The organism is Paenibacillus polysaccharolyticus (genome assembly GCF_023714295.1).
GTDB classification, from domain to species: Bacteria; Bacillota; Bacilli; order Paenibacillales; family Paenibacillaceae; genus Paenibacillus; species Paenibacillus polysaccharolyticus_A.
The window spans coordinates 1,614,801-1,672,471 of the sequence record NZ_JAMAUN010000001.1; the positions used below are offsets into that span (position 1 = coordinate 1,614,801).

At 43.7% G+C, this 57,671-nt stretch carries 50 protein-coding genes (2 of these 50 cut by a window edge); 36 read left to right on the forward strand and 14 right to left on the reverse strand.

What is annotated here, in order from left to right; translation table 11 throughout:
* Positions 1-791, forward strand: partial view of a DsbA family oxidoreductase gene (locus M3629_RS07455; protein WP_251504624.1) — the 3' portion only. The gene continues 124 nt to the left of window position 1, outside the view; only the last 791 of its 915 coding nucleotides appear in the window; its start codon lies beyond the left edge, outside the window; it ends in the stop codon at positions 789-791.
* Positions 792-1,052: 261 nt separating this feature from the next.
* Here M3629_RS07455 and M3629_RS07460 read toward each other — a convergent pair whose 3' ends face one another.
* Complete coding sequence (locus M3629_RS07460) at positions 1,053-1,613, reverse strand: GNAT family N-acetyltransferase (protein ID WP_435368199.1); 561 nt, start codon at positions 1,611-1,613, stop codon at positions 1,053-1,055.
* Positions 1,614-2,391: 778 nt separating this feature from the next.
* Between M3629_RS07460 and M3629_RS07465 the strand changes: the two genes are divergently transcribed.
* From M3629_RS07465 to M3629_RS07510, 10 genes are all read left to right on the forward strand, one after another.
* Positions 2,392-3,768 carry a cytochrome ubiquinol oxidase subunit I gene (locus tag M3629_RS07465; RefSeq protein ID WP_251503685.1) on the forward strand — a complete coding sequence of 459 codons (1,377 nt, stop codon included), beginning with the start codon at positions 2,392-2,394 and terminating at the stop codon, positions 3,766-3,768.
* The gene (locus M3629_RS07470) at positions 3,765-4,778 is read left to right on the forward strand and encodes a cytochrome d ubiquinol oxidase subunit II (RefSeq protein WP_251503687.1); all 1,014 of its coding nucleotides are present in this window, start codon (positions 3,765-3,767) and stop codon (positions 4,776-4,778) included. Before M3629_RS07465 ends, M3629_RS07470 begins: the two co-directional genes overlap by 4 nt.
* Before the next feature lie 97 nt (positions 4,779-4,875).
* Positions 4,876-6,636: a thiol reductant ABC exporter subunit CydD gene (cydD, locus tag M3629_RS07475; RefSeq protein ID WP_251504627.1), complete on the forward strand. Its 1,761-nt coding sequence runs from the start codon at positions 4,876-4,878 to the stop codon at positions 6,634-6,636.
* On the forward strand, positions 6,633-8,390 hold the full coding sequence (gene cydC, locus M3629_RS07480) for a thiol reductant ABC exporter subunit CydC (RefSeq protein ID WP_251503690.1): 1,758 nt from the start codon (positions 6,633-6,635) through the stop codon (positions 8,388-8,390). The genes cydD and cydC overlap by 4 nt, the downstream gene beginning before the upstream one ends.
* Positions 8,391-8,584: 194 nt before the next feature.
* Positions 8,585-9,391: a CPBP family intramembrane glutamic endopeptidase gene (locus M3629_RS07485; RefSeq protein WP_251503693.1), complete on the forward strand. Its 807-nt coding sequence runs from the start codon at positions 8,585-8,587 to the stop codon at positions 9,389-9,391.
* A gap of 491 nt (positions 9,392-9,882) precedes the next feature.
* Positions 9,883-10,527 carry a hypothetical protein gene (locus M3629_RS07490; RefSeq protein ID WP_251503700.1) on the forward strand — a complete coding sequence of 215 codons (645 nt, stop codon included), beginning with the start codon at positions 9,883-9,885 and terminating at the stop codon, positions 10,525-10,527.
* A gap of 164 nt (positions 10,528-10,691) precedes the next feature.
* Positions 10,692-11,483, forward strand: a complete 792-nt coding sequence (locus tag M3629_RS07495; protein WP_251503702.1) for a MerR family transcriptional regulator — start codon at positions 10,692-10,694, stop codon at positions 11,481-11,483.
* Positions 11,470-11,949 carry a hypothetical protein gene (locus tag M3629_RS07500; protein ID WP_251503705.1) on the forward strand — a complete coding sequence of 160 codons (480 nt, stop codon included), beginning with the start codon at positions 11,470-11,472 and terminating at the stop codon, positions 11,947-11,949. The genes M3629_RS07495 and M3629_RS07500 overlap by 14 nt, the downstream gene beginning before the upstream one ends.
* Positions 11,950-12,036: 87 nt before the next feature.
* On the forward strand, positions 12,037-12,774 hold the full coding sequence (locus M3629_RS07505) for a GAP family protein (RefSeq protein WP_251503708.1): 738 nt from the start codon (positions 12,037-12,039) through the stop codon (positions 12,772-12,774).
* 132 nt (positions 12,775-12,906) lie between these two features.
* Entirely contained in the window at positions 12,907-13,491 is a 585-nt protein-coding gene (locus tag M3629_RS07510) for a hypothetical protein (protein WP_154985352.1), read from the forward strand.
* Between the two features lie 891 nt (positions 13,492-14,382).
* Here M3629_RS07510 and M3629_RS07515 read toward each other — a convergent pair.
* Positions 14,383-15,891 carry an alpha-N-arabinofuranosidase gene (locus M3629_RS07515; RefSeq protein WP_186812399.1) on the reverse strand — a complete coding sequence of 503 codons (1,509 nt, stop codon included), beginning with the start codon at positions 15,889-15,891 and terminating at the stop codon, positions 14,383-14,385.
* Positions 15,892-16,169: 278 nt separating this feature from the next.
* Here M3629_RS07515 and M3629_RS07520 point away from each other — a divergent pair, with 278 nt between their 5' ends.
* The 4 genes from M3629_RS07520 (at position 16,170) to M3629_RS07535 (ending at position 22,045) form a co-directional block, all read left to right on the forward strand.
* Positions 16,170-17,108 carry an ArsR/SmtB family transcription factor gene (locus tag M3629_RS07520; protein WP_251503711.1) on the forward strand — a complete coding sequence of 313 codons (939 nt, stop codon included), beginning with the start codon at positions 16,170-16,172 and terminating at the stop codon, positions 17,106-17,108.
* 236 nt (positions 17,109-17,344) lie between these two features.
* Complete coding sequence (gene licT / locus M3629_RS07525) at positions 17,345-18,193, forward strand: BglG family transcription antiterminator LicT (RefSeq protein WP_251503714.1); 849 nt, start codon at positions 17,345-17,347, stop codon at positions 18,191-18,193.
* Positions 18,194-18,349: 156 nt separating this feature from the next.
* Positions 18,350-20,308 (forward strand): beta-glucoside-specific PTS transporter subunit IIABC, encoded by a 1,959-nt coding sequence (locus M3629_RS07530; protein ID WP_251503717.1) that lies wholly within the window; start codon positions 18,350-18,352, stop codon positions 20,306-20,308.
* A 270-nt stretch (positions 20,309-20,578) separates the two neighbouring features.
* On the forward strand, positions 20,579-22,045 hold the full coding sequence (locus M3629_RS07535; RefSeq protein ID WP_251503721.1) for a glycoside hydrolase family 1 protein: 1,467 nt from the start codon (positions 20,579-20,581) through the stop codon (positions 22,043-22,045).
* A gap of 185 nt (positions 22,046-22,230) precedes the next feature.
* On the opposite strand, the gene arr is transcribed toward M3629_RS07535, so the two are convergent.
* Positions 22,231-22,647 (reverse strand): NAD(+)--rifampin ADP-ribosyltransferase, encoded by a 417-nt coding sequence (gene arr, locus M3629_RS07540; RefSeq protein ID WP_154888981.1) that lies wholly within the window; start codon positions 22,645-22,647, stop codon positions 22,231-22,233.
* A 249-nt stretch (positions 22,648-22,896) separates the two neighbouring features.
* A complete protein-coding gene (locus tag M3629_RS07545; RefSeq protein ID WP_154888978.1) occupies positions 22,897-23,781 on the reverse strand; it encodes a LysR family transcriptional regulator in 885 nt (294 codons plus the stop codon).
* Between the two features lie 165 nt (positions 23,782-23,946).
* Between M3629_RS07545 and M3629_RS07550 the strand changes: the two genes are divergently transcribed.
* Positions 23,947-24,693 (forward strand): acetoacetate decarboxylase, encoded by a 747-nt coding sequence (locus M3629_RS07550; protein WP_251503724.1) that lies wholly within the window; start codon positions 23,947-23,949, stop codon positions 24,691-24,693.
* A 13-nt stretch (positions 24,694-24,706) separates the two neighbouring features.
* A complete protein-coding gene (locus tag M3629_RS07555; RefSeq protein ID WP_251503726.1) occupies positions 24,707-25,744 on the forward strand; it encodes a ketopantoate reductase family protein in 1,038 nt (345 codons plus the stop codon).
* 172 nt (positions 25,745-25,916) lie between these two features.
* On the opposite strand, the gene M3629_RS07560 is transcribed toward M3629_RS07555, so the two are convergent.
* Positions 25,917-26,564, reverse strand: a complete 648-nt coding sequence (locus M3629_RS07560; RefSeq protein ID WP_251503728.1) for a TetR/AcrR family transcriptional regulator — start codon at positions 26,562-26,564, stop codon at positions 25,917-25,919.
* Positions 26,551-27,753 (reverse strand): MFS transporter, encoded by a 1,203-nt coding sequence (locus M3629_RS07565; protein ID WP_251503730.1) that lies wholly within the window; start codon positions 27,751-27,753, stop codon positions 26,551-26,553. Before M3629_RS07565 ends, M3629_RS07560 begins: the two co-directional genes overlap by 14 nt.
* Before the next feature lie 139 nt (positions 27,754-27,892).
* Between M3629_RS07565 and M3629_RS07570 the strand changes: the two genes are divergently transcribed.
* From M3629_RS07570 to M3629_RS07595, 6 genes are all read left to right on the forward strand, one after another.
* Positions 27,893-28,633, forward strand: a complete 741-nt coding sequence (locus M3629_RS07570) for a class I SAM-dependent methyltransferase (protein WP_251503732.1) — start codon at positions 27,893-27,895, stop codon at positions 28,631-28,633.
* 73 nt (positions 28,634-28,706) lie between these two features.
* The gene (locus M3629_RS07575; protein WP_154985372.1) at positions 28,707-28,895 is read left to right on the forward strand and encodes a hypothetical protein; all 189 of its coding nucleotides are present in this window, start codon (positions 28,707-28,709) and stop codon (positions 28,893-28,895) included.
* A 199-nt stretch (positions 28,896-29,094) separates the two neighbouring features.
* The gene (locus tag M3629_RS07580) at positions 29,095-29,796 is read left to right on the forward strand and encodes a response regulator transcription factor (RefSeq protein ID WP_154959112.1); all 702 of its coding nucleotides are present in this window, start codon (positions 29,095-29,097) and stop codon (positions 29,794-29,796) included.
* On the forward strand, positions 29,796-31,040 hold the full coding sequence (locus M3629_RS07585) for a HAMP domain-containing sensor histidine kinase (protein ID WP_251503735.1): 1,245 nt from the start codon (positions 29,796-29,798) through the stop codon (positions 31,038-31,040). Before M3629_RS07580 ends, M3629_RS07585 begins: the two co-directional genes overlap by 1 nt.
* Before the next feature lie 112 nt (positions 31,041-31,152).
* Entirely contained in the window at positions 31,153-31,845 is a 693-nt protein-coding gene (locus tag M3629_RS07590; protein ID WP_154985377.1) for an ABC transporter ATP-binding protein, read from the forward strand.
* The gene (locus tag M3629_RS07595; protein WP_251503738.1) at positions 31,838-34,489 is read left to right on the forward strand and encodes an ABC transporter permease; all 2,652 of its coding nucleotides are present in this window, start codon (positions 31,838-31,840) and stop codon (positions 34,487-34,489) included. The genes M3629_RS07590 and M3629_RS07595 overlap by 8 nt, the downstream gene beginning before the upstream one ends.
* A 59-nt stretch (positions 34,490-34,548) precedes the next feature.
* Here the strand turns inward: M3629_RS07595 and M3629_RS07600 are convergent, their stop codons facing one another.
* Positions 34,549-35,166, reverse strand: coding sequence for a TetR/AcrR family transcriptional regulator (locus M3629_RS07600; protein ID WP_251503741.1), 618 nt, complete (start codon positions 35,164-35,166; stop codon positions 34,549-34,551).
* A 137-nt stretch (positions 35,167-35,303) separates the two neighbouring features.
* On the opposite strand from M3629_RS07600, the gene M3629_RS07605 reads away from it, so the two are divergent.
* On the forward strand, positions 35,304-36,080 hold the full coding sequence (locus M3629_RS07605; protein ID WP_251503744.1) for an alpha/beta hydrolase: 777 nt from the start codon (positions 35,304-35,306) through the stop codon (positions 36,078-36,080).
* 94 nt (positions 36,081-36,174) lie between these two features.
* Here the strand turns inward: M3629_RS07605 and M3629_RS07610 are convergent, their stop codons facing one another.
* Positions 36,175-36,432, reverse strand: a complete 258-nt coding sequence (locus M3629_RS07610; RefSeq protein ID WP_090916093.1) for a GlsB/YeaQ/YmgE family stress response membrane protein — start codon at positions 36,430-36,432, stop codon at positions 36,175-36,177.
* Positions 36,433-36,590: 158 nt separating this feature from the next.
* Between M3629_RS07610 and M3629_RS07615 the strand changes: the two genes are divergently transcribed.
* The 3 genes from M3629_RS07615 to M3629_RS07625 all read left to right on the forward strand — a co-directional run bounded on the left by M3629_RS07615 (position 36,591) and on the right by M3629_RS07625 (position 39,567).
* Complete coding sequence (locus M3629_RS07615; protein WP_154888955.1) at positions 36,591-37,298, forward strand: response regulator transcription factor; 708 nt, start codon at positions 36,591-36,593, stop codon at positions 37,296-37,298.
* 41 nt (positions 37,299-37,339) lie between these two features.
* The gene (locus M3629_RS07620) at positions 37,340-38,722 is read left to right on the forward strand and encodes a sensor histidine kinase (protein ID WP_251503746.1); all 1,383 of its coding nucleotides are present in this window, start codon (positions 37,340-37,342) and stop codon (positions 38,720-38,722) included.
* A 125-nt stretch (positions 38,723-38,847) separates the two neighbouring features.
* The gene (locus M3629_RS07625) at positions 38,848-39,567 is read left to right on the forward strand and encodes a hypothetical protein (RefSeq protein ID WP_251503749.1); all 720 of its coding nucleotides are present in this window, start codon (positions 38,848-38,850) and stop codon (positions 39,565-39,567) included.
* Between the two features lie 163 nt (positions 39,568-39,730).
* Here the strand turns inward: M3629_RS07625 and M3629_RS07630 are convergent, their stop codons facing one another.
* Entirely contained in the window at positions 39,731-40,096 is a 366-nt protein-coding gene (locus tag M3629_RS07630) for a VOC family protein (protein ID WP_251503751.1), read from the reverse strand.
* 276 nt (positions 40,097-40,372) lie between these two features.
* On the opposite strand from M3629_RS07630, the gene M3629_RS07635 reads away from it, so the two are divergent.
* Positions 40,373-41,272 (forward strand): cation diffusion facilitator family transporter, encoded by a 900-nt coding sequence (locus M3629_RS07635; protein ID WP_251503754.1) that lies wholly within the window; start codon positions 40,373-40,375, stop codon positions 41,270-41,272.
* Positions 41,273-41,425: 153 nt separating this feature from the next.
* Here the strand turns inward: M3629_RS07635 and M3629_RS07640 are convergent, their stop codons facing one another.
* The 3 genes from M3629_RS07640 to M3629_RS07650 form a co-directional block, all read right to left on the reverse strand.
* The gene (locus tag M3629_RS07640; protein ID WP_251503757.1) at positions 41,426-41,896 is read right to left on the reverse strand and encodes a ferritin-like domain-containing protein; all 471 of its coding nucleotides are present in this window, start codon (positions 41,894-41,896) and stop codon (positions 41,426-41,428) included.
* Between the two features lie 103 nt (positions 41,897-41,999).
* Positions 42,000-42,470: a hypothetical protein gene (locus M3629_RS07645; RefSeq protein ID WP_251503760.1), complete on the reverse strand. Its 471-nt coding sequence runs from the start codon at positions 42,468-42,470 to the stop codon at positions 42,000-42,002.
* An 80-nt stretch (positions 42,471-42,550) separates the two neighbouring features.
* Entirely contained in the window at positions 42,551-42,736 is a 186-nt protein-coding gene (locus M3629_RS07650; RefSeq protein WP_251503763.1) for a hypothetical protein, read from the reverse strand.
* A 292-nt stretch (positions 42,737-43,028) separates the two neighbouring features.
* Here M3629_RS07650 and M3629_RS07655 point away from each other — a divergent pair, with 292 nt between their 5' ends.
* The 5 genes from M3629_RS07655 (at position 43,029) to map (ending at position 50,575) form a co-directional block, all read left to right on the forward strand.
* Positions 43,029-44,927: a beta-glucoside-specific PTS transporter subunit IIABC gene (locus tag M3629_RS07655; protein ID WP_251503766.1), complete on the forward strand. Its 1,899-nt coding sequence runs from the start codon at positions 43,029-43,031 to the stop codon at positions 44,925-44,927.
* Between the two features lie 44 nt (positions 44,928-44,971).
* A complete protein-coding gene (gene licT, locus M3629_RS07660; protein ID WP_251503769.1) occupies positions 44,972-45,811 on the forward strand; it encodes a BglG family transcription antiterminator LicT in 840 nt (279 codons plus the stop codon).
* Positions 45,812-45,826: 15 nt separating this feature from the next.
* Positions 45,827-47,275 carry a glycoside hydrolase family 1 protein gene (locus M3629_RS07665; RefSeq protein WP_251503771.1) on the forward strand — a complete coding sequence of 483 codons (1,449 nt, stop codon included), beginning with the start codon at positions 45,827-45,829 and terminating at the stop codon, positions 47,273-47,275.
* 252 nt (positions 47,276-47,527) lie between these two features.
* The gene (locus M3629_RS07670) at positions 47,528-49,531 is read left to right on the forward strand and encodes a glycoside hydrolase family 16 protein (RefSeq protein WP_435368200.1); all 2,004 of its coding nucleotides are present in this window, start codon (positions 47,528-47,530) and stop codon (positions 49,529-49,531) included.
* A gap of 303 nt (positions 49,532-49,834) precedes the next feature.
* On the forward strand, positions 49,835-50,575 hold the full coding sequence (gene map / locus M3629_RS07675; protein WP_251503774.1) for a type I methionyl aminopeptidase: 741 nt from the start codon (positions 49,835-49,837) through the stop codon (positions 50,573-50,575).
* Between the two features lie 78 nt (positions 50,576-50,653).
* Here map and M3629_RS07680 read toward each other — a convergent pair whose 3' ends face one another.
* A complete protein-coding gene (locus M3629_RS07680) occupies positions 50,654-51,880 on the reverse strand; it encodes an NAD(P)/FAD-dependent oxidoreductase (RefSeq protein WP_251503777.1) in 1,227 nt (408 codons plus the stop codon).
* 249 nt (positions 51,881-52,129) lie between these two features.
* Between M3629_RS07680 and M3629_RS07685 the strand changes: the two genes are divergently transcribed.
* The gene (locus M3629_RS07685; protein WP_435368201.1) at positions 52,130-53,569 is read left to right on the forward strand and encodes an MFS transporter; all 1,440 of its coding nucleotides are present in this window, start codon (positions 52,130-52,132) and stop codon (positions 53,567-53,569) included.
* Positions 53,570-53,632: 63 nt separating this feature from the next.
* Positions 53,633-54,835, forward strand: coding sequence for a macrolide family glycosyltransferase (locus M3629_RS07690; protein ID WP_251503780.1), 1,203 nt, complete (start codon positions 53,633-53,635; stop codon positions 54,833-54,835).
* A gap of 155 nt (positions 54,836-54,990) precedes the next feature.
* Here the strand turns inward: M3629_RS07690 and M3629_RS07695 are convergent, their stop codons facing one another.
* Positions 54,991-56,385 (reverse strand): alkaline phosphatase, encoded by a 1,395-nt coding sequence (locus M3629_RS07695; protein ID WP_251503782.1) that lies wholly within the window; start codon positions 56,383-56,385, stop codon positions 54,991-54,993.
* Between the two features lie 415 nt (positions 56,386-56,800).
* Here M3629_RS07695 and M3629_RS07700 point away from each other — a divergent pair, with 415 nt between their 5' ends.
* Positions 56,801-57,671 carry the 5' portion of an NCS2 family permease gene (locus M3629_RS07700; protein WP_251503785.1) on the forward strand. It continues 428 nt past the right edge of the window, so 871 of the gene's 1,299 nt are visible here — the first part of the coding sequence; the start codon lies at positions 56,801-56,803; its stop codon lies beyond the right edge, outside the window.

The window sequence follows — 57,671 nt, forward strand, 5'->3', positions numbered from 1 at the left end:
ACCCCATTTGCTCACACTGCTGGGCACTGGAACCTGTGTTGAATCGTTTTATAGAAGAGTACGGTCATTATTTTAATGTGGAGACCAAAATGGGTGGTTTGTTAGCGAGCTGGGAAGGGTTCTCTGATGGGGCAAATGGCATTTCGAAACCTGCAGATGTGGCAGGGCATTGGAGAGAAGTAGGTGAGCACTCACGGATGCCGATTGACGGTTCCGTGTGGCTTGAGAACCCAATCCAGTCATCCTATCCGCCTTCTCGTGTGTTTAAAGTCATAGAGCGCATGTATCCTGGGAAAGAACAAGCCTTTCTAAGAGTTGCACGTGAAGCCGTATTTGCGATGAATCAAAATATTGGAGAAGATGATGTGCTGATCGACCTTGTGAATGGGCTAGGGCTGAATGGAAAAGAAATCGTGGCCAGTGCTGCTCAGCAATCTGCACAAGACTTGTTGGAAGAAGACTTTGAGATGACTACCCGGCTAGGCGTAAGAGGTTTCCCATCCATTATGATTGTCAACAAGGAGCAGCAAGGCATTAAAGTGGTTGGGGCTCGCCCTCTGGAAACCTACGTTCAAGCGCTACAACAGATTCTGGGTGAAGCGCCGAAGCCGAAGAAGATTGCTACATTGTCTAACAGAATCAAAGAAGGACATCTTCTGTTCTCTAGAGAAATTGAAGTACTGTATGACGTAGAGAAGGATCGTGTGGAGTCATTTGTACAATCTGAATTAGAAGAGGGCACCTACCAAGTAAGGCATATCTTAAATGAAATGGCTGTTCAGCGGGTGTAACTGACTCAGGAAAAAGATAGAAATAGAATTAGTACATTTATCCATGTATTATTGCAAATTTCTCGAGGTCTATATTCAAAAAAAGTCACATTAATACATGTGAATATGAGTTGGTTAATATAGGAAGTGTATCTCTGATCTGAATCCACATCGTAAAATAAATGTATTTTATTCGTTCACTTGGTCTGGTCTGATATTGAAGTAAAAGCAGCTACCTTGGATGGTAGCTGCTGTTATCTGTTTTTAAATAAATAGACCGCTTTAAAACAGGTTCTTGAAATAAACCAGATGATCCGTCCATTCCTCATGTTCATGTATAAAACCTTTGCGAATACATTCAAACTCCAGACCGACACTTTCAGCCAGCTTGATGGACGGCAGGTTATCCAGATTGATATGTGCTTCCAAACGGTGGAATTTTAAAGACTCGGCTGCAATACGGAGGACCTGACGTACTGCTTCTTTGCCGTATCCTTTTTTCCAGTGCTGATTGTGAATCGTGTACCCAAAGCTCGCCCACTGAAAAGGTTCTCTCGCCAAGGTGGCAATATCGATCATGCCCAAGTGAGTGCCATCTTCTTTGCGGAAAACTCCAAAGACATATACTTTATCGTTAAACGCCAGTTCCTGATGTCTTGCTACCAGACGCTCGAACCATTCTAATGTACATTCGCTCATATCCATTTTTCCAGGATCGTGTCGATGCTGGGAGGGAGAACGGCTCTCGAATTCGTGAAGCCAGTTCTCGTAATCTTTATCTTGTAGTGGGCGGATCACGAGTCTTTCGGTCTCCGACATATAATCAAATTTGTCTTTAAACATACTCATTAGAACATCTCCTTACGCTAGGTATCGTTATTAATCGTTATGAATTGCATGTCTCTCTGTCGGAGGACAGAAGTAACACTAGTGTAACACAGATCATTTCTAATATTGGTTGGATAATCTCTCAAGGATTCAAACTCAATCAATGAGCAATCAGCTAATATCATTAACACGGCATATCACGGCTAAGCTAGATAATGCAATAGCCCTAAAGGGTGATTGTGCTTATTTTCACGAAGTTGTCAGAAAGAGTTGAGCCTTTCTTGAACGTTTAACAACGAAGACGTATCAGCGATTGAATTGCTTAAAATTAAGGATATAATAATTTTGATTAATAGGTTTAAGCCAATGATTAAGACGCTGTGTGATCAGAGAAGAAGAGACATCCAACCTTGGATAGCGTTCAAGGGTTACAGGATTAAATGCACGGGACATGTGGCAACCTATCCTTGTATTTTGGTTTGTGATTTTTTTCTCATAAGTTATTGGTATCGCTTGCCTATAACCAACTTGCGATTCGCTTGAAAGCTAACGACTAACTAATTTACACAAAAACGGAGAGGACAGAAAAAACCTGAAAAAGCGAAGCTAAAAGCTTTCTGCAAGAAAGCTACATCGGAAGCATAAGCTTAGCGCCTTTATCACCGGATTTCCCCTTTAAAAAGGGAATCAAAAAAATCTGGGGATAACAGCGATTGTAAGGTTATTCTGTCATCGGAGTGGATGTGTAAAACAGAAGAAGCAATGAATGGAATTTGAGAGGAGGCAATACAAAATGGCAGTCGATACGGTGTTATGGAGCAGACTCGTAACGGGTCTGACACTTGGATTTCACGTTATTTTTGCAACACTTGGTGTGGGTATACCTTTGATGATTGCGATTGCTGAATTTATCGGTATTCGGAAGAAAGACCCCCACTACATACTTATGGCGAAAAGATGGTCACGAGGTTTTGTCATTTCGGTGGCTGTGGGGGTGGTGACAGGTACAGCGATATCGCTACAGCTGGCCCTGGTGTGGCCGAACTTTATGAAGCTGGCAGGTAATGTCATTGCATTACCGCTATTTATGGAAGTGTTTGCCTTCTTTTTTGAAGCCATCTTCCTAGGCATTTATCTCTATACATGGGATCGATTCAAAAACCCGTATATTCACTGGCTGCTGACGATTCCCGTTGTTGCCGGAGCAGGGATGTCCGCAGTTTTCATCACAACCGTGAACGGGTTCATGAACCAACCGGAAGGATTTGTGGTGCAGGCTGGTCAATTTACAGCGGTTAATCCCGTGCAAGCCATGCTGAATACAGCAACGTTCTCTAAAGTGTTCCATGTCTTAAGTTCGGCTTATCTGACAGGAGCGGCTTTGCTCGCCGGGATCGCGGCTCTTGCGATGTTGAAGAGAGGGGTATCTGCTTACCACAAGAAAGGCCTAAACCTGATGATGGCCGTAGTTCTGGTATTCAGTTTGCTGAACACACTTGCTGGAGATGTATCTGCAAAGTTTTTGGCTGAACACCAACCGGAGAAGCTGGCAGCAGCAGAATGGCATTTTGAGACAGAGAGCGGCGCTGATTTGATTCTGCTCGGGTGGCTGAATGCAGAACATGAGATTATAGGCGCGTTACATCTGCCCAAGTTGCTCAGCTTTCTGGCCTTTGGAGACTTCAATGCAGAAGTCACCGGGCTGAACGAATTTCCACCCGATGAACAACCGCCACTACTGGTGCATTATCTATTCGATTTAATGGCTGGCATCGGATTTGCTCTACTGGCCATCTCCAGCCTATATTTCCTGTTTGTGTTATGGAAGAAGCGTAATCCGCTGAACAAATGGCTGCTTGGCCTAGTTGCACTCAGCGCACCGCTTGCTTTCCTCGCTGTAGAGATGGGCTGGTTCTATGCGGAAATCGGGCGGCAGCCATGGATTATTCGGGGGTACATGCGTGTCGAAGAAGCCGCCACATCTTCTCCGAGTGTGCGAATTTTATTTTTTGTTTTCTTGCTTTTGTATATCGTGCTTGGTGTAATCTGTGTTCTCGTGTTGAAACGATTGTTCAATAACAATCCTGCTGAGCTTGAAATGGAAAAATGGTTGCAGGCCAAACCAAATAAAACGACAACAGTTGCAGAGAAAGGAGAGCCATCCCCATGAGTTATGAGTTAATTGGTATTTCAGTGCTCTGGCTCTTCCTGTACGGATATCTGATCGTTGCTTCCATTGATTTTGGGGCTGGATTCTTTGCCTTTTATGCACGTCTAACGAAACAGGATCATCTGATTAACCGTTTGATCTCTCGTTATCTATCGCCCGTATGGGAGATTACGAATGTATTTTTTGTCTTTTTCTATATTGGTATCGTTGGATTTTTCCCAGATACGGCCTCTTATTATGGCGCAGCCTTGATCGTTCCCGGAAGTATTGCCGTTATACTTTTAGCAATCCGTGGCTCGTTCTATGCCTTTGAAAATTACGGTTCCAAGAACAACATCGTGTACCTGTTTTTATATGGGGCAACGGGTTTGTTGATTCCGGCATCTCTGTCCGTAGCCCTGACCTTGTCGGAAGGTGGTTTCATTCTGAAGCAGGGAGAGACGGTTTCACTGGATTACTGGGCGTTATTCACCAACCCGTTATCCTGGAGCATCGTTGGACTAGCGATTGTCTCTGTATTGTTTATCAGTGGAACTTTTCTGACCTTCTACGCCTCACGGGCTGAAGATCAAGGTGCCTTGAAGCTCATGCGGAATTATTCCTTATTTTGGAGCACTCCTACGATTATTTTAGCGCTGACTGCATTTATATATTTGGGTCAGCACAATGAACGTCATTTTCAAAATATGATGGATCTCTGGTGGCTGCTCGCCTTATCCGTCGCTTTCTTCATGGTTGCCATGTGGCTGCTGTATAACGAACGCCGCCACGGACTTGCTTTTATTTGCATCATGCTACAGTTTTTCTGTGCGTTCTTTGCCTATGGCATCGGTCAGTATCCATACATCCTTGATCCGTACATCACGATTCAGAGCAGTGCTACCTCGCCAGCTATGGGTTTCGCATTGGTTGTCGTCTTTATCGGAGGATTATGTCTGCTCATTCCATCTCTGATTCTGGTGTTCAAACTGTTCCTGTTTGATGCGGATTATGTCAAAGGAAACAAATAAAAAGGAGGGTCGCCCTGTGAAAAGGCAAAGGAAAGAGCGAACCAAACAGCAAGGAAAACAGTCGGGTCGGCAAAAATCGATTCTGATTCAACAGCAGATGTCTTTACTTCGAAAAAGTAGACTTCTCCTTATGGCCTTTTCACTGGCCCTTGGTGCAGCGATCATAAGCCAGGCTGTATTTATGGCAGAAGCTGTACAGCGTATTTTTGTAGAAAAGGCGTCCTTATCATCGATCATGCCACTTCTCGGGTTATTACTCACCGTTATGGCTCTACGTACGCTGTTAACATACGGCAACGGGAAGGTTGGTTTGCATATGGCTGCACGTGCCAAAACCAATATGCGTGCCAAGGTGTTACAAAATCTGACTCACGCTTCCATGTTCTCTGCATTGCAGGGACAGACAGGAGGCAAGGTCAGCGTTGCCCTAGACGCCGTCGATGAGGCGGACAGCTATTTCAGTCAATACATGCCACGTATGATGGAAGCTTCGATGATTCCGATTGTGATTCTGGTTGTTGCCTTCACACTACATGCCAACACAGGCTGGATTCTGTTGTGTACAGCACCGTTTATTCCATTGTTCATGATTCTTGTTGGCTTGCAGACCAAGAATAAATCTGAAGAAAAGTATGCACAGCTGGCGGAGTTTTCCGGCACGTTCCTCGATTCGCTTCAAGGTCTGGTGACATTGAAAATATTCGGACGGGTGAATCGTCAGCAACAAGAGATCGAACGCAGCAGTCTGGGTTATCGGGATAGCACGATGAGCATTTTGAAGATTGCTTTTACGAATACGTTTATGCTTGAAGCGATTGTCATGTTAAGTATCGGTATCGTTGCGTTAGAGCTTGCCATTCAGCTACTCGTGTATAAATCAATGACCTTTCATACCGCTTTTCTGTTGTTGTTGCTCGTTCCCGAGTTCTACAGTTTGTTAAAAAATACAGGTACCGCCTTTCACAGCGGTCGAACAAGCATGGGCGCTATTCGTAAGGTGGAGCAACTAATTGCGGAAAGCGAACAACGAAAAGAGAATTCACAGCCTAAGGAAAATGAGAAAAAGTCGTCACATCAGCAATTATTGACCGGACCTGCGTCAGCGAAGTCAGATATGCCGTCATTCATTGCATTAAAAAATGTCCGGTTTCACTATGTCCCAGGTTCGTTTGCACTTGAAACGGGATACGTATCGATAAAACCAGGAGAAAAGCTCGCCATTGTTGGTCCAAGCGGCTCAGGTAAAACAACCTTATTAAGCCTGATCTCCGGTTTGTTACATCCAACCTCGGGAGAAGTTTGCATTAACGGTAGACCGCTTGTACAAATGAACGAGGCCGAATGGTTTAAACAAATCAGTTATATTACACAACATCCCTATATTTTTGCAGGCACATTAGCCGAAAATATAGCTATAGGTTCAGGAAGTGATGAACCCCGTGCGGAGATAGAAAAAGCGGCTGAACAAGCTGGACTCACTTCACTTATTACTCAACTGGATAAAGGATTGGATACCCCTGTTGGGGAAGGAGGCCGTGGACTTTCTGGGGGAGAAAAACAAAGATTAGCTCTCGCTCGCGCTTTTCTGAAAAAGCCTGCCCTCATCCTGTTTGATGAACCAACAGTTGGGCTCGACCTTCGCACCGAACAGATTCTACAGCGTTCTATCGCAGCATTGTCACAACAGGCCACCATCATTACGGTAGCGCACCGATTATATACGATTCAGCAAGCGGACCAGATTTGGTTCATGTCGGATGGTGAACTTGCAGATTCGGGAACACATCAGGAGCTACTAGAACGAGTGCCTGGATATGCCGAAATGGTGCAAATTCAGAGAACAGGAGGGATCGCATGAAAGAGTTAGCTGTTCTGTCCAAGGCGATGATGCAGGAGCGCAAAGATATTTTGCTCTCTATATTATGCGGATTCATTGCAGGTACAGCAGGTGTAGCCCTTTTCTCCGCAAGCGGATACCTCATCTCGCAAACGGTATTTGCACCGCCACTGTACACCTTGATTGTTCTAACGTCGATGGTCAAACTTCTCGGATTCGTGCGAGCGGCTAGCCGTTATGGGGAGAGACTTGCTTCTCACCGGGCAACCTTTTCTATCCTCAGCCGTTTACGAACCTCATTTTTTGCCAAGCTTATACCGGTTACGCCTGGAATTTTGAACAAAAACCGAAGCGGGGATCTGCTGGCACGAATCGTAGGAGATGTAGAGAGTTTACAACATTATTTTCTGCGTGTTGCTTATCCGCCTATTATGGTGGTGATGGTATTCCTGAGCACCGTCCTGTTTACAGCGATTTTTTCATTCTGGATTGCGTGTTTGCTCATCGTGGGCATGTTGATTACAGCTTTTGTTGTCCCAAGCCTGGTACTGATCGGTCAACGTAAAATCAACAAACGTGTGCGCGAGCACCGGGCAACGCTATCTACGGAGGTCACCGAAGTATTGTATGGTTTTCGTGATTTGAAAGTATATGGGCAATTGGCAGAGCGTGAGCGGCAGCTTCAGCAGGCTTCGGCCGAACTCGCAACGCAGCAACAAAGAGCCGCTACACAATTGGTGCTGGGACAATCCATGCATATTTTTGTCACTTATCTGGTCACATGGGGTGTGCTAGTAATCAGTGCTTTTCTCATTGCAGACGGAGTCTTTGCCGGTGTGTATCTTGCGATGTTGATTCTGGCAACCCAAACGATGTTTGAAGAATCCGCAGCAATGGCCGTGTTACCAGCGTATAAGTTGGACAGCGAACATGCTGCGAAACGTTTGGCTGAGACGGTGCCTGAACCGCAGACCAATGGGCATGTTAGTCAGGCTCATTCATCAAAAACCCATTTATCTCTGCAAGTCGATGCAGAAGCGGAAGCGGTAACGATTGAACTGTCTCATGTTTCTTTTCAATATGAAGGGGAGTGGAGATCTGCGCTAGATGACGTCTCACTCTACCTTGCAGCTGGCTCCAAAACGGCGATTGTCGGTCCAAGCGGCTCTGGAAAATCTACGATTTTAGATTTACTTCTCAAGCTACGGACATCTGGTGCTGGCAACATAAAATTCAATGACATTTCGGTGAATGAGTTGAATGAAAAATGCATATGGCAAAATACACATGTTGTGTTGCAACAGAGCCACTTTTTCCGGGGAACGATTCGGGATAATCTGCTACTCAGTGGTGAGACTCACTCCGATGAATATGTGCAAGATATACTCCATCAAGTTCAGCTTTCTAATGTATCCTTGGACGACACCGTATACGAAAAAGGAGAAAATCTGTCCGACGGTGAGAAGCAGCGGCTGGTTCTGGCTCGTGCCATGTTGCGCAAGGGCAGATTATGGTTGCTGGATGAACCAACCTCTTCGCTGGACTACGTTACGGAAGCACGTGTATTACAGACCTTGCTGACACAGGCGGCAGAGGACACGCTGCTACTCGTCTGTCACCGTTTGACGGGACTTGAACGGATGGATCAGATTGTGGTCATGGATCAAGGCCAGATTGTCGAAACAGGCTCCTTCGAGGAGTTGATGGAGCGTAAGGGTTATTTTTACGAGATGAAGAAGATTGAACTGCAGATGGTTGGAGAGCAAGGAACTTAAATCTATAAAGAAAAGCCGCACATAAGCGGCTTTTTTGCGTTAGATTCGAAACTACCAAACGGCTAAACGGTTACTTTGCTCCAAACTATTGTAAATACAACGATCCATTACGAAGGATTGCTTGAAAGCAATATTCACGTCATACATATATACTAAGGGTAACTAGTCCAATCATGTGAGGAGGTTCGGTTGAAGTGAGGAAAATAATGCAGTTCCCGCTCGTATGGATGTTTACAGGTGTTATTCTCCTGGGCCTGTCCAGCTTCATGACCCAAAAGTTGTTCGTTGATTCGCAAGGCATACTGTCGATTATGCTGGCACTTGCTGGAGGTATCGTCTCCATTGCGATCTACTGGTTAGTAATGAAATTCATGGCAGGGCGCAAGGTACAGGAATTACAACTTCGACATGCAGGAATCGAGTTGATATTAGGCTCGGGAGTTGGTCTTATCTTGATTGGGGTTTCTGTCGGGATCATCACGTTGCTTGGTGGATACAGCTTTACATGGTCAGCGACGAACGCGGTTGGTTCTATTTTGGCTTTAGCGATTGGTGCGGCCATTGTGGAGGAATTGATCTTTCGAGGCCTATTCCTGCAAGCAATTGAAAAACGACTTGGAAGCTGGTTTGCTTTGGCAATAACTTCACTATTTTTCGGTTTGGCTCATCTGCCAAATCCCGGAGCAACACTTTGGAGTTCAGTTGCCATTGTCATTGAGGCAGGCATTTTGCTCGGAGCCGGGTTTCTGTGGCGGCGTAATCTGTGGTTTGTCATGGGACTTCATTTTGCATGGAATGCACTGGAGGGAATGCTGGGAATACCGGTATCGGGCATAGCGACACAAGGCTTTTTTGATGTACAGCTAACCGGATCACCATGGTTGACAGGTGGAAGCTTCGGACTGGAGGCATCCATTGTACCGATTATCGTCAGTTTGCTGATCGCCATCCCTATGCTGATTAGCGCGTATCACAAAGGAAATATGAAGTCCAAAAGATAGGCGAGCAAACCGCACTTTTTTTTCGGAATGTTAACAAAAAAAACTTACGTGAACGTGAGGGCAAACCGCGAAATGGTTTGTCTTTCATTTTTATGTTTTCACAGAATGCCTGTCACATCTGACAGCCGAGCAGATCACCCCGATTTTCGGACAGGCGCTGAGAGACACGGAGACGGAGATCCAAAGGCTACAGGACACCAAAATATTTATTGAAAAACTGCTGGATGAAAAAGAGCAGATTCCTAAGCAAGTTTCTCAGGCAACAGAAGGTTCAATTAAAATATGAAGAAATAACTCTTAATAGTGATGTGCGCATCGCCTTTTTGGAGTTTTATTTTGTTTTATCCGTATTCTTCAATACGCGTATTTTATTTTATCACCTAAAATTATACAAAAAGACCTGGTACTTCTGGTATAATAGTAATTTCTATAAAGGTATCTTGATTATCCGTTCTACAAGTAATCCATCATGAAAGGAATGAAGGCCGGGAGTGAGTAGGTGGGAAATTGTTTCTTATGTTGCTATATTTGTTTACACGCTTGTGATGTTGTTGAATGACCAATCGATTTTACTAGTGTTAGGTACAGTGCTGGTTGCTGGACTCATTATGTTTAGCATTTTTGTTTTATATCCTATGGTCTGGGAAAGACGTATGGATCGGTTGGAGGCTTTTTTAAGAAGAAAACAAAATGCGCCCTATATTTATATTAATTATGCGACAGCCAACAGGTTGGATGAAGAAGTTGAGCTCACGATGGAAAAGCTGATGAGCAATACATCAGCCAGCAAGTCGACGATGGCCAACTATCAGGCAGCATACGGTGCTTACCGGAAGGATCTGTTTACCGTGAGAAAAGCGGTACGCGAGATGCGTAAATCGGTTTATCGTACATACTATGAAACGTTTGTCCTGATCGAAGAAGGAGAGACTGAACGAGCCAGAGAGCATTTAAGTTCCATTAAAAGAGTGTGGATGCAATTTGCCCTTCTAGCCGAAATTGAGCGTAAGCTGAATCATTACAAGGAAGCCGAAGAGTTGGCTGCGCAAGCCGTACAAGCTAGTAAAGGAGTTAATCGATACGCGATGACGAAAGAATATGAAAGATATTACTCTAAGGAACAGCAGGCGCAATGATAGAGTGAAAATCAACCAGAGAGAACGACTGTAGCACCACGGGGACGATGCCTAGCATCGTCTTTTTTTGTTTTTGCTCAGCCGTAATTATTTATTGATAATTTAGGACTTTACCCTAACGTATACGTTATTGTTTATAATGTTTTCAGGAAGGGGAGGTAAGCATGATTCTGATCGGAGAATTAGCGAAAAAAACAAATATTAGCAAAAGAACACTTCATTATTATGAACAGATCGAACTGTTACAACCGACACTTATTACGGAGAATGGGTATCGATACTATGATGAAAGTGCCATTCTTCGCCTGCAAAAAATTCTTCTGTTGAAGTCCATCGGCTATACATTAGAACAGATTAAAGAACTGTTTCAGAACCAAGAAAATAAGGGAGAACATGAAAACTGGGTAGCCTCTTTAAACGAACAAATAGAGCTGATTGAACAGAAAAAAGAAGAATTAAGCCGGAAGCAATATTATCTCAGATCAACCCTTCATACGTTGAAATTCGGAGGAATGAGCGATCTCGAAAGTTTATTGCAGATTATTTCCCAAATGGAGGATCGGCCGCTCTCTGAAGGAATAATTCGTGCCGAATTCAGCGATGATTTACAGTTAACATCCAGGGAAATGGATATACTGAATCATCTGCCTATTCTCGGGAGTAACGATCCGCGGATGGAGGAACTTTTAACTATTTTCCAACGTGTACGATCCGTAATGCCCTCATCTCCCTATTCTGAAGAGGTTCAAGTCATTGCGAAGCAATTGTATGAAACAGTATTGGAGCTATTTGATCATGATGAAAAATTACTCGACAAGTATTGGGAACTTATCAATCCAACAAATGCTTCTGAGCCTGTAGTCATGGGCATGGATGAAGAATTCACGTCCTATGTTGATGAGATGATCCGCTTTTTTCTAACACAACGAGAGGACAACGCTCATGATGGAGAGTAAACAAAAGAGGATTGGAAGTAAAAAGTTTTGGCTTCTATTATTGCTCTCAGGTCTAATCATGTTATTTACAGCTTGTGGAATGACAGCAGAAGATACTGTAAATGAACTGAATCATGAGGAGTCCAAACAAAATACAGCGCATGACTCGGATGGAATCGTCGTTGAGGTACTTGTTGAAAGTGATGTTAATTCAGCATCTGATCTGGAGGTAGCCATCAATGCTCGAAAAAATCCGGAGAGTGTATATTGGGATACGATTGAAGTTCCATATCAAGAGAGATTTGTTATTCCAAAAGATACGTTCATCCCTCTGATCTCCACTCATGTTAGGGCAAAAGCAGATGACAGTGCAAGCTGGATAAGCTGTTCCATTAAGTATGATGGAGAGTTAGTGGCATCTCACAAGTCCCGAGGGAGCGATGCGAAGGCTGTCTGTGAGAAGAAGTTCCAGCTGGGGCCAGGATAACTTCACTCGGAGGTGGAGGTCCTGTTCTATGTTCTACTATTTTGTTCCAGCAAGTGGTTAAAATCATAACAGAGAGTGAGGCACATCATGACGTTAACAGCAATACTATCTACCCTTGTACTGCTGGCACTAATAGATTCAACGAGTTTGGGCACTCTCTTGATTCCTGTCTGGTTACTGATGACACCCGGGCGTGTTCGAGTAGATCGGTTTTTGATCTATTTATTCACAGTGTCCGGTTGTTACTTTGCAATTGGCCTGATTATTATGTTTGGAACGGATGCATTTCTAAACAACTACGCACCTCTAATGGTATCTAAACCATTCCTGTTAGGACAATTGGCGATAGGCATATTGTTAATGATCATAAGCCAACTCATGGATACCAAGAAATCCCGTGCTCGTGCTGCGGAACGTGCAGCGAGTGGGGGCGGTTATATTTTCAAATGGAGGACTCGCTTTACAGGGGAGGCGGTTTCCAGCAAAATCTCTATTACTATACTTGTTGGACTTGCACTGACTGCGGTCATCCTGGAACTGGGAACAATGCTGCCTTATCTCGCAGCCATTGGCATATTAGTGACGGAAGGACCTGCTTGGCCTATGTCGGGTATCCTCCTACTGGGATATTGTTTGGTTATGATATTACCTGCGTTCATTTTGCTGGCAGGACGATTGCTCGCTTACCCTTTTTTAAAACAACCTTTAGCAAAAATAGATAATTGGCTGATGAAAAATGCTCAGCGTGCTGCAGCCTGGATTATAGGGATTGTTGGCTTTCTCTTATCGGTTAACGCTATTTATGATCTAGGTTGGGTTCAGTAATCTGTATGGTATGAGCCGTGTTGACAGCATCCGTATCTTCATACTTTCGGCACACGGATGTGCTATTCGCACAGGCAAGTCGTCCACCCAACGCGTAGACTGAAGTAGATCAAGTCGAGTGAGGTGAATACCATGGCTAAGACCAATGAAATACACGTCAAGGCAAAACGATTCAAGGATCGTCCGGTCTGCGTGACTCTTCATAATGGTGAGACGTACATCGGGTACATCTCTGGCGTGAGTAACGAAGGCGTAGAGCTTACCGGAGGCGGAAAATTAACACAAACTCCAACGTCCCCAGCAAGGAAAACAGTTGCTGCACGGAGTAATTCGCCTAAAATGAAACCCCGGGCTACCGGAGCGAATAAAAACGCATCCTCCCCGAGACGAAAAAAAGTCAATCATTCCCGCAAGTCATCCGCATCATCTCGAATAACTTCCCGTAGGACGTCACGTCAAGCGCAAGTATCATCCTTCATGCCTATGATGGGCTCCTTGTTGGGCGGCCTCGGCGGAGCCGGATCATTTGGAGGTATGCTTGGAGGCGGCATGCGTTTGTTCGGCATGATTCAGCGTTTTGTGCCTGTTGTGAAAATGGGCTACGGCATGATTAAACAAATCCAGCCGTTTATGGGAGCTGTGCAAGGTTTGATGTCACCCGCAAGCCAAGCTCAAGAAAATGAAGATGAGGCTGAAGCGGAAATTCAACGGGGGTAACAAGAGTAAACAAGTAAAAAAGTACAGTATAAAGAACATGTTGATGTTTGAGCAGGAGAGAAGATAAGTAAGCGCTCCTAAGTCGCTATTATAGCGGCTTTTTTTTATCGTTTAAGTTTTTTTCGAATTTGATAAAGATTCAATAAGGGAGAGTAGATTCAGTGAATTCAGAATTTTCGAGTGGAGGGAGCATTGTTAAGTATTACAGAAAAATCATTCCAAATTACTGGGTATATTTATTGTTACCGCTTGGAGCGATTGCAATAACGTCTCTGTTTGATTATGTAATCAAGTTCGATTTCTTTAGGGTGAAGAAATGATCCTCAAAGCCTGTTAGATTAACTTTAAAAGTCGAATGTAGCATAACATGTAAGATAAATTTCTTTAACTCGTGGCAAGTTGCTCTCCGTACTTCATGTGAAGAGAAGTTTTTTAAGCCAAACGTGCTAACGATCACCAGGAAGCTTATTTGGGTAGATATTGAGCTTTGAACATTCTAACGATTCTGAGAGAGCTTATTTTGTTGAAAAGACGTGATTTCACCTTAAAAACACCCAAATTGTCCAAAATAGCGTTTCCTGTGATCGTTAGAATAAAAAATGACCTCAAAGGAGCCAAATAAGCTCCGCTGAGATCGTTAGAATTTAGGTTAGACACCCAAGCCACATATCTAAGCTACATAAGTGTGTGTCTTAAACCCACTGAAGTGCTTCTTTTATCGCCTCTTTGTCCCCGCTGTGTCACTCTACTGACGTACTCCGGCACGCCTGCGGTGAACCTTCCTGGCTTGGAACAAAATCAATCAAAATTGGATTCCTTAAAGGCTATGCCAAGGTTAAAGCCCAGAAGCAGGTATGCTCTGGGCTTTTGGATATTGCGCGATTTGCGGGATTAAGCTTGTTTTGTTTTCAAACGGATCACGTTCCATGATGCTTTGTTCAATACAGCTTGTACTTTACCTTGATCGACGGTTGTATGTCCGCCGTTGTGAGGCAATACGTTACGTGGGTTTTCTTTGGTATTGCTTGCTTTCAGGTCGTTGCTTTCCAGGACAATGTGCTCCACAAATGTCGTTTCTCCGAAGGAGCGAAGATCAACATTCAGTTCCATTGACTCGTCAAGATGTCTGTTCACCGCAAAGATGGTAATGGTGCCATTTTCCTCATCATGCACACTGATCGATTCCAGATAAGGTACATCCGTGAAGTCTTTGGAATCATATTTCGGTGAAGATGTGATGGAACGCAGAACTGTACCACGTCCGAAGTTGGAGGCGTGCAGGAACGGGAAATACGTCGTTTGTAACCAGATTGCGCCGTTATTTTCCGTCATGATTGGTGCGATCGTGTTAATCAACTGCGCAAGGCAAGCCATTTTTACACGGTCAGCATGTTTGAGAATGGTGATCAGGTAACAACCTACAGCCAGCGCATCTTCATGCGTGTACACATCTTCGAACTCTGGAGGTGCAATCTGCCAGCGTTCTTCCATACGGCTTGTACCAATGGATTTCCACACATTCCATTCATCCAGGGAGAGCATCAATTTCTTTTTGCTCCGTTTTTTGGCTTGTACAAAATCACAGATCGAAGCCACACTATCAATAAATTGATCCAGATCCAGTGAGGTTGCAAGGAAATCATACGTGTTGTCTTTATTGTTATTGTAATACTGATGCAGAGACAAGTAGTCTACATTTTCATAGGTAAGATCAAGCACGGTTGCTTCCCAATCTGCAAATGTCTTCATGTCACGGCTGGAGCTACCACATGCAACGAGCTCGATCTCTGGATCAACCCATTTCATCGCTTTGGCTGTTTCATTGGCAATACGGCCATATTCATATGCGGTCATCGCACCAATCTGCCAAGGACCGTCCATCTCATTACCGAGGCACCATGTTTTGAATTTATGTGGATCTTTATATCCGTGAGAGATACGCAGGTCACTCCAGTACGTTCCGGAAGGGTGGTTGCAATATTCAACCAGATTTCGAGCTGCATCGATACCGCGGGTTCCCAAGTTAACAGCCATCATCACTTCCGTACCTGCCAGCTTGGCCCAATCAGCAAATTCGTTCGTGCCCACAGCATTGGTTTCAATCGTCCACCAAGCCAGCTCAAGTCTACGTTTACGGTCAGCTACTGGACCCACGCCGTCTTCCCAGTTGTAACCGGATACGAAATTGCCGCCCGGATAACGAACGATGGGTACGTTAAGCGCTTTAATTGCTTCAATAGCATCCTGACGGAAGCCTTGTGCATCTGCGGTTGGATGACCTGGATCATAAATACCGCCATACACGGCACGTCCCAGATGTTCAATAAATGAACCGTAGACACGAGGGTCTACTTCAGCAATCTGAAAGTCTTTATCGATCAGCATTTTGGATTTAAGCATAGTGAAAACCTCCATAAGATTAATTTTATAGTGCACGTGATTGATTTTGTAATACATATCATCGTTTGTAATGTCATATGATATCACTAATCTATATTGAATTCGCCTAAAAGCAAAATCAATACATTGATTTGTTATCTAATATGTATCATAATGCGGATATACAGAGCAAGTTCATTTTACACAGTTCGCTAAATAGCGAATTCTAAATGTGAGAAATGAGATACCAAATGTACAAGTTGATATAAAAGCTGAATATACAAAAGGAAGTGAAGTCGATGATGCTTGGAACAGATGCATCTTCATTGCTTGTCTACGAGGCGCTGGCAAGTGAACCTCGTTTAAATATTGTACGTTTGTTGCTAGAGAATAGGGAAATGCATATCAACGCACTCGCCCAAGAGCTCTATCTGAGCAAAGCCATTGTCAGTACACATGTTAGCAAACTTCAGAAGGCTGGCATTGTAGGTAGCCGAATGAAACGAGAGAACGGGGGGACCTACAAATATTGTTATATTGTAAAAGAGTTCATGACGATTAATTTATCACCTTCAGTACCTATGGATGCATCGTATTATGAAGTGTCTATACCCGTTGGGCATTACACGGATTACGAAGCATGGCCGACCTGCGGGCTGGCAACGACAACTCAGATGATCGGCCAATACGACACACCTGCCTGTTTTATGGACCCTGATCGGGTTAACGCGGCAATTCTGTGGATGGCACGAGGTTTTCTCGAATATAAGATTCCCAATTATCTTCACAATGATCAGCATCTTCGCGAGATTGAACTTTCACTCGAACTTAGCTCGGAAGCGCCCAAGGTTAATGAAAACTGGCCTTCCGATATTCGTTTTACGCTTAACGGCAATGATCTCGGTACATGGACAAGTCCTGGCGATTTCGGAGACCGAAAGGGCAAGCATACTCCACTATGGTGGAAACTGGATGTGAATCAATACGGCGTGTTAAAAGTACTGCGCATCAACGAGGATGGTACGTTTATAGATGGTCAACAAATTTCGGATGTCACGATCTCGGATCTGAATCTACGAGCAGCTACCTATTGGACATTTGGCTTAAAACCCGAAGAGAGCGCAGCAGGTCGAGGTGGGCTGACCCTATTTGGAAAAGGGTTTGGCAACTATGATCAGGACATTCTGATTCGATATTATTATGATAATGCTCTAGAAAACAACACTTCAGAAGAATAGAATGTGCAATTTGGTATCAACCTATATAAGGTAAGTGTAAAAGCCGACTTAAACGAAGCATATACCCATTCCAGCGTTATGGTATTGACAACGATTACATGGCTGGTATAGAATACAGCTAAATAAGGAGTGTCACTGATTCGATCAGGCACCACCACAGTCTGGATCTCACAAGTTTATTTTCTTGTGTACCTGGCCATGGTGGTGCTTTTTGCATATATGGGGGTGAAAACATCATGAGGTTCAAGAAATCGTTAAACAACAATATCGCCCTGGCGGAGGATGCCGAAGGCTGTGAAGTCATTGTCATTGGAACAGGTGTAGGCTTCAAAAAAGTAAAGGGACAGCCGATCGAGCACAGCCAGATTCAGAAAACGTTCCGGATCGGCTCGAATGATAAATATCAGCGAGTCGAGCAATTTCTTAGCGATATCCCTCTGCAAGTTATCGATATCACGGATCAGATTATAGAAGAAGGCAGGGAGATCATCGGGAAAAAGCTGAATGATTCTATCCTATTAACGCTTGCGGATCATATTCATTTTGCTCTGGATCGTTTCAGGAAAGGGGTGGACATGCAAAATCCGCTACACTGGGATATTCGCCATCTGTATCCTGCAGAATACCGCGCTGGTGAGTTGGCCGTACGCAAGATCAATGAAGCTTTTCTGGTCGCATTGCCTGTGGGTGAGGCCGGCTCCATTGCTCTTCATTTTGTGAATTCACAATTTGATTCGGGTAGCATGAATCAGACGATCAAGATTACACAGATGATCAATGACATTCTTGGGATCATGACCGATCATTTTGGAAGGGCACTGAATCAGGAGTCTGCTGATTTTTCCAGGTTTATTACCCATCTGAGATACTTCATCGTTCGGCAAATGAACCGGGAAGTGCTCTCATTCAAGGATCAGCAGTTTTTATATGACGTATTGTCGGATCGATATCCAGATAGCTTCCAATGCGCACTCAAGATCAAGGAGACGATGGAAGAGCAACGCGGATTTGTAATTACTCCCGATGAGATGGTATACCTTATGATCCACATCGAAAGAGTAACATCCCGTACCGACACGGGTTGACCTCAAAACAGCTCTTAGAAGATATTCCATTACCACGTTAATTGAATATGGAGTGTTACTGATTCGATCAGGCACCACCAAATGTTTCCGATTCCGCTTCAGTAGCGGGGCGGGTTTACATTTGGTTTTTTTTTCGCCAAAAAAGGAGGAAGCAGCATGAATCACCGGGAGTTGTCCAAAGAGATCATCCGATTAACAGGAGGGCAGGAAAATATTACGCAAGCCTGGCATTGTATCACTCGATTGCGCTTTAATGTGCGTGAAGAAAAGAAAGTGCAGCTTGAACAGATACGCGCACTGGATGGTGTTCTTGGGGCACAGTTCCAAAACGATCAGTTCCAGGTTGTAATTGGCAACAAAGTTGCAGCCGTCTATGAAGAGCTGGAGGATCAGTTGAAACAAGCTGGTGCAACGGAGAGAGAAGCAGAACCGCCGCGTTCAAGAGGTCTTAATGCCGTACTGGATACGATCTCGGGTATTTTCACCCCGATTCTTCCAGCCATTGTAGGTACCGGGATGCTGAAGGGCATTCTCGCATTACTTGTTACTCTGGGAGTTATTCAAGAGACTAGCGGTGAGTATCAGATTTTGGCGTCCATAGCCAATGCGGCCTTTTATTTCTTGCCTTTCCTGCTCGCTGTATCGTCTGCGCGGAAGTTTAAAGTCAATGAATATATCGCCTTGACTCTTGCAGGTACACTATTATATCCAACCATTTTGAATGCTTATCTTGAAAATCATCTGGAGCCGATTCGTTTTCTATCTCTGCCGGTGTCGATCGTGAATTACACCCAGTCTGTCATTCCGATTATTCTCGGGGTGTGGCTTCTCAGTTATGTACATCGCTGGGTGGATCGTTTCATTCCTGGTCCGGTTAAAGTCATCTTCACCTCAATGATCGTGCTGGTGATTACCGTCCCGATTCTGTTAATCGCCATCGGGCCGCTTGGCAATTACATCGGCATCTATCTGGAGATCGGTACATCCTGGCTCTTTGCTCACTCTGGCCCATTAACAGGAATCGTGCTGGGCGGACTTATGCCAGTGATCGTTATGACGGGTATGCATTATGCATTTTTCCCGGGAACATTACAGAATTTGAGCAAACTCGGTTACGACGTGCTGTTACTGCCGCTTAATCTTGTAGCCAATATGAGTCAAGCTGGTGCCGTAATGGCGGTATTCCTCAAAACTAAAAACAAATCGATGAAATCAATTGCTTTATCCAGCGGTATATCTGCTTTTCTGGGCATCACAGAGCCTGCAATCTATGGAGTAACGTTGAAGCTGAAAAAGCCGTTCTATGCTTCGATCATCGGTGGAGCAGCCGGCGGTGGATTTATTACAGCGGTAGGGCTAAAATGTTTCGGTTTTGCCGTTCCGGGTCTGCTGTCATTGCCTTTATACATTGGTCCAAATGGGGGGATGGCCAATTTCTGGTACGCGCTCATCGGTGTGGGTATCAGCTTCGTAGTTTCGTTTACAGTGACCTTGTTGCTCAAGTGGAATGAACCGATTACGCAGCAACCTGCTGGGGCAAGTTCGTCAGCAATAGCTCCAACAACAGCATCGGAATCAGCAAAACGATCAGAAACAACAAATCAGTCTAATCAAATACCTGCAACACCGCCTGTGACCGTTCATTCGATTGAGGAAAAGAAAGGTGAAATATTCAGCCCGCTTACCGGTGAACTGGTCTCACTGAAAGAACTGCCTGATCCTACGTTTGCAGAGGAAATGACGGGAAAAGGAATTGCTATTTTTCCAAAAGAAGGCCGTGTAACCGCACCATTTGACGGAACGGTCACAATGATCGCGAAAAGCAAACATGCCATCATGCTGACTTCCTCCAGCGGAATCGACATTCTCATTCATGTTGGACTTAACACAGTGTCCCTGAAAGGCAAGTTTTTTGAAGAGAAGGTTGTTATCGGACAACGAGTGAACAAGGGTGATTTATTGCTGGAATTTGATATCAAGAGCATTCAAGCCGCTGGTATTGATCTGACCACCCCGGTTATTGTAGCCAACACGCCAGATTATCTTGACGTAGTACCCGTTCAGGTGAAGGGGGTGGTTCCAATGAATGAATTACTGCTACTCACCGTTCGTTAAGCTTATTACTAAACGAATGAAGGCTTTCTATTTTACCGAGTTATAAAATTTAACGATATATTTACACAAAAACGGAGAGGACAGAAATAACCTGAAAAAGCAACGCGATCGCCTAAAAGCTTTCTGTAAGAAAGCTGCTTCGGAAGCATATGCTTATCACCATATTTCTCAACTAAAAAATAATTCAAAAAAATATGGGGATAACAGCGATGGGAAGGTTAATCTGTCATTGAAGTGGCACGTGTAAATAAAAAAAGGAGAGAAACCATCATGACACAAACGACAAAACACACTTTTCCTAAAGGCTTCCTATGGGGCGGTGCTACCGCTGCCAATCAGCTGGAAGGCGCATTTGATGCTGACGGCAAAGGACTTTCTACCTCTGACATGGCACCTTATGTTCCCCATGAGGAGCGAAATGGCAAAGATTTTACGTTCGACGTCAATTCCGTGGAATTGGAGCAATATTTGAGCGGCAACAGTGACGTGTATTTCCCGAAACGGAATGGAGTAGATTTCTACCACCGCTACAAAGAAGATATCGCTTTGTTTGCGGAGATGGGCTTCAAAGTATTCCGCCTTTCCATTGCTTGGCCGCGAATTTTTCCGACAGGAGAAGAAGCCGTTCCGAACGAAGCAGGGCTTGCTTTCTATGATAAAGTGTTCGACGAACTGTTGAAATACGGCATTGAGCCGTTGGTTACGATCTCTCACTATGAGATGCCGATTGAGTTAACCCGCAAATATAATGGCTGGGAAAGCCGCGAGATGATTGATTTGTATTTAAAATTTGCGAACACACTGTTTGACCGTTACAAAGATAAAGTGAAATACTGGATTACCTTCAATGAGATGAATATGATGCTAACCAGTCTGTATACAGGTGGCGGCATTTTGGAAGATAAAATCAAGGGCACACCGGAACAGGTAGCCTATCAAGCAACACATCATCAGTTTGTGGCAAGTGCGCTGGCTGTAAAAAGCGGCAAAGAGAAAATGCCTAATGCCCAAATCGGCTGTATGATCTGCCGTCTGGAAACATACGCTGCATCCAGCAAACCGGAAGATGCGCTGCAAACCATGAAGGAAGATCAGATGAACCTGTTCTATCCGGAAGTACAGGCGCGTGGAGAGTACCCGTCCTATATGCAAAGATATTTTAAAGAGCAAGGCATTGAACTGGTGAAAGAGCCTGAAGATGATGCGATTATTCGCGACAATACAGTGGACTTCATTGCATTCAGTTATTACATGACGTATATCGGAAAATACGACCCGAATGACAACAGCAACTCCGGTATGCTGGTAAGTCAGATCAAAAACCCGCATCTGAAAGCCACCGAATGGGGATGGCCAATCGATCCAATCGGTCTTCGCATCGCACTGAACCGGTTGTATGACCGCTACCGGATGCCGCTCTTTATCGTAGAGAACGGGCTCGGCGCTACGGACACGCTCGAAGAGGATGGATCTGTACATGATCCTTATCGTATTGATTACCTGCGTAGCCACATCGAGCAGATGAAAGAAGCGGTAGCTGACGGTGTGGAACTGATGGGATTCACCAGCTGGGGACCGATTGATATTATCAGCTGCTCCACATCCGAGATGGGTAAACGTTATGGCTTTATCTATGTTGATCAAGACAACGCGGGTAATGGTTCGCTGGATAGAACACGCAAAGACTCATTCTATTGGTACAAACAAGTGATTGAGTCCAATGGTGAGATTATCTAAGCATCTGGAATTCCGAATTTATACCCCTTGACCTACTAAACGAATAGATACGAATTCTTTTAAATATTGTCTTTTCAAAGCAAAAGAAGGAGGGCCCTAAACGGGCCACTCCTTCTTTTGCTTATCTGAATATGAAGCGTAATCATGAATATGCCAATCATTTTGAAATCAGCTCGTTGAATAAATCAATCGTAGATCACATTTTTACCTTCATCACTTAACTTTTTCAGAGATGAAGTCATATGATCAATTTCTGCATCCGTGTGTCGTTCCCATGAACCTAATTCAGCGACGATCTTTAGTGCGGATTTGGATCGATAGGATCGAGTCGGGTTTCCAGGGAACCGTTTATCCGTTACGTTGGGATCATTTTCGAAATCTCCTAAGGGTTCTACGATGTAAATTCGTTCTTTTGAATCAGATCGTGCTAATTCGGCACCCCATTTAGCAGCATTTAAGGTTCCGGTGAAGTAGATGTGATTCGACTTCTTGTCTTGATAATTGGATAAAAATTGCGGCTCTAATAAATCGCCAATGTTTAGTTCTGCTTTGGTACCGTGAAAAAAGGGACCCGGATCTAAGACTATTTTTTTGTCATCCATTACGGACACACCTCAACTTTTAGATTTGTATTTAGCAGTATAGTGCAGGCATCGGTGAAAAAACAGTCTGTTATTCTATTTTCATAAACGTTATAATTAGAGTAGAGGAAAGATACTGTCCCGTGGAACGGACCATAATTGTTTCAATTCAGCCGCTAATTTAGCGGCTTTTTTTGTTTTTAACACGAACAGCAGTCAGCCGAAGAGGCAAGGCTGCGTCAATCACCTGCCATCGAATCCTCATTCATATTACACCTTAAACATCGAGGCATTGGATGCGTAATACGAAATAATAAATTGTTGGAATTGTTCCAATGATGAAGAGAGGTTTCGATGTTTCATCCATGATAAGCTGATCGGATATACGGCGGCATCGTCAGCAATCGGCACATAGTGCAGTCCAAGATTACGACAGACAGAGACAGGCAGCAGTGCAACCCCACGATCCAGTCTGATGATCTCGACCAATGTATGAGAATCGACCTCGAATGCCAAATGAGGAACAAAACCTGCCCTTTCACACAGCATCAAGGTGAAACGTCGGTATTCATCGTTATTGGCGAGAGAAAGAAAAGGTTCACTCGCAGCGGCGTGTAATGAAATTTGCTTTTCACTGCCATAAGCATGATCAGCAGGCAAGACAAGCACAATGTCCTCCTCGACAAGCACGCGGCTGTCAATCTCCTCATCCTGAACCGGGTAGCCGGTGATCCCCAGATCCACAACTCCTTTTTTCAGCTGTGTAATAATGTCATTTCGACTTGCAATACCTTGATGAAGCTGTGAATCGGGGAAAACTTCGATATACTCACGTATCAAACCTGATAGAAATCTTGAATTGGAGATAGAGATCCGGATCAACCTCGACAGTTCATCCTCTTTTTCCGTAATGGCCAGCTTGGCATTCTCCAGCTCAACAAAAATGCGGTTCACATGTTTCAGCAAAATTTCTCCAGCGGCATTCAGCTCAATGTTTCTGCCTTTTCGATGAAAAAGGGGAGTACCCATTTCGTCCTCTAACCGCTTTATGGTGAGACTTAACGAAGGCTGAGCGATATTTAACTGAGCAGCAGCTTTGGAGATATGTTCTGTGTAGGCAACGGTTTGAAAATATTTCAATTGGAGAAGCTCCATTGGTATGCACTCCTTATTTATTTCAATAAATATATATAGTACTTATTATGTATTATATTAAATTTAAAGAAAGATGTAGACTTTATTTATAAGCAAATCAACAAATTCAAATCAACAGTTAAACCAATAATCTAATAACCCGATGCAAAGGCAGGTGTCTTTTTCATGAAAATCGATGTGAACAATATCGCCAAAAACCTGAACACGCCTTTAACAGCCCCGGCATATCCAATGCCACCGTATAAATTCGTGAATCGCGAGTACCTGAACATCATCTACCGAACGGATGAACAGGCTCTGCGGGCAGCTGTTCCTGAGCCATTGCAAATCAGCGAACCCTTGGTGAAATTCGAAGTGATGTGGATGCCGGACGTCTCCGGACTTGGCGCATATACGGAAGCTGGACAGGTCATTCCCGTGCAGTTTAATGGGGAAGACGGGGATTACGTGCATTCGATGTACGTGGATAACTTCCCAGCTATTGCAAGTGGCCGAGAGTTAACCGCTTATCCCAAAAAGCTCGGTGCTCCCAAGCTGTACACAGACTCTGACACACTCGTCGGTACACTGGACTATGGATCACTGCGCGTAGCCACAGCAACGATGGGTTTCAAACATGTGGAGATGGACAAAGAGCTTGCGAAAAAAGAAATCTGCCGTCCCAACTTTATGATCAAAATAGCTACCGATTATACCGGGAATCTGCGGATCTGCGACCTGATACGTACCCAGATTACCGACATCGAGGTGAAGGAAGCTTGGACAGGCCCGGCTCGGCTACAACTTTTTGAGCATGCGCTTGCGCCTTTGGCTGATTTACCAGTGCTTGAAGTCGTGTCTGCTTCACACATCCTGACGAACTTAACTTTGAATGCAGCACAACCTGTATATAACTATCTGGAAGAAAAATAAGGAGGCAACACATATGAGAATTGCAGTTGTAGGTGCAGGTTCACTTGGAACCATCGTTGGAGCTTATCTGGCAGATGGCGGAATGGACGTGGAGTTAATTGATGCGTATCAGGAACATGTCGATGTGCTTAATCAGACAGGAGCAAAAGTAACCGGAACGACCGAGTTTCAGGCCAAAGTAAAAGCCATCACCCCTGAACAAAAGTCAGGCCAATATGATCTTGTGCTGTTGTTAACGAAACAATTGTACAATGAGTCTGTATTGAAAGAATTGCTTCCATATCTGCATGAAGACAGTGTCGTATGTTCTCTGCAAAACGGAATTCCCGAAGACAACGTGGCATCGATCGTTGGAGCTGAACGGGTTATCGCGGGTTCCGTTGAGTTTGGTGCTACATTCATGGAACCCGGCGTATCCAGTCTGACCACGGCGTATCCTCAATTCAAGCAGTACGCATTCCAGATCGGGGAATTGAATGGAGAGACAACCGAGCGAATTCAGCGTGTAAAAGAAGTACTTGATCTCGTTGGAGGTACACATATCTCGAATAATCTGGTAGGCACGAAATGGTCAAAACTGCTAATCAACAATGCTTTTAGCGGTTTATCTGCTGCACTGAACGGCACGTATGGAGATATTCTGGATCATGAAGCGGGCATTCGAAGTGCGGTTCATATCATTGACGAAACGATCAAGGTCGGACATGCGAACGGTGTTTCTTTTGTCACGATGAACGGATTCGATATGGCTTCATTGGAGCTACAGAGCGAAAAGGAAGTCCCCGCACGTATTGAAACGTTACGTCATGTAATGGAACCATCCAGACTACTTAAGGCGAGCATGTTGCAGGATCTGGAGAAACAACGTAAAACGGAGATTCACTATATCAACGGCGTGGTTTCGAGCAAGGCTAAAGGTACCGGGATTGCAACACCGTATAATGATACGGTCGTTCAACTGGTCGAAGCCGCAGAAGAAGCACAGAACGTACCCGAGTTTGCAACTAACATCCATGCGTTTGAGCAGCTTTTGAATATGTCACAGGTGTAAAGCTTGAAGCTTGATGTAGTCACAAATTCATAACACAAAACGCAAACAAAGAAGCCTTTCCTTCCGCATGAGTACAATGAACCATACGTGTGAGGGAGGGCTTCTTTTATTTTGTGAAGTTTAGCTAAAGGGTTATTATTCAAACGGGTTACTCTTGCCTAACGAATTCAATCTATCCATTGTCCTCATTGCCTGCATAATGCAGCAGCATATCAACCAACTGCTTTGTCATCTGATCATCCAATTGATGTAGTTCATGCGAGCGGTGTGTAAACATCTTCTGCAGCATACCCATCATCACCGTAAATATGAACTGCGCCAGCTTAAGCGGAGGGGTAGCATTGCGGATGCTACCGTCGGCAACCCCTGAGACCAACGCATGAAGCAGGAAGTGGTTGTCTTTACCGTTTTGAATAAACCGTTCATAGGTATCTTTCAGTTCTTGCTGAAAATGGACTACCTCATAATTGATATCGAATAGTTGAATAAAACGAATATGGTCGGGATTCATCTTGGCAAAAGAAACCCATGCGTTCAGCATCGCTGCGAGTTGTTCACGGCCACTACCACTTGGGCTTGCAGCCTGTCCGACGTGCTGAGTCATGGTTTCAACCAACTGCATCTGAATGGTAAGCAACAGCTCATCGATCGATTGAAAATGTTTATAGAAGGTCACTCGACTTAGATTCGCTTCAGCACAAATGTCTTTGATTTTTACTTGAAGCAGACCGTGTTTCAGAAAAAGGTGCTTACCCGCTTCGATCAGTTCATCCCGATTCTGATTTTTTAACTGCTGATGCCAATTCTCATTCGTTTGCATATCGGTTTCCTTTCCTGGAACGTTGTGCACTCATCGTAAGTGATAATGCTGCCAGTAACATAAAGGCACCAAAAATATACGGAAAGTTTACGTTTTTGTCAAACAGCAGACCGGCAACGAGTGGGCCGAAGACAGTACCTAAGCTGGAATACGTTGTATTCAAACCTGATGCATAACCTTGACGATCCCCGGCGCTTTTGGATATCAGGGAGCTGACAGTTGGTCGCAGGAACGCATTAAATGCAAAATAAAGCGCTGATGCAAATAACAGAAATACTAGATTCACTTTAATTAACATGAGCAAGAGAGCAATCGGGGTCATGATTAAGGACAGACGGATGAGTTTGATTTCGCCCAAGCGTTTCACAAAAAAGTCCAGTAACCAGATCTGGATCACGATACCGATAATCGCTCCCATTGTAATAATAATCGAGATGGTGGAAGCCTTGAATCCATATTTATACTCCGCAAATAGCGAGAAGACCGTCTCATAACTCATCAGACCAAAGGTCATCACAAGAATAATCAACAAGTATCCAAAGTAAGGAACTTTGAACGAACTCCAGATTTGCTCGCCCATGGTGAACCCTTTTTTCTTCGACGTTGAGGTCGTTCTCTTTTCAGGTGGAAGAGTCTCTGGCAAGAGCAGGGTGAGCAGTGCAGCAACCAAACCCAAACCGGAAGCGACGAAATACGGCATACGCACACCCATCTCGGCAATAAAACCGCCCAAACCTGGCCCAAGCACCATACCCAGGTTCATCGATGCACCGAAATAACCCATCCCCTTGGCGCGGGTTTCCGGAGTTGTAATATCAGCAACATAAGCCAGATTGGCTGGAACCATCAGACCTAGACTGATTCCCCCGATGAAACGAGCGATATAGAGAAGAGGCAGAGATGTCGATACCGCAAAAATAAGATCAGACACGACAACCAGAAACATACCTGCCATAATCAGCTTTTTACGTCCAAAACGGTCAGCCCATTGTCCTCCAAGCGGAGAAAATAGAAACTGGGCTGCGCCAAAGGCCGCCACCAAAAATCCGGCAACGGTGCCTCCTGCATGGAACAGCTTGAGATACTCCGGTAATATCGGAATCAGCATCCCTTGTCCGAGCAAAGCAATAAACAGATTTAACATCAAAATAAACATCGGAAAGCGGGTGGATTGTGTCATGGTACGCATACGTTTAAATTTCTCCTTCTCCATCATGTACAAATTTTTTTATAGTTTACACATCGTTAACCTTTACTCGATGTAAACTATTATAGTGTGTTATAATTCCTGTTGTAAATACATTTTTGATGGAAATGGGTGAGACGTATTGATTGATCACAACAATCAGGAAGAGTACCGAGATCCAATGAACTATGATCTGGAATTTGGCGGTGAGATGGACAAATACGAATTTTTCCTTCAACTTGCCAAGAAAAATCCGGGACATGTGCTGGAGCTTGCTTGTGGAACAGGATTAGCCACACTTTATTTAGCCGAAAGAGGAGTTCAAATTAGCGGTGTAGATATCGTAGAGCCTATGCTCGCGTATGCGAGAGTCAAAGCGAAGGATCTGCCGGTTGCTTTTATCGAAGCAGATGCGCGTACGTTTGAATCTGATCAGCGCTTCTCCATGATTTTTCTGACGGGAAATGCATTTCAGGCTTTTCTGAGCGATGAGGACCAGCAGGCATTGCTGCAAACGGCGTATAATCATTTGGAGCCTGGTGGCATATTTGCATTTGAGATGCGAAATCCGGACGGCAATGATTTATCGGATGAAGAAGAAGAGCACTGGGGCACATTTGTCGATGTGGATGGCGTTACGGTTAATGTATCTGGTAGCCAGACATATGATGCCGAGAAACAGATCATGCACTGGACAACCGTTCGGGACTGGGGCCATCGCCAAACGACGTCACGCATTGCTTGCCGATTTACGGATGTGCAGACACTGCAGCAGTTGCTGGAAAAGCAAGGTTTTACCCTCGAGAATCAATATGCGAACTGGGATCAAACGCCGTTTCAACCGTCAAGTCCAATGGTAATTAGTGTATGTAAGAAAGGGTAATTATGCATCGTAATGATTAAAATGATTGAAATGATGTATTGAAATTACATAAGTAGAAAGGGGAATGTTTGATATGACAACAACATCTAGAACTTGTAACGATTGCGGAGGTACATCCTTTGTGGAGGCAACAGACTTTATTAATTTGCGGCCGTTGGATAAAAAGATGTCGCTTGGTTCTGAACGTGTGTATACGATTTGTCTTAACTGCGGTGAGGTCGTTTCCATTAAGGTGAAAAACCCGGAGAAGTTGGTGAATTAAATCGTTTTCGGGAGAGAAGACAAAAGGAATCCCGCACTTATAGTACGACTTGACCGTTTTATCATTTTCATCACAGGCAACCGATATGTCGGTTGTCTTTTTTGCTTTTCCCACCTTGTATTTCAAATGTTACATTTAGTAGAATGATGAAGCACATACACTTGCATTTAAGAGGTAACGCTAGAATAGGGGTGCAGCGATGAATCGCATTTTGCTTGTTGAAGATGATGAAAATTTTGTATTTGGAATAGAATATACGTTAACCAATGAAGGTTATGAGGTCATTCATGCCGGAACCTTGAAGGAAGCTCGCCATGCTCTTGCGCAGCACGAGATAGATCTTATTTTGCTCGATATTAATTTGCCTGACGGAACGGGATATGAATTATGCAAGCAAATTCGTGTGGACTCAGAGGTGCCGATCATTTTTCTCACCGCGCTGGATGAAGAGATGAATGTGGTCGCGGGACTTGATCTGGGTGCTGACGATTATATGACCAAGCCGATTCGTACCAAGGAGCTGCTTTCTAGAATCAAGGCTGTTTTACGGCGTCATTCCCGCCCTGAACAGCATTCAAACATATGGAAATCCGACGACTTTGAAGTTCGCGTGCTGGAAGGTGTGGTTTTCAAAAATAAAAATGAAGTTCCGCTCACAACGCTAGAGTTCCGGCTGCTTCTTATGTTAATGTCCCATCCCAAACAGATATGCAGCAGGACATCAATCCTTGAGAAGTTATGGGATGTCTCTGGTGAATTCATTGATGATAATACGTTGTCCGTACATATACGCAGATTAAGGGAAAAGGTGGAGGAAACACCCGCCGCGCCTAAGTATATTGTTACAATTCGTGGGGTTGGATACAAATGGAACGCCGAAACGACAGGAGCATACCGCTGATGGTTGAAGTCATCCGTAATCCAGAGTGGAAATCTGTGTTCACCAAGTTCATCCTTGTTCAAATAGGTTTGACTGCAATCATTTATGTTGTGATGAACCTACAAACACAAAGCATTAATGAATCGGTTGTGAACCAGCACGCGGCCTTTGTCGGACAAGTGTTAAGTAAGCAACCACAGCTCGAAGATCAGCTCATTCATACGATCACTCAAGGGACAGACCCGCAGGATCTTAAGCTAGGTAAACAAATATTATCTCAATATGGATATACAAATCATATGAATATTCAGGATCAGCCTGCCCTATCGGGAACAGCATTACCTGGGAATACAGCGTTGATCTTTTTTCTGTGCGCTGTCCCGGTATTGCTGCTTTTATATTGGGAGTACCGTAAGCTATTTTCGAGAATACGCCGTGTTACACATGCAGCGGAGCAGGTGGTGGAAGGTCAATTCGATACCTCATTGCCTGAGAATGCAGAGGGAGACTTCAGCGCTCTTGGTCATAGCTTTAACATGATGGCAGGCAGACTAAACCATAGTGTAGATCAGCTGAAGCAGGAGAAAACATTTCTCAGCGATCTGCTGACCGATATATCACATCAACTCAAAACACCGCTCGCATCCCTGCTCGTATTTAATGAAAATATGTTGCATGACCCACACATGAAAGAAGACGTCCGAGCCACTTTTCTGGAACGAAGCAAGCAACAGATCGAACGCATGGAATGGCTCATTATCAGCTTGTTGAAGCTGGCAAGAGTGGAAGCGGGATCCATCGTTTTTCAACTGCAAAACATTAAACCCAAAGACATCATTGAATCAACGGTGCAGACCTTGCAACCCTTGGCGGAGCAGAAGAAACAGACTATTGTCGTTCAAGGCGGCGAGGGCATGTTGCTGCATGCAGATGAAGAATGGTTAACCGAGGCGATTATTAATCTGACTAAAAATGCACTAGAGCACTCTCCCGTATCAGGAAAAGTTTACATTACCATGGAAGACGAAGGCTTGTTTCATTCGATTATCATCCGGGATGAGGGGGAAGGGATCGGGCCGGAACAGATCCCCCATGTGTTCACGCGATTTTACTTAGGCAGAAGCAATGCTAAACCTCACAGTACCGGGGTAGGTCTGTCGCTGACCAAGTCCATTATTGAAGGTTTGGGTGGAACGATCTCGGTATCAAGCGAGCCTGGAGAGGGAGCTGAATTCCGAATTACTTTTATGAAAACAGTGTATTGAGAGGAAGCTTACAATAACGTAAGCTTCCTCTTCACTTTAACGTAAGCTTCCGAGCCTATAATAACCATATGAATACAACAATTGTTCACAGCTCATGAAGGAGGCACATGCTTTGGAAATTTTAAAAACGCGTGATTTATGTAAGACATACGGAAGTAACGACGCCAAGGTCGATGCATTGAAAGAGATTAATTTAACGGTTCAACAAGGTGAATTTGTCGCTATTGTTGGTGCAAGCGGTTCGGGGAAAAGTTCGTTACTGCATTTGCTTGGAGGTGTAGATCGCCCAACAAGTGGACAAGTCCATATTGATGGGACAGACCTGTATTCTCTGAACGAAACGGATTTAGCCATTTTCAGAAGACGAAAGATCGGATTCATTTTCCAGGCGTATAACCTGATTCCAGTTCTAAGCGCAGAAGAAAATATTAAACTGCCTATGCTACTAGACCATCGTCAAGCCGATGAAGACTATGCAGACGAACTAATGAACGTACTCGGTCTAAAAGACAGAAAGCATCATCTCCCTAACCAGCTATCAGGTGGACAGCAACAGCGTACAGCCATTGGACGAGCCCTGATTAACAAACCTTCGATCATACTAGCTGACGAACCAACAGGCAATCTCGATAGCAAAAACAGTAAAGAAATTGTAGATTTGCTCACCTATTCGGTTCGAAAATACAATCAAACCTTGATTATGATTACGCATGATTCCAATGTAGCCCGGAGAGCGGATCGGATTGTAAATATTAAAGACGGGGTCCTTTTCGATCAGCAATCTGGGGGCGAGAGCGATGCGTAAGTATACAGGGCTCACGGAGAAATATTTGCTTGGACAGAAAAAAAGATCCATTCTCACCATTGTTGGCATCATTCTATCGGTAACACTTCTTACCGCTGTCGGCACACTAGCGATGAGTTATCAGAACAAACTGGTACGTCAGACAATTCAAGATTATGGAGATTATGAGGTTTCCTTTAATGGAGTTTCGGGCAAAGACGTACCTCGTATCATGAATCAGGCCGCCATAGGCAGTGCAGGAGTCATTCATCGTATTGGTTATGCCATCATAAGTTCCACGAGTGAAAAGGAGCAAAAGGAAAACCCGTTTGCTGCGCCGTATCGTTATCTGAATGTGAAGGGATACGACGCGCAAGCCATGTCCAAGCTTCAAGTTCAGTTGGAGAGTGGACGCCTGCCGCAAAAACCTGATGAAATCATCCTGTCATCCTGGAGCCTGAATACGTTCCCTTCGAAACCAGCAATTGGAGATAAGATTACGTTAAACCTGGGAGACCGGCTCGAAGCTTCCACCGGAAAGGTGAAGAGCGTGAACTCCATTGGTGATTACGGGTGGAATCTGGATGAAAAATTCAAACTGCGTATGAAACAGCAATATACTGTTGTCGGGGTGATGAAAACAGCCAAAAATGTAACGTGGTCATCCACTTTTATCTATTCAGCGATTACGTATGATGATCATCAAAAAATCGATCCGTCTCAGAATTTTTTTATCTATGCGACCATGAAATCGATGGACAATATAAAGGAGAAGAGCGAGGCCATTCTGTCTTCATTGGGTTTAGGGAATGTGGATCAAGGTTCTGCTCAGGAACTGAACCGTGAAAATGTGTTAAAGGATATACGCATTGAATATAACAATGAATTGCTCAAACTGTTTGGCAAGAGCACCTATGCCAACGTTAACCAAAGTTCAATGTATGCATTTGCAGCTATTGTTCTAATTATCATGGGATGCACCAGCGCGGTAATTTACAATACGTTTCATATTTCAGTGCTTGAACGCATTTCTCAGTTTGGCATGCTGCGCTGTATCGGTGCAACACCAGCCCAGATTCGCAGGATCGTATTCAAGGAAGCGACTGTGCTTAGTCTAATTGCCATTCCAATCGGTTTATTTACAGGAACAGTTCTAATGAAAGTTTTATTCTATAACATTAGCATGCTGACATTAGGCTTCTTGAACGATATGCACATGATTATTTCATTGCCTGTTCTACTTGCGGCAGCAGGTTTAGGACTGATTGTTGTCTATGTGTCAGCGCTGGGTCCAGCCAAACTGGCCTCCAACGTTTCACCGCTTGAAGCACTGAAAACCTCAGGCAGCACGGCGGTAGAGCAGGGGGATTTCAAGCGCTTGTCTTTTGCAGGTAGCAAATGGCTAGGGTTTGAAGGTCGGTTTGCCAGCCGAAATATTCGGCGGAACCGAAAGAGATTCCGCATTACGGCTTTTTCGATGATTATCAGCATTGTTATGTATATTGTGTTTGGCGGCTTGGTGAACCTTCTAGGAACAACCTCTGAATCAGGCATCGATTACTCTTACTCCTTGGACTATCAAGGGATGAATAAACGTATCCCTAATTCGGTGTATAATAAGCTGGTTACGCTTGATGGAGTTAAAGAGGCGTATCCGTTCTACAACCACCAGCTTCAAGCGATCATTCCGAAAGAGAAAATAAATCCGGATTACTACCAGCAGCAGAAAGAAATGTACAAAGTTGAACAGGAAAACGGGTATCGGATGGGTAACAACTTTCTGACATCTTACGGTATAAACGGACTTCAGGAACTTCGTCCCAAACTCACCTCCGGAAGCATTGATGCAAGCCAAATGAATGATGAAAATGGTGTCATTGTTATCCAGAAAATCAGCATGATCACCGAAATAGGAACTAACATGATCATTGATCAAACCCGTTTCAAGGTAGGGGATAAAATTAAAGTTCGGTCAATGGATGACAAGCAGCTATACAAAACCGTTACTGTTGTCGGTACCGCAGATCAAGGTCCTCTCTCTGGTGAGTATACCGAAAGTGCTATTATTCAAATGATAACGACACCGAAGGTGATTGAAAATATTACGGGTGATAACGCGTATGACAGAATATTCATTCAAGCGAGTCCTGAGACAGATAACGGGGCAATTGTGGGTTATTTCAAAAGCCTTGTTCAGCAGGATGCAGGGTATAACTATCGCGATCGGGTAGAGGAGATGAAACAAGCCCGTAACGATGCGCTGACGCTAAATATATTCCTGTACGGTTTTATCGGAGTCATTGCAGCCATTGCGTTTCTGAATATTTTGAATACGGTAAGTACGAATCTTATTCTGCGGACGAAGGAGTTCGCCGTATTAAAAGCGATTGGTATGACGCAAAAGGAAATTCGTAAGATGGTTTTGCTTGAGGGTGTGTTCTATGGCGTATTTGCAGCTGTGTACGGAAGTCTTCTTGGTACAGGTTTGAGCTATGGTATGTCTTATCTGATGAGAAATGCGGTGCAGATCGAATGGGTTATGCCTTGGAGTAACATTCTGATTGGCAGTTTGGGTGCTATCATAGCCACACTCATAGCCTCATACTGGCCGCTTAGACGTCTTGAACGAATCCAGATTACAGATGGTTTGCGCAGGGAAAATTAAACGTGTCAAAAAAAGCTCGGTTGTTCGCTTTAGAACGAACAACCGAGCTTATTGACGTTTTAAGTGGTCGTTACTCCTTTAAGAAAAACACGTACGATCTTCTCCGCCAGGACGCGATGAGACTCATTTTTCTGCCGTTCATGCTCACGGTTACCCATTAACATCAGAGTCGAAAAAGCCTCAGCCAAGAAAAGGGGGTCTTCTTCACGAAAAATGTTCTGATCCATCGCATTTTTAAAATGCGAGGCTAACACCTCATGAATCTGATGTTCTGCTTCACGAATGGCATGAATCTGTTCTTCCTCCAGAAAAGGCTCCGCTTCACGCATCATCATTTCGATCTCACCATGCGGATTAGCAAGACGAGCTTCCGCTAATCGAATTAATCCGTCTCGTAAATGTTCCGCCTCATCCAGCATATGCGCCGTAATTTTTCTTACGTTCTGCAACATCGTTGTCATGGCTGCCACGAATAGATCCGCTTTGCCCGCGAAATGATAATATATGGTTGGTTTGGATACGCCGCATTTCTTCCCAATCTGCTGAAGGGTAACCATCTCGTAGCCAAATTCTTTAAATAGAGTAGATGCCGTATAGATGATGGTTTGTTGCATGGAAATGTCATTGTCCGTCTGCTTGGGTCTTCCGCGCAAACGTTTAGGTACTTGCTCTGGCATAGATTCGTACACACTCCTTCCACAATATTTTATGTCAAATCATAAATATAAGCAAAGAAGCTTGTAATTTTACTTACCAGTAAATATAATTAGTTCTGTAATTAAAAATGATACGTTTAAAGGTGGGCAACGAAGTTATGGCAAAGACAACAGAGCGTAGGAGCAGATGGAAGAAAATAGCGATATGGATTAGTGTAATTAGTATTGCCATGGTTGCAGGGGTGTTTGCATACCTGGCATCTGTCACATACAGCCCGTCGGAACAAGCGGAAGTGGCAATGAAAAGTGATGATCGGGTCGTTGTGAGTGAAGTGAAGAACGGTTATCAATTTGAACCTAAAGGGCAGGACATCACACAGCCTAATGTTGTGTTTTATCCCGGAGGTCTAGTGGAGCCGGCAAGTTATGCGCCTATGGCACGAGCACTAGCGGAGCAAGGACATCGTGTATATATTACGAAGATGCCGCTGAACTTGGCGATGTTCGGGGAAAACCGGGCGGATTCGTTTCTCGCGGAACATGCGGATGAAAGCTTTGTTATTGGTGGACACTCCCTCGGAGGTGTATTCGCTTCAAGATATGCTGCAGCGCACACGGATCAGATCCAAGGTGTCTTTTACCTTGCATCCTATGCGGATGATGGCGGGAGGCTTGACAGCACGAACTTGTCCGCACTGCAAATTACGGGAAGCAATGATGGTGTTCTGAACTGGGAATCGTGGGAAAAAGCCAAGTCCAATCTTCCGAATGACACGACATATGTAAGTATTGAAGGCGGCAACCATGGTCAATTTGGCTCCTACGGAATGCAGAAGGGAGACAACGAACCTAAGATCACGGAACAGGAGCAGCTTAAGCAGGTTGTTCAGGCATTGGAAGAATGGATGAAATCGATAAACCCATTGCAAAAATAAAAAAAGACCGAAGTTTTCATCTCCAAACGATGAATACTATCGGTCTTTTTATGATTTTCTATTGAACAACGGGATCGATTTCAACTTCTCTTGGTTAGCGTCTACGGAAGGCTCCGCCGCGTGCCAGAGCAAAAAAGAGGAGCAGGGCAATGATTGAGCCAACGATCGCCGGAATGATATGAAACCCGCCAATCACCGGTCCCCTTGGTCCAAGCAATTCGGTTCCTAACCAGGAACCGATAAAACCCGCAACAATGTTCCCAATTACACCGCCCGGTACGTCCCGCCCAATCAAGTTGCCACTTAACCAGCCAATAAGTCCACCAACAATAAGTACCCAGAGCAGATCCATGGTTTGTTCTCCTTTCTTCGGGTTTATTACAAGTTATGTTGGGTTCAGTGGAATATACCTCATCTTCATATTGGTGGAGTACTGCAAATGCTCTGTGCTAAGATGAGAGTACTTATGATTCAAGCAGGGGAACAAGGATAAAAGGGGTGTACAGTCCATTGAATAAAATACTTGTCATTGACGATGAAGTCGCCATTCGAGATTTAATTGAGCTAGTGCTTAGAAGAGAGAACTATGATGTAAAAACCGCAGAAGATGGCAAAACCGGACTGCAATTGCTGGACTCATTTCAACCCGACCTGGTAGTGCTTGATTTGATGCTGCCCGATTGCTCGGGATATGACTTGTGCAAGGAGATTACCGGGAAACGTGCTGTTCCTGTTATTATGCTCTCTGCCAAAAATGAGATTATAGATAAGGTGCTTGGATTAGAACTTGGCGCGGAAGATTACATGACCAAACCTTTTGACAACCGCGAATTACTCGCTCGCATCAAGGTAGTTTTGAGAAGAAACGAGAGCAAGGTGGAGACAAGTGAAGGGGCGGAAGTCCCGTCGACACGTATCATCCATGAAGAGCTGACATTTGATATGGAAAGTCGAAGAGTGCTGAAAAACGATGTTCCCGTCTCTTTGACGGCCAAAGAGTTTAAAATTCTGGAAACTTTACTTAAAAGGCCTGACAAAATCTATACTCGGGATGAGCTCTTACAGATCGGATGGGGATATGATTTTATGGGAGATAGTCGTAGTGTGGATATGACCATCATGCGACTACGGAAGAAACTGGAGGATAACGCGGACGAACCGAAATATGTTAGAACGATCTATGGATTCGGTTATCAACTTGGAGGTGGCGAAGCCTGAAGTACGCAACCCGGTTACTGCTGAACTATTTATTTTTCTCTGTGTTGTCCTTTGGCATCATCATCTTTGCCGTTAATAAAGCCATTGATTACTACAGCTTCATTACTATTGAAAAACAGATGATGGAGAAGGCAGATCTCTCCGAGCTGTCCTTCCGTGAAGTGCTGGCACAGCATCGATCATCATCAGGGGAGCCGCAGACGAAGGAAATCGTCAGACTTGCACTAGAGAAGCTTAAGGCTTCAGGCAAGGAAGTGCGTATCTATGACAGCTCCAAGCAGCTACTGGGCTTGGCTGTAGATGGCATCATCATTAATGATGGCAAACCACATATTTTCGAGAAAAATATTGAAAAAGCTCTGAGCGGTAGCTATGCCTACACTGTAACGGATGATTATCTGCTTTATTTTGCGACTCCCATTCAGAATCAATTTTACGAAAATGCTTATGTTTATGAGTTCGTAGAGGACATTTCGTACTTTTATGCAATCATGGATCAAATCCGTTATGTGCTGTTTGTAGGTGCAGGGGGATTCATTGTGCTGATTACGTTAGCCAGTCTGTGGATTGCACGTAATACAACCAAACCGATTAAGGTGCTCCTTGGTGCCGCGCAAAGTTTCTCCAGACAGGAATTTAAACGAGTTCATCTGAACCGCAAGGATGAGCTGGGGATGCTCGCGGATGGACTCGACTCCATGGGACAGCAGCTTCATAATTACATTCAATACCAGAAACAATTTGTCTCGAACGTATCTCACGAATTAAAAACACCTCTGGCAGCCATTCGTGGTTTCTCTCAATACTTGTACGAAGGAGAGAATGAGAATGAAGAGCTACAAAAAATCTATGCCCATCTGTTGCAGGAATCGGATCGGCTCACCCGTTTGATCAATGAACTGTTGTTGTTATCCCGATTTGATAAGACAGGTTCAAGCGAACTGGAAGTCGAAAAGACGGAAATGAACGCGCTGATCCAGCAAGCCGCCACGAATATGGAATCCAAGGCCAAGGAGAAAAAGATCAGGATCACAGTTAAACAAGTAGAGGAAGACCCGATGGATGAAGGTCTGACAAAAGTCTATGCGAGCGTCAATCCAATGCTCATGTCCCATGCAATCGCCAACCTGTTGGATAACGCTATCAAATATTCAGGCAGTCATTCGCAAATTAATGTGGAGATGGAACATACGTCAAGCGAGGTCGTTGTAAAGATAAGTGACCAAGGCATAGGCATCGCGGGTGATGAACTAGAGCGAGTGCAGGAGCGCTTTTACCGGGCGAAAAATGCAAGCACAGCGAATGGTTCAGGTCTCGGTTTGTCCATTTGCAAAGAGATCGTCGAGCGTTTTAATGGATATATCGACATCGAAAGTGAGTTAGGACAAGGTACGACAATTACGATTGTGTTACCTCGTGCTTAAGCTCGCTCCTGAATCGAAGCCCAAATAAATACCGTTACAAGACTGATACATTTCTGTTATAAGACTAACAAATGCTTTTTTTATAATGACTTCATAAGAACAAATCACACATTTATGGAGGGATTATGATGAAATTAACAAAGAAATCTGCGAGCTTTATCCTGCTAAGTGCTTTACTAACGGTAGCTCTGACGGGCTGTCAGTCCACGGATGCGAAGTCGCCAACAACCGGACAGAATTCTGCTGAGCAAAATACGTCGAATGGACAAAGTAAAGGTGAAGGAACATCCGATTCAAAAAAACCGGATTCCGAAGGTACTGAAGGACAGGGCTCTGAGGCAGTGAAGGAAGGCTCAGTGAAGAAAGAAGGCAATGTGGTGCTGAAGGAGCTTGCTTTTGTTCATAATGAGCACACCATTGCGATTTCGGATACAGCGAATGAAGAGCAGATGGAACAGATGCTGGGCAAACCAGACAATTTCAAATCCCATACGTATACTGCTGGGGATGGAACCAATATGGATAATTTAATCGGATTTACGGAAAAAGTATACACGTATCCTGGTATGGAGATTAAAACGATCAGTGTACCTGAAGGAAAACAAGACTCGATCTTTGATATCAAAATTACCGATCCCAAGTATACAACAGTTCGAAACATTAAAGCAGGGGATAGCCTAGACACACTTAAAAAAGCTTATCCTGAAGGAAAGCTGGTAGGAGATGGGGCACCTGACGAGGAAGACGACTTCCGTTACGAGCCATCGAACTATGTAGATGTCATGTCATTCCATATTAAGGATGCCAAGGTCGAGAGCATTCATATCTTCAGCCTGCTGGACTAAAAGTGTAATCGATGTACTTCCTTGATTTATAGAGCCGTATCATAAGATTTACTTTTCGAACCTGCCCAAGAGTTGGGCAGGTTTTTATGTCGTTATGAGTTGGTAACGTTGTTCAGAACAGACGAACCATAGTGTGAAATAAGCACACCACTATGTTTCCAACCTACTTTCCAACTAATACAAACACATTTTCATCAGGAGCTTTCATTACAGCAATATGTCCAGACTCTGTTGCAGAGGGAGTTCTAACCCATTGGATTTCCTCGTTTTTGCTTAATTCATCATGTGCTTGTCTCACATCATCAACGAGAATTTCAACTTCCGTAAAGTTGAGTTCAGGGTGATTGCTTAATACAAGTTCAGAACTGTCCTTTTGGGGGAACTTTAAACCTATTACCGTCCAGGTAGAACCCGACTCCAAACTTCGTTCTATTTTCCAATTTTCTGTTAACCCCATAGAACTGTAGAACATAAGCGATTTCTCAATATCTTTTGTATGAATACACACGCATTCTAACTTTTTAAACACTCGATGCATCTCCTTCTATCATCTAATAAGAACAAATGTTCCTTTTGTAAATCTACTATTTTCCATGATTAAAAGCAATAATATATTTCAAATAAAGCTTAAGAACATAAAAAGTACAAGTTTTCCTTGCGCAACTTTTTTGGATTCCCATTAAACTCTTGCGGCGCTCAGATTATGTTTGCTTACACTTAAAACGTTTCTCTAGACCCACACAAATGTTCAATGATACCATCATACAAGTGTTACGACAGTTGAAGATTGCAGGAGGAACGGAATGTGGATCAAGTAAGATACGATAATTTAAAACTCGGGGAACGTGGGGCGATCATCAGTATCATCGCTTATATATGTTTGACCGCAATAAAGCTGGTGATTGGCACCATTGCTGGCTCTGAAGCACTCAAAGCAGACGGCTTGAATAATGCAACAGATATTGTCGCATCCATCGCCGTACTTATTGGTTTAAGGTTTGCACAGCGTCCGGCCGATAAAGATCATACATATGGGCACTGGCGAGCAGAAACCGTGGCGTCTCTTGTGGCCTCATTCATCATGATGGCTGTGGGATTGCAAGTATTATTCGAAGCCTTCGGTTCCGTATTCGAGGGCAAGCACGAATCTCCTGATCTCATTGCTGCGTATACAGGCATTTTCTGTGCAATTATTATGGTTTTGGTCTATCGATACAATAAAAAGCTGGCCACACGGATCAAAAGTCAGGCTGTTATGGCTGCCGCACGGGATAATATCTCCGATGCTTGGGTAAGTATCGGTGCCGTTGTCGGGATCGTAGGTTCTCAGTTCGGCCTTCCGTGGCTTGACCCGGTAACGGCAATTATCGTCGGTTTACTGATCTGCAAAACGGCCTGGGATATTTTCAGAGAAGCTACGCATCATCTTACCGATGGATTCGATGTAGAGTTGATTCAAGAATACCGTGAGACCATTGCTGGAATCCATGGTGTAGAGACGGTTAAAGATGTACGAGCACGTAATTACGGTAGCAACGCCGTAGTTGACGTGGTGATCACGGTTCGGGGAGATTTGGATCTGCAACAAGCACATGATATTTGTACCGATGTGGAAAACGAACTGCTGGAAGAGCATGATGTGTATACAGTACACGTTCACGTCGAGCCGGAGCCAGAGCAGGAAGCGCTCAAAGAATACATGTAATATTTATAAAAAACAAAAAAAATGGAAAACGGGCCTTGAAAAAGCAAAAACCAGTAAACGATGATGTTTACTGGTTTTTTGATTTTGTAACTATTTAAGGTTCGTTCACTTTTTTAACATGCCCGCTTCAATCCAAATGACCTTATCTAGCAATCATTTAGGCATATTGTAGATAATCAGATTATTGTACTTATCCGCATGTTTTTGTTCGTCCAGGATAATGCCCCATACCGTGTCTTTGTAAATGCCGTAGGGGAGGCCAAACCATATTTTTCTATACTTCTCCACCGCGGACAGCTCGCCCTGAAATGCCTTCTGTAAACCACCCAGATACGATGTGATGTTTTCCGGGGATTCAGTGCTTACGTTTGTGATCTCCTGGCCTGTAAGGTCTTTATACATCTCTCTGAACATCTGATTGTGTCCACGCTCATCATCGCGAATGCTTGTAATAATCGCGGCTTGGTACGTATCCGGAGCCATACGAATAAGAGCGTCATAGAACATTTCATCATTTCGTTCGCCTTGAACAGCGGATTGAATGAGTCCGAGCGCTTCAGCTGTTGATGTGGCCCACACGGGAGTAAAGGGTTTTCGATAAAAATAAGGATACGTTGTGTACATACCAATACCTCCATAACAATGATGAGTTAAGATATGCACATATGCCCAGAAACGTAACCCGCTCTCTTTTGCTGTGCTTCATGTTATGCCTGCACCATGCCCTTTAACGATTGGAACGATCAACTAATGGGTCGGGAGATATCATTTTTATCAGCTTACTGTAACCATAGGCAATGATAAGCGCCAGTAAATAAGACCAAAACGTCCAGAAGATAGTCCATCCATTAAAATAAACAACATGTCCCATAAGTTTGGCAATGTATTCAATCAATGTTAACAAAAGCGCTGAAACAACGATACTCGGCCAAGGTCTGACGTGTTTAATAAGGATCAGATACATCATAATGCAGCCCGTAACCGGATATATTCCCAGATCCATCGGAAGAGCCGCAAAGGCTTCATTGAGTGTGTGAGGTAGTATATTCCAGAAGTAATTGAACCCAACACTGTTAATACAAGTGGATGTGGCCACTCCAAGTGGAAAATAAATCAAAACGAGTCTATAGTTCCGCCGTAAAATCCATGCACCGATCAGAAGGGGGATGATCATACCAATGATCCAATTGACTAGCATATCTTTTCCCTCCAAATTAAACTGTGAGTTTTGACTATAGTCTCAAATTCATAAAATGTTTATTTCTGAACTCTCGCCATCTAATCCGTTTTTTTCTGTTCAAGGAGAAGATTCACTTTATCCGTAAGTGCTTTTAATTTTTCATCATAGTGCCTGTACGTGTACCAGCCAATTACAGCTTTAACCGCAAAAAAGAGAACCGCAGCGATGACCACTAAGACGTAATTGTGTGCGATCTGTTTCAACCAATCATTAATGTGCTGCATTGTTTATAACCCCCGTCGCGTACATATATCATCTGGTTAAGATGCCCATTACATCTTAAGGTAATTCATAAATGCTAATAAGATTCTTTGCGTGGAAGGTGTTGCTTTTTGTCGAAATCCATGCTACATTATCGATGTAAACGTTTATATTTGCATTAAACAACATCATATATGATTCAATTTGGCGTGTTACTGTTCGGCAGGCAAGGCTTAAATTGGGTGGTTTGTATATTTATTATACCCACCCAATTTAGGCCTTTTTTTATGCACAATTTCAGGGTGAGGTGTTTACATGAATTACAAAGAAACCGCTAAGGCTATCCTTGACAAAGTAGGCGGACAAGAAAATATCAATGATTTTCTCCATTGCTCTACTCGATTAAGGATGCATCTGAAAGATCCAAATCAAGCAAAAACCGAAGAAATTAAAGCCATGGATGGCATCATGGGAGCCGTATACAGTGGCGGACAATATCAAGTTATTATCGGCAATGATGTAAGCTATGTATATAATGAACTTAAACAAATGATCACTATAAACACAGATGGGAACCCGGAGCCAATCAAGAAAAGAGATATGAGTTTTAAAGGATTGTTTGAGAGTTTTGCCGGATTGATTACAGGTATTTTCCAGCCGATCATTCCAGCAATCGCAGCGGCGGGCATGTTTAAAGCTTTGCTTTTATTGTGTACATCGCTAGGTATACTTTCTAAAGAAAGTCAGATTTACGCGTTATTGCTTAATATCGCCGATTCAGCGTTTTATTTCTTACCTGTATTGCTGGCATACTCAAGTGCACAGAAATTCAAAACCAATCCTTATATTGCAGCCACACTGGCGGGGGTATTACTGCATCCTAAAATGATCGCATTACTTGGCGGAGAAGTGCCCGTGGAAATCGCTGGTATTCCTGTACCTAATATCAGTTATGCGTCCAGCGTTTTACCCATCATTCTGACCGTATGGCTTATGTCGTATGTTGAGAAATTTGCGGATAAGGTATCCCCTGGTCCAGTGAAAATCTTCCTGAAACCTTTGATTGTCATACTTGTCATGGCACCACTGGCTCTCACTGTTTTGGGACCCATCGGTAACTATTTGGGTGTAGGTTTGTCAGACGGTTTATTCTGGATTCAAGGTAAAATTGGTTGGTTAACCGTTGTAATTTTGGCTGTATTCCTTCCATTTATCGTGATGTTCGGCATGCACAAAGTGTTTTATCCCGTTATTTTCGCAGCCATGGTTTCACCAGGCTACGAAACATTGATCCATAGTGCGATGCTTTCTTCTAACATGGCACAAGGCGCTGGAGCACTAGCGGTCTGGTTCTTGGCAAAAGACAAGAAGTTGAAGCAGGTTGCGTTGCCAGCCGGCATATCCGGATTGTTCGGTATTACCGAACCAGCTTTGTACGGGGTACATTTACGTCTGAAACGCACTTTGGTAGCTTGTATGATTGGTGCAGGGTCAGCAGGGCTCTTTGCCGGTATCGTCAACTTGAAAGCTTATGCAGCAGTAGGGCCGGGTCTTGCTTCTTTGCCGATGTTTATCGGAGCTGAAAATAACTTTACCTACGCGCTGATTACAGCAGCTATTTCAATCATTGTTACTCCAATTGCCGTTTATTTCATCGGCTTTAACGATCCTGGAGCAGATTCAGATGCACAAGCTTCATTAGGAAAATCTGCGCAGGGAGAAACAACGCAATCAGCTCCGGAGAAAGAGAAACTGCAATCACGTTTGGTTGTTTTTTCTCCGATTGAAGGAGAGGCAATTCCATTAAAAGCAGTGAACGATGAAGCATTCTCCCAAGAAGCGATGGGGAAAGGTATGGCGATTAAACCATCCAAAGGTCAAGTCGTAGCTCCATTTGATGGGACAGTTCAAACTGTTTTTCGGACCAAACACTCGATCGGTTTGAGATCGGTAGAAGGCGTTGAAATTCTGATCCACATCGGCATTGATACAGTGAAGTTAAAAGGACAACACTTTAATGTTGTTGTTCAAGAGGGTGATGTCGTAAAACACGGGCAACTTCTGATCGAGTTCGATATGGAGGCCATTGAAAAAGCAGGCTACGACACAACAACACCGGTTATTGTAACCAACAGTGGTGATTATCTTGAAATCCTTGGATATGAGCAGTCTGGTAAAATAGGAGCTGAGACACCACTAATAACCATTTTGTAATATTATGAGGGTGAGGTACACCCTGAACATAGAGGAGCATGGATATGAGAGTAGTTAAGGTTCTCAATACAAGTATTGTTTTGGCCAAGCGTAATGACAATAAAGAGGTTATCGCCATGGGCAAAGGAATTGGGTTCAGAAGCAGACCCGGGGACATCATTAACGAAAATGAAATTGAAAAAGTATACGTCGTTGAGAATGAAGGAATGTCCTCGGATATGACTGCACTGATGAGAGAGACGCCGGAAGAGTATTTAATTTTGGCAGACGAAATCATATCTTATGCGAAACAAGTATTATCGCGTGATCTGAGTGAAAATCTCTATTTTTCGTTAACAGACCACCTCCATATGGCTGCCAACCGATTCAAATCGAATATTACGATACAAAATCGAATGTTATGGGAAGTGCAGAAGTTTTACCCGCAAGAATTCCTAATTGGGAAGCAGGCTTTAAAGTTTATTAAAGATAAGCTTGGACTGGATCTGCCGGAAGAGGAAGCAGCTAACATCGCCTTCCATCTGGTCAACGCTCAGCAAACGGAACAGAACATGAGTCAGGTCATGATGATGACTACTACCGTTAAAGATATTCTTAACATTATTCGCATTCATTATGGAATTGAGCTGGATACATCAAGCATTAATTATTCACGCTTTTTGACTCATCTTCAGTTTTTTGTTCAGCGATTATTGGAGAATACCATGCTCGAATCCAAGGATGATGAATTGCTCGAACGAATTTCGAGTAAATATCCAGAGGAAAGCAATTGTGTTTCCAAGATCAACAATTACATTGGCGCGAAATTCGAACGATTCATGTCCAATGAAGAAAGATTGTATCTCATTATTCACATTAGCCGTGTGATGGACAGAGCGCATTAACAGGAGGATTATAATATGACGACCACCAGAACATTTCCCGAAGGATTTTTATGGGGCGGAGCAATTGCAGCGAATCAAGCTGAAGGTGCCTGGAACGTAGCAGGAAAAGGCGTTTCTACGGCCGATACGGCTATGAATAAGAAAAATATAGGTGACTACAAAAAACAAAATGCTGTGAGCTCGGAGCAACTCGCGACAGCGCTTCAAGATCAATCTACCGTGAATTATCCGAAACGCAGAGGTATCGATTTCTATCATCGGTATCCAGAGGATCTTGCTTTAATGAGCGAGATGGGTATCAAAACTTTACGTACGTCCATTGCGTGGACTCGAATTTTCCCAAATGGAAATGAAACAAATGCAAACGAGGAAGGTTTGCTGTTCTACGATCGCCTTTTTGATGAGATGATTAAAAATGGCATTGAACCTCTGGTTACCTTGTCTCACTACGAGATGCCGATGTATCTGGTCGATCATTATGGGGGATGGACATCCAGAGAGGTTATTGATTTCTTTGTACGCTTCAGCACAACAGTATTCAACCGTTATAAAGATAAGGTAAAATATTGGATCACTTTTAATGAAATCGATGGCATTGTGCGTCATCCGTTCACTAACGGAGGTATTGTTCCAGATCGGTTTGAGAATGTTGAGCAAGCAGTATACCAATCGCTACATCACCAATTCATTGCGAGTGCTTATGCAGTAAAGCTCTGTCATGAGATTATTCCAGATGCTCAAATCGGTTGTATGCTGACAAGCCTGTTGCACTATCCTCACACATGTAATCCACTGGATGTACTGGCAGCACACAAGAACAATCAATTTAATCTGTTCTTTACCGATGTGCAGGTGCGAGGCGCTTACCCAGGTTACATCGAGAGATATTTTAGAGAGCAGGGAATCATTATTGAAAAAGCTGAAGGCGACAGTGAGTTGCTAAAAAAGTATACGGCTGACTTCATATCATTCAGTTACTATAACTCCTTTGTTGCAAGTGCAGATAGCGAAGGCCTGGAAACGGTTAGTGGCAATACGATGGGCGGCGTGAAGAACCCTTACCTTCCTGTAAGTGATTGGGGATGGCAGATCGATTCGATTGGTCTGAGACTCGCGCTTAACAATCTGTACAGCCGTTATCAGGTACCTCTGTTTATCGTAGAGAATGGCATTGGTGCTTACGATACGATTAAAGATGACGGTACAATCAGCGATCCTTATCGCATTGAATACCTGCGTTCTCATATCGAACAAATGCATGAGGCTCTGCTGGATGGTGTTGAAATCATGGGGTATACCGTCTGGGGTATCATCGACCTGATCAGCTATTCCTCTTCCGAAATGGAAAAACGTTATGGCCTGATCCACGTCGACCAGGATAATGACGGAAACGGCACGCTGGAGCGAAGACGGAAGGAAAGTTTCTTCTGGTACAAAAATCTGATTGCCAATAATGGATTATAAACACATGCTGAAAGGTTAAAGTAAGAGATGATTTCTGTGTCGTAAAGGAATCATCTCTTTTCTTCATGCAATCAATTGATAGGCTAAAACAAATTTTAAATATTTCTTTCAGCACATTCTTCTTTTCGGTAGAATAGAGTTATCCGATCTGTAATATTTTTCCTTATTGATACCAGATTGGAAAAATGAACTGAAGGAGGAGAATGAATGAAATCGGCTACTTGCAGAGAGATGCGATTGGTGTACAGAAGGATGGGTGTGATGCTCGTATTCATCATGCTCGCCAGTGTTTTACTTGGGCCCGGTTCAACGGCTCGGGCTGCCGGGAAGACGATTACGTCCATGGAGTACTTTTCATTTGCTGACGGACCTGTCATATCCAAATCCGGAGTTGGCAAGGCCAGTTTCGGATTTGTGATGCCGAAGTTTAATGGGGGTTCTGCTGCATGGAGCGAAGTGAACGGGGATTTAGGTGTTAAGGTCAAGGTAGGAAGCGAGTGGGTGGATATTGATCAGGCGCAAGGCTTTACGTACAACCAAAACTGGGGGCACTGGACTGACGCCGGCTTCCATGGATATTGGTTCACTCTCTCCACAACAACCGATGTTCAATTGTATTCCAAAGCGAATGGAATAAAGCTTGATTATAGACTGGTCTTTCAAAACATTAACGAAACAACGATCACAGCAATGAGCCCTACACAGGGGCCAGATATCATTGCCAGCAGCACCGGAGGCGCCGGCTTTACGTATCCCACCTTTAACCATAATCCATCAGTCACCTACGAAGCCGTCGCTCAGGATCTCAAGGTGTATGTGAAACCTGTACAGAGCAACACGTGGATTGATATTGACAATAACGCAGCCAGCGGCTGGATTTACGATCAGAATTTCGGCCAATTCACGGAGGGTGGAGGAGGATATTGGTTTAACGTAACCGAGTCTATTCACGTCAAGCTCCAGTCCAAAACATCGACTGCGAATATTATTTACACCATTACATTCAATGAACCTGTGCGTAATTCATTCGTAGTTACTCCCTATGAAGGCACAACTTTTACAGCGGATGAGAGCGGTTCCATAGGTATTCCACTGCCTAAGATTGGCGGGAGCGCACCTATTGCGAAGGAATTACAAAATTTTGTTTACCAAATCAATATTAATGGTCAGTGGGTGGACTTAAGTAATAGTGGTCAAAGTAAATTTACGTATTCCGCCAATGGCTACAATCCGATTTCCGATGCCAATCAGTGGGGATACTGGGCCGATCATATCTACGGTCTGTGGTTCCGACCTATTCAGGAAAATATGCAAATTCGAATCGGCTATCCGCTTAATGGACAACCCGGTGGAAACGTAGGCAGCAACTATGTGAACTATACCCTCATTGGCAACCCGGATGCCCCACGTCCCGATGGTTCGGACCAAGAAGGCATCTCCATCGGTACACCGAACAATCCGGCGATTGAAGGCATGCATCTGATTTGGCAGGATGAGTTCAGTGGTTCTGCGCTGGATACAAGCAAATGGAATATAGAAACAGGATATTATCTCAATGATGATCCGGGAACCTGGGGTTGGGGCAATGCGGAGCTGCAGCACTACACTACCAGTCCGCAAAATATTTTTGTTCAGGATGGAAAATTAAATATCCGTGCAACACATAGTAACCAATCATTCCCTCAAGACCCGAATCGTTTTGCGAAATATGCCTCCGGTAAGGTGAATACCAAAGACAAGCTATCCCTGAAATACGGGCGTGTCGATTTCCGTGCCAAGCTGCCTACAGGGGATGGCGTCTGGCCTGCTCTCTGGATGCTGCCGCAAGATTCGGTATACGGCACATGGGCTGCATCAGGCGAAATTGACGTGATGGAGGCAAGAGGTCGTCTGCCTGGAACAACCAGTGGCACGATTCACTTTGGCGGGCAATGGCCTGCCAATCAGTATATAGGCGGAGAGTATCACTTCCCCGCAGGACAAACTATTGCTAACGATTATCACGTATATTCTGTAGTTTGGGAACCGGACAACATCAAATGGTACGTGGACGGCAAATTCTTCTATAAAGTTACCAATCAGCAGTGGTCTTCTGCAGCTGCACCGAACAACCCTAATGCTCCATTTGATGAACCGTTCTATTTGATCATGAACTTGGCGATCGGCGGTAATTTCGATGGTGGCCGTATTCCGGATGCTGCTGATATTCCTGCAACCATGCAGGTGGATTATGTTCGGGTATATAAACAGCAATAATGGTTAATGTAGTTCGCTAATTTAATTTAGAGAAAGCGAAATTCATGGATGCATCATGATCATTAACGTTTTGCCAGGGGTGAACTTCGGTTCACCTCTTTTTCTGCACGCTGTAGGTTCAGCAGCTGTTTCCTAAAGAAGCACTGATAACGTTTTTCAACTCGTTTGAGATGTCGAATAGTTGAGTTTTTTTCTTTGTGCGAGTACATCAAATCCTAAAAATGTTGCAAACTGTAGCAATTTATGTTGCAATGAGATGAAACTTTCTGTTTACAAAGAAGAAGGAACGTGAGGTACGCGCATATGATTGCAAAAACGGAAGAGGATTTTAATGGCTTAAAAGAAATTGGCAGGATCGTTGCTTCCATCCGTGATACGTTGGTTGAACGGACAGTCTCGGGTGTAACGACCAAAGAACTGGATGACTTGGCTGGGGAGCTGTTCGAGAAAGAAGGGGCAATTTCCGCACCCAAAAGTGAATATGATTTTCCTGGTTTTACGTGTATTAGTGTCAATGAAGAAGTCGCGCACGGGATTCCAGGGGATCGGGTAATCCAAGAAGGCGATATCGTCAATATCGATGTTTCCGGCTCCAAAAACGAATATTTCGCGGATACAGGCATCTCGTTTGTGGTCGGCCAGGGAGAAGAAGTGTTAACGAAAATCTGTGAGGTAGCCAAACTGGCTTTTGAAGCAGGTCTGAAAAAAGCGAATCCTGGTTCCAAAAAGAGCGGTATTGGCAAAGCCGTTTTCCTGACCGCACGCCAGCATGGACTGACTGTTATTCGTAACCTGACAGGACATGGGGTTGGTCGTGCCATTCACGAAGCACCAGATCATATCTATAATTATAATGACACGTCAGATGATGAGTTGTTAAAAGAAGGTATGGTTATTGCGTTTGAACCCTTTATTTCTACATCTGAAGAAGAAGTGTATCAAAAAGGGGACGGATGGACGTTTGCTACCAAAAACAGTCATGTAGCTCAGATTGAACATACGATCATTCTGTCCAAAAAAGGGCCAATCATTATTACCCTGTAACTATAGAGGTCGATTAAGGTTTTGTAAGGTATACTTAAAAGCCGATTCCAGATGTAGATGTGGAATCGGCTTTTAGCGTTAGAGAGTCATTTTTTCAACAAGGGGTCTGTTCTGCAAATAAAGATCCATATCCGGGCTAGAGCCATGAACGATATTGTCCGTTACAATTTTCGCCAACACACCGTTATACACGGTTCCATTGTCGCCATAAGCCATAATGACATAACAATGCGGATATGAGTCGTATTGCCCGATAACTGGCAAGCCGTCATGTGTTCCCCCGTAAAAAGCGCCTAAATAATAATCTGGTTCCACCTGGATATTCGGAAAAAGCTTATTAAATTCTTGGATCAGTTTATCTTTACTTGTCAAAATTTTAGAATTCCTGGTTTCCACGTAGGCAGTATCCTTATCCATGCCGCCGATAATAATACGGTTATCCGTCGTTGTGCGCATATAAACATACGGACGTGCCGTTTCCCAAATTAACGTGCGTTTGTACCAGTTATCTAAATCAGAAACCGGCTTGGTAATAACAGCGTAAGAGCTGGACAGCGTGGCATTTTTCTCCACTTTAAAGTCTTTGTCTTCATATCCAGCCGCAATAATCACATGTTTCGCACGAATCTCGTGGCGCTCTTTGGTGTAAAAAACAGCCGAATCGTTTTCAAAACGTTTACCTGAAATCTCGGTTTCCTCGTAGATGTGTACACCTTCTGATTTTGATTTCTCAAGCAGCCCATAAACGAACTTTAACGGGTTCATCTCGGCATCATCATGATAATAAAGCGCAGCTGATTTAGAGAAAGGATATACGCTTGATATACGCCGCTCATCCCAAAAATCCACGTTGAAACCGTGCTTTTTGAGAAGTTCATATTCTTCTTGCAAAGCAGGAACATCTTCCTGGCAACTCGCGTAATACAAGCTATCACGCCTTATAAAATCAGGCTTAATCGGAAGCTCGCTGCTGATCTGCTCCATATGATTGATCGATTGTTCACACAATTTCAGATGACGGGCGGCTGCTTCTTCACCGAAAGTATTCTTCAAAGATACAAAGCTCTTTTCCCCTGCATATTGAATCAACGCAGTATTGGTGCTTGTGCTGCCTTCTCCAACTTTCCTCTTGTCCACGACAACGACTGATAATCCTTGATTACAAAGAAAATGAGCACACTGTGCACCCGAACTGCCCGCACCGATGATGAGAACATCACAAGTAATATTTTCCTCAAGCTTCGGGTAAGAAGGAGGATTTGTTACCGTGGTTGGCCAATACAATTTGCCGCTCTGCAGATCCATCTCGAATCTCTCCTTAAATATATTCGATACGTAGTATGAGCACTTTGTTGGAAGTCAATGCAGAGCATACGTTTCTTATGAAGGAGCAAATGGCGAGTATACCGAACATGAAGCGACTTTAGACAGGCCTTCGGATCAGCATGATCAACGAAGAAGACCACTTAATAAACATTTTTGTTTACAAAGTGGTTTGCTTATCCTATATTAAAGATACATCTGCAGGTGTATTTTACTAATATTTCAATATTTATGGAGGTGTCCGTGACACACGAGAAACCAATCGGCATCTTTCATCGACGTTACAGTACAATGACCATTGGCATTATGTTGGTATTAACCACTTCGGCATTCGAAGGGCTAGCGATCACAACGATTGCTGCCAAAATAGCTCAAGACATGCAGGGAATTCATTTATATGGCTGGATTTTTAGCGCGTTTTTGTTATGTCAGCTTGTAGGAACACTGGTGATGGGCCAGCAAGTGGACAGGCGAGGTGTGTTCAATTCCATTCTTATATCTTTTGTTATTTTTGTAATGGGGACAATCATTGCTGCGACATCCATGAACATGTACATGCTCATTGGAGGAAGAGCCTTTCAAGGATTTGGAGCTGGCGCTTTAATTACATGTGTCTATGTGTGTGTAACATTATATTACCCGGAAACGCTCCGAACTCAGATTTTAGCAGCTTTTTCGATGTCCTTTGTTCTTCCTTCATTAATCGGGCCTTATTTTGCTGGACTTCTTGCTTCTTATCTGTCTTGGCGGTTTGTTTTCTGGATCGTTATCCCTTTGATTGTACTTGCTCTTCTGCTTACATATCGCTCGTTTCGTGATCTGCAGCGCACTCAGCACATTATAGAAGAAGCACGAGCGGTTGACTCAAGAACAGGTCAGGCCATTTTATTAGCTATTGGAACGGGATTGTTACTGACAGGTCTTGGCATGATTACAAGCTGGCAGGGCATAGCTCTTTCGATTAGTGGATTCATAATCATGATACCGTTCATGCACAAATTATTGCCTCAAGGAACATTTCTAGTCCAATCCGGTTTACCAGCAACCTTGGTAACAAGAGGATTGTATGTATCTTGTTACTTTGCAACCGAGAGTTTTGTTATTTTGGGTTTGACTGAGATGAAGGGGTTATCGGCAGAAACTGCCGGATTACTTGTCGCAGCGGGCTCATTAAGCTGGTCTGGAGCGGCATGGTTGCAAGCCAGATTGGATGTAAGAGACCAAGGTGATGGGCGAAAGCAGAGGGTGATGTATGGAATTGGCATAATGATCATCGGAGTTATGCTCGTCATTCTGGCTTTATTTTTGACGGATATCGGAATTGTGCTTATTCTTCTCTCACAGGTTATTATTGGTTTTGGTGTGGGGCTGGCTAACCCGACTACCGCGGTCATTGCTTTACAGTATGCGGAGCTTGGACAGGAAGGAAAGATGTCTTCCAACCTTCAGTTTGTCGATTCTTTTTATGTGGCTGTAAGCATTGGTGTAAGCGGTTCATTGGTTGCTTTAGCCAAAACGACGGGATGGGGCATATCCACAGGCATTCTGATGGTTCTGACGCTTCAACTTCTATTGGTTATACTGAGCTTTTTCTCATCGTTGCGAATTACAGCCCAAACATCTCAAACAGATCATCCCGCTGGACAAAAAATAGATACACTTCCGATGTAAACAAACAACCGGTCAGACCAGATACGGATCGGAGGTACATATTACATTCAGGAGGTGCGCACGATGGCGCGTGTATTGGTTGTTATTACTCCGGCTGAAGGCCATGTGAACCCATCCCTTGGGTTAATTACGGAGCTAGTCAAACTTGGAGAAGATGTTGTTTATGTATGTGTAGAGGAATATCGTTCCCGGATTGAGCAAACGGGAGCTAAGGTCATGACCTATCCTTTTGCGGAGGATGCGTTCTCACATGAACCTGCACTCAAGCCTTTGGCGTATCGGCATCCCTACCAATTCATACACATGGTTACTTGCGGTATCATTCCCAAAATGATTCCTGAGGTGCTTCGTTTGATAGAGCATGAAACGTTCGACTATCTGATCTATGATTCACTGATGGGGTGGGGAGGCCAAATTCTCGCTGAGAAATTAGGGATTCCATCCGTATGTACGATAGCTTCTTTTGCTTCCGTCGAGCCAGCAAGCATAGAGAACGGGGAGGTTATCAATACACGAGAACTATATGAAGCGATTATGAACAAGGCAAAAGAAATAGCAACAACGTACAAGGTCAGCCTGCCTGCTGTGCAAGAGATGATAGCACATCAAGCTCAATTAAATATTGTTTACACCAGCCGTTATTTTCAGCCACGGGCAGAAGAATTGCAAGATCGTTTTCTATTCACGGGTTCATCGATTATTCCGCGGGAAGATGCTCCCGAATTCCCATTTCATCTTCTTCGTGAACGGCATACGAAGACGGTATACATTTCCATGGGAACCATACTGAATAAAAACCTGGAGTTTTACAAACTGTGCTTTGATGCATTAAAAGATCAAGCAGTAAATGTTGTTTTATCTTCGGGGAAATACACCGATATTACATCCATTGAAGCAATGATTCCCGAAAACTTTATCGTGAAGCCTTATGTTGCTCAGATTGAAATATTGCAGCATGCAGACGTTTTTGTTACTCACGCAGGCATGAATAGTGTAAGCGAGGCATTATATTTCGATGTTCCACTTGTTATGATTCCCATGACCTCAGATCAACCATTTGTAGCCGGTCGCGTAAAAGAGCTTGGAGCCGGGATTGTATTAGATCAACATCACCTGAACGCAATCCAATTACAGGAGGCGATAATGGAAACACTTCACAATCCTATCTATAAAGAGCAGGCACATCTCATCGGCAAATCTTTAAAAGAAGCTGGGGGCTGCACCTTTGCGGCGACGGCGATAATGCAACAATTTGCCAAAGTATAACTGCAATTCACCTCTTATTCTTATATAACAGGGAATAAAATTAATGCTAATACAACAACCCCCTCACTTCATTTCTTTCAAAAGAAGAGAGGGGGCAATTTAGAAAAGTACTTATATAGCTAACCATTGGATATCAAGACAGAGTGCAAAATCGTTTACTTGCCCTTTTTCAAAATATCAAAAATGATTTTGGCATTATCAGTGTTATCAATTAAGCCAGAGAAGCGCTGACTTTCTGGGCCATAGGCATACACCGGAACATCTTCACCTGTGTGCCCACCTGTTGTCCAACCTGTGAAAGAGCGGTTATCAATAATAGCTTCGATCGCATTATCAATTTTGGTCACATCCGCACTTTGAGCAGCATCTTTCACGGATTGAATTTCCTCAGCTGTCAGCTCAAGTTTGAGATATTTTTTCAAAGTTTCATCAACGGAAGCCCCTTTGGCAATTTGAGCAGCCATGAAGTCAGGAGTACGCAGTGCAGCTTTAATGGGGTCTACGAAGAAGTTGTATTCTCCATCTTTACCCAGGGTAAGTCCTCCTGTGGAGTGGTCCGCTGTAGCTACAACCAGTGTTTGTCCGTCTTTTTTCGCAAAATCAATCGCTGCCTTGAAGGCTTTAGCGAAATCTTCCATCTCACTCATGGCACCCACAATATCATTATCGTGTCCTGCCCAGTCAATCTGACTGCCTTCAACCATCAAGAAAAATCCTTTTTTGTTTGTTTTAAGACGATCAATAGCCGAATTCGTCATCTCAGCGAGTGAAGGTGTCGCGCTTGTGCGATCAATAAATTTGTCCAATCCGCCATCTGCAAACAGGCCAAGAACTTGTTTGTTTTTGTTCGCGAGCAAAGATGCACGGTCCGTTACATAACTATAACCTGCTTTTTGAAACTCTTTCGTAAGATCACGGTCTTTACGTACAAAATTGGTTTTTCCTCCGCCGAGCAGTACATCCACTTTGTGTTTGCCGTTAATCAACTCGTCGTAGTAGTCATTTGCAATAGCATCCATGTTTTTGCGGCTGATATCATGAGCTCCAAATGCCGCTGGAGTAGCATGGGTAATCTCAGAAGTCGCAACCAAACCTGTGGATTTACCGATTTGTTTGGCTTGCTCCAACACGGTTTTGACATTCTTTTGATTTGTGTCCACTGCAATGGCTGCGTTATATGTTTTCACACCTGACGACATTGCGGTTGCGGCAGAAGCGGAATCCGTAACATTTTGTTTGTCATCGTCGGGATAGGTCATTTGAGTGCCTACCAGATACGGATCAAACACCGTTTTTTCCATCACTTTCGTCTTAGGATTATCTTTCATATAACGATACGCTGATGTATACGATGTTCCCATACCATCTCCAATAAGGAAAATGATATTTTTGATTGGTTTTTTCTCAGTACTTGCACCGGCAGCTTTAGCGATAGTTGCTTGTCCAGGGGAAAGAAGAGTAGAAGCTGATACAGCCAACGTCAGAGCTAATGCAGGCAATGCTTTTTTAGACAATTTCACAACGATTCCTCCTCGATATCTCTTTAACATGAATGCATGAAACTTTGTTCATTTGTTCATCCTTAAGAAGATTATCATTCATTTGTAAATAAAAACCATCACAATTGTACGCTGATTGTAAAATATTCAACATTAACTAACATACAAGCTTAGATCAGTCTAAACCCTAAAAACGAATAAAATCTCATTTATCAACTTGAATAGTTCGTAAATAATGTGAACAAAGCTCGGATTCCATTGACATCCCGTGTTATTTTTAATAAAATTCGAAATGCACCTCAGATTGAAAACGAAATCCGTTTCTTTATCTTTACATTCGGAGCTGTTCAGATCCTAATGACGAATATAGGAGCTTGAGATTTCCAATCCTATAGGTAATTAGGATTTTCGTTTTTAGCTGTGAGATTTTACAAAGACAAAATGAAAGTTGGAGGCTGGCTTGACGATGGACAACTGGTTCAAACTGAAAGAAAGAGGCACCACCGTTTCAACCGAAATTATTGCTGGTATTACTACATTTTTCACGATGGTATACATAGTGATTGTGAATCCCGGAATTCTGAGCGACACAGGAATGAGCTTTAACGGGGTATTCATTGCTACGATTTTGGCGAGTATTGTAGCAACGCTGATTATGGGACTGTGGTCCAATTATCCGATTATTATCGCACCGGGTATGGGACTGAATGCGTTTTTCGCGTTTAGTGTAGTTAAGGGGTATGGCGTAACTTGGCAGACAGCACTTGGTGCTGTATTCATTGCGGGTATTTTGTTTATTATTTTATCGCTGACTTCGTTTCGCTACATGCTGCTGGATGCCATTCCGGCAAGTCTCAAACATGCGATAACGGCAGGAATTGGATTGTTCATTACTACGGTTGGACTGCAAAACGCAGGTATTATTGCCGATTCTAAATCTAATCTGATTACACTCGGAAATCTGGCGCAACCGATGACGTACCTGACGATTATTGGTCTAATCATCACCGTTACGTTGATGGCTTATAATGTGAAAGGTTATCTGTTTATCGGAATGGTCATTACCGCGATTATTGCGTGGTTCATGGGACTGTTCCAAATGCCTGCATCCATTGTAGCGATGCCTTCAGGACTGGGGGAAACTGCGTTCCAGATGGATTTGGCTGGGGTCTTCTCCAATGGACTATACACGATCATTTTCACATTCTTGTTAATTACGTTATTTGATACGACTGGTACGATGCTTGGAGTGGCGGAACAAGCGGGATTGTTGAAAGATGGTAAGTTCCCACGTTCCCGCGGCGCATTGCTCGCTGATGCTGTTGGTACAACGACGG

Coding starts and splice junctions, on each gene's coding strand:
- M3629_RS07665 (WP_251503771.1), top strand. CDS start 45,827: ATGACGACCACCAGAACATTTCCCGAAGGATTTTTATGGGGCGGAGCA.
- cydC (WP_251503690.1), top strand. CDS start 6,633: ATGAAAGAGTTAGCTGTTCTGTCCAAGGCGATGATGCAGGAGCGCAAA.
- M3629_RS07520 (WP_251503711.1), top strand. CDS start 16,170: ATGATGCTTGGAACAGATGCATCTTCATTGCTTGTCTACGAGGCGCTG.
- M3629_RS07530 (WP_251503717.1), top strand. CDS start 18,350: ATGAATCACCGGGAGTTGTCCAAAGAGATCATCCGATTAACAGGAGGG.
- M3629_RS07600 (WP_251503741.1), bottom strand. CDS start 35,166: ATGCCAGAGCAAGTACCTAAACGTTTGCGCGGAAGACCCAAGCAGACG.
- licT (WP_251503714.1), top strand. CDS start 17,345: ATGAGGTTCAAGAAATCGTTAAACAACAATATCGCCCTGGCGGAGGAT.
- M3629_RS07650 (WP_251503763.1), bottom strand. CDS start 42,736: ATGCAGCACATTAATGATTGGTTGAAACAGATCGCACACAATTACGTC.
- M3629_RS07610 (WP_090916093.1), bottom strand. CDS start 36,432: ATGGATCTGCTCTGGGTACTTATTGTTGGTGGACTTATTGGCTGGTTA.
- M3629_RS07690 (WP_251503780.1), top strand. CDS start 53,633: ATGGCGCGTGTATTGGTTGTTATTACTCCGGCTGAAGGCCATGTGAAC.
- M3629_RS07465 (WP_251503685.1), top strand. CDS start 2,392: ATGGCAGTCGATACGGTGTTATGGAGCAGACTCGTAACGGGTCTGACA.
- M3629_RS07545 (WP_154888978.1), bottom strand. CDS start 23,781: ATGGAGCTTCTCCAATTGAAATATTTTCAAACCGTTGCCTACACAGAA.
- M3629_RS07655 (WP_251503766.1), top strand. CDS start 43,029: ATGAATTACAAAGAAACCGCTAAGGCTATCCTTGACAAAGTAGGCGGA.
- arr (WP_154888981.1), bottom strand. CDS start 22,647: ATGGATGACAAAAAAATAGTCTTAGATCCGGGTCCCTTTTTTCACGGT.
- M3629_RS07640 (WP_251503757.1), bottom strand. CDS start 41,896: ATGTACACAACGTATCCTTATTTTTATCGAAAACCCTTTACTCCCGTG.
- M3629_RS07585 (WP_251503735.1), top strand. CDS start 29,796: ATGGTTGAAGTCATCCGTAATCCAGAGTGGAAATCTGTGTTCACCAAG.
- M3629_RS07645 (WP_251503760.1), bottom strand. CDS start 42,470: ATGCTAGTCAATTGGATCATTGGTATGATCATCCCCCTTCTGATCGGT.
- M3629_RS07580 (WP_154959112.1), top strand. CDS start 29,095: ATGAATCGCATTTTGCTTGTTGAAGATGATGAAAATTTTGTATTTGGA.
- M3629_RS07565 (WP_251503730.1), bottom strand. CDS start 27,753: ATGCGTACCATGACACAATCCACCCGCTTTCCGATGTTTATTTTGATG.
- M3629_RS07595 (WP_251503738.1), top strand. CDS start 31,838: ATGCGTAAGTATACAGGGCTCACGGAGAAATATTTGCTTGGACAGAAA.
- M3629_RS07555 (WP_251503726.1), top strand. CDS start 24,707: ATGAGAATTGCAGTTGTAGGTGCAGGTTCACTTGGAACCATCGTTGGA.
- map (WP_251503774.1), top strand. CDS start 49,835: ATGATTGCAAAAACGGAAGAGGATTTTAATGGCTTAAAAGAAATTGGC.
- M3629_RS07510 (WP_154985352.1), top strand. CDS start 12,907: ATGGCTAAGACCAATGAAATACACGTCAAGGCAAAACGATTCAAGGAT.
- M3629_RS07680 (WP_251503777.1), bottom strand. CDS start 51,880: ATGGATCTGCAGAGCGGCAAATTGTATTGGCCAACCACGGTAACAAAT.
- M3629_RS07495 (WP_251503702.1), top strand. CDS start 10,692: ATGATTCTGATCGGAGAATTAGCGAAAAAAACAAATATTAGCAAAAGA.
- M3629_RS07515 (WP_186812399.1), bottom strand. CDS start 15,891: ATGCTTAAATCCAAAATGCTGATCGATAAAGACTTTCAGATTGCTGAA.
- cydD (WP_251504627.1), top strand. CDS start 4,876: ATGTCTTTACTTCGAAAAAGTAGACTTCTCCTTATGGCCTTTTCACTG.
- M3629_RS07560 (WP_251503728.1), bottom strand. CDS start 26,564: ATGCAAACGAATGAGAATTGGCATCAGCAGTTAAAAAATCAGAATCGG.
- M3629_RS07500 (WP_251503705.1), top strand. CDS start 11,470: ATGATGGAGAGTAAACAAAAGAGGATTGGAAGTAAAAAGTTTTGGCTT.
- M3629_RS07460 (WP_435368199.1), bottom strand. CDS start 1,613: ATGTTTAAAGACAAATTTGATTATATGTCGGAGACCGAAAGACTCGTG.
- M3629_RS07575 (WP_154985372.1), top strand. CDS start 28,707: ATGACAACAACATCTAGAACTTGTAACGATTGCGGAGGTACATCCTTT.
- M3629_RS07605 (WP_251503744.1), top strand. CDS start 35,304: ATGGCAAAGACAACAGAGCGTAGGAGCAGATGGAAGAAAATAGCGATA.
- M3629_RS07695 (WP_251503782.1), bottom strand. CDS start 56,385: ATGTTAAAGAGATATCGAGGAGGAATCGTTGTGAAATTGTCTAAAAAA.
- M3629_RS07550 (WP_251503724.1), top strand. CDS start 23,947: ATGAAAATCGATGTGAACAATATCGCCAAAAACCTGAACACGCCTTTA.
- M3629_RS07685 (WP_435368201.1), top strand. CDS start 52,130: ATGGAGGTGTCCGTGACACACGAGAAACCAATCGGCATCTTTCATCGA.
- M3629_RS07470 (WP_251503687.1), top strand. CDS start 3,765: ATGAGTTATGAGTTAATTGGTATTTCAGTGCTCTGGCTCTTCCTGTAC.
- M3629_RS07670 (WP_435368200.1), top strand. CDS start 47,528: ATGGGTGTGATGCTCGTATTCATCATGCTCGCCAGTGTTTTACTTGGG.
- M3629_RS07505 (WP_251503708.1), top strand. CDS start 12,037: ATGACGTTAACAGCAATACTATCTACCCTTGTACTGCTGGCACTAATA.
- licT (WP_251503769.1), top strand. CDS start 44,972: ATGAGAGTAGTTAAGGTTCTCAATACAAGTATTGTTTTGGCCAAGCGT.
- M3629_RS07625 (WP_251503749.1), top strand. CDS start 38,848: ATGATGAAATTAACAAAGAAATCTGCGAGCTTTATCCTGCTAAGTGCT.
- M3629_RS07535 (WP_251503721.1), top strand. CDS start 20,579: ATGACACAAACGACAAAACACACTTTTCCTAAAGGCTTCCTATGGGGC.